Annotated in this window: 55 protein-coding genes and 1 pseudogene (2 of these 56 running past the window's edge); 24 read left to right on the top strand and 32 right to left on the bottom strand. The window is 67.8% G+C overall.

What is annotated here, in order from left to right:
* Window positions 1-151 carry the 3' portion of an HD-GYP domain-containing protein gene (locus WNB94_RS11245; RefSeq protein ID WP_341390481.1) on the top strand. It extends 965 nt beyond the left edge of the window, so the window shows 151 of its 1,116 coding nt (coding positions 966-1,116); its start codon lies off the left edge, out of view; it ends in the stop codon at window positions 149-151.
* Here the strand turns inward: WNB94_RS11245 and bioF are convergent, their stop codons facing one another.
* Window positions 152-1,405 (bottom strand): 8-amino-7-oxononanoate synthase, encoded by a 1,254-nt coding sequence (gene bioF, locus WNB94_RS11240; RefSeq protein ID WP_341390480.1) that lies wholly within the window; start codon window positions 1,403-1,405, stop codon window positions 152-154. It lies immediately after the preceding gene.
* Between the two features lie 18 nt (window positions 1,406-1,423).
* A complete protein-coding gene (gene nhaR / locus WNB94_RS11235) occupies window positions 1,424-2,329 on the bottom strand; it encodes a transcriptional activator NhaR (RefSeq protein WP_341390479.1) in 906 nt (301 codons plus the stop codon).
* 101 nt (window positions 2,330-2,430) lie between these two features.
* Here nhaR and WNB94_RS11230 point away from each other — a divergent pair, with 101 nt between their 5' ends.
* Window positions 2,431-2,823, top strand: a complete 393-nt coding sequence (locus WNB94_RS11230; RefSeq protein ID WP_341390478.1) for a hypothetical protein — start codon at window positions 2,431-2,433, stop codon at window positions 2,821-2,823.
* A 39-nt stretch (window positions 2,824-2,862) separates the two neighbouring features.
* Window positions 2,863-3,561, top strand: a complete 699-nt coding sequence (locus tag WNB94_RS11225; RefSeq protein ID WP_341390477.1) for a Bax inhibitor-1/YccA family protein — start codon at window positions 2,863-2,865, stop codon at window positions 3,559-3,561.
* A 66-nt stretch (window positions 3,562-3,627) separates the two neighbouring features.
* On the opposite strand, the gene WNB94_RS11220 is transcribed toward WNB94_RS11225, so the two are convergent.
* Both WNB94_RS11220 and WNB94_RS11215 read right to left on the bottom strand, forming a co-directional pair.
* Window positions 3,628-4,674, bottom strand: a complete 1,047-nt coding sequence (locus WNB94_RS11220) for an NAD(P)H-dependent flavin oxidoreductase (protein ID WP_341390476.1) — start codon at window positions 4,672-4,674, stop codon at window positions 3,628-3,630.
* Between the two features lie 3 nt (window positions 4,675-4,677).
* On the bottom strand, window positions 4,678-7,080 hold the full coding sequence (locus WNB94_RS11215; RefSeq protein ID WP_341390475.1) for a hybrid sensor histidine kinase/response regulator: 2,403 nt from the start codon (window positions 7,078-7,080) through the stop codon (window positions 4,678-4,680).
* 110 nt (window positions 7,081-7,190) lie between these two features.
* Here WNB94_RS11215 and WNB94_RS11210 point away from each other — a divergent pair, with 110 nt between their 5' ends.
* Window positions 7,191-8,522 (top strand): ABC transporter substrate-binding protein, encoded by a 1,332-nt coding sequence (locus tag WNB94_RS11210; protein ID WP_341390474.1) that lies wholly within the window; start codon window positions 7,191-7,193, stop codon window positions 8,520-8,522.
* On the opposite strand, the gene bioD is transcribed toward WNB94_RS11210, so the two are convergent.
* From bioD to WNB94_RS11185, 5 genes are read right to left on the bottom strand one after another with little or no spacing between them, the layout of a single operon-like run.
* Complete coding sequence (bioD, locus tag WNB94_RS11205; RefSeq protein WP_341390473.1) at window positions 8,507-9,250, bottom strand: dethiobiotin synthase; 744 nt, start codon at window positions 9,248-9,250, stop codon at window positions 8,507-8,509. The genes WNB94_RS11210 and bioD overlap by 16 nt on opposite strands.
* Window positions 9,251-9,274: 24 nt before the next feature.
* On the bottom strand, window positions 9,275-10,666 hold the full coding sequence (gene bioA, locus WNB94_RS11200) for an adenosylmethionine--8-amino-7-oxononanoate transaminase (RefSeq protein ID WP_341390472.1): 1,392 nt from the start codon (window positions 10,664-10,666) through the stop codon (window positions 9,275-9,277).
* Window positions 10,667-10,671: 5 nt separating this feature from the next.
* Complete coding sequence (locus tag WNB94_RS11195) at window positions 10,672-11,043, bottom strand: 6-pyruvoyl trahydropterin synthase family protein (RefSeq protein WP_341390471.1); 372 nt, start codon at window positions 11,041-11,043, stop codon at window positions 10,672-10,674.
* A 9-nt stretch (window positions 11,044-11,052) separates the two neighbouring features.
* A complete protein-coding gene (gene queE, locus WNB94_RS11190; RefSeq protein WP_341390470.1) occupies window positions 11,053-11,715 on the bottom strand; it encodes a 7-carboxy-7-deazaguanine synthase in 663 nt (220 codons plus the stop codon).
* Between the two features lie 36 nt (window positions 11,716-11,751).
* Entirely contained in the window at window positions 11,752-12,030 is a 279-nt protein-coding gene (locus WNB94_RS11185) for a hypothetical protein (RefSeq protein ID WP_341390469.1), read from the bottom strand.
* A gap of 47 nt (window positions 12,031-12,077) precedes the next feature.
* On the opposite strand from WNB94_RS11185, the gene hemA reads away from it, so the two are divergent.
* The 7 genes from hemA to WNB94_RS11150 all read left to right on the top strand — a co-directional run bounded on the left by hemA (window position 12,078) and on the right by WNB94_RS11150 (window position 17,781).
* Window positions 12,078-13,466: a glutamyl-tRNA reductase gene (gene hemA / locus WNB94_RS11180; protein ID WP_341390468.1), complete on the top strand. Its 1,389-nt coding sequence runs from the start codon at window positions 12,078-12,080 to the stop codon at window positions 13,464-13,466.
* An 8-nt stretch (window positions 13,467-13,474) separates the two neighbouring features.
* The gene (gene prfA, locus WNB94_RS11175) at window positions 13,475-14,587 is read left to right on the top strand and encodes a peptide chain release factor 1 (RefSeq protein ID WP_341390576.1); all 1,113 of its coding nucleotides are present in this window, start codon (window positions 13,475-13,477) and stop codon (window positions 14,585-14,587) included.
* Complete coding sequence (prmC, locus tag WNB94_RS11170; protein ID WP_341390467.1) at window positions 14,580-15,476, top strand: peptide chain release factor N(5)-glutamine methyltransferase; 897 nt, start codon at window positions 14,580-14,582, stop codon at window positions 15,474-15,476. The genes prfA and prmC overlap by 8 nt, the downstream gene beginning before the upstream one ends.
* A gap of 74 nt (window positions 15,477-15,550) precedes the next feature.
* Window positions 15,551-16,252 carry a hypothetical protein gene (locus WNB94_RS11165; protein WP_341390466.1) on the top strand — a complete coding sequence of 234 codons (702 nt, stop codon included), beginning with the start codon at window positions 15,551-15,553 and terminating at the stop codon, window positions 16,250-16,252.
* 72 nt (window positions 16,253-16,324) lie between these two features.
* Complete coding sequence (gene grxD, locus WNB94_RS11160; RefSeq protein WP_341390465.1) at window positions 16,325-16,636, top strand: Grx4 family monothiol glutaredoxin; 312 nt, start codon at window positions 16,325-16,327, stop codon at window positions 16,634-16,636.
* Between the two features lie 6 nt (window positions 16,637-16,642).
* Window positions 16,643-17,215, top strand: a complete 573-nt coding sequence (locus tag WNB94_RS11155; RefSeq protein ID WP_341390464.1) for a UbiX family flavin prenyltransferase — start codon at window positions 16,643-16,645, stop codon at window positions 17,213-17,215.
* Between the two features lie 149 nt (window positions 17,216-17,364).
* A complete protein-coding gene (locus WNB94_RS11150; protein ID WP_341390463.1) occupies window positions 17,365-17,781 on the top strand; it encodes a c-type cytochrome in 417 nt (138 codons plus the stop codon).
* A 7-nt stretch (window positions 17,782-17,788) separates the two neighbouring features.
* Here WNB94_RS11150 and WNB94_RS11145 read toward each other — a convergent pair whose 3' ends face one another.
* Together WNB94_RS11145 and WNB94_RS11140 are read right to left on the bottom strand one after the other, a co-directional pair.
* Window positions 17,789-18,442, bottom strand: a complete 654-nt coding sequence (locus tag WNB94_RS11145; RefSeq protein WP_445819066.1) for a lytic transglycosylase domain-containing protein — start codon at window positions 18,440-18,442, stop codon at window positions 17,789-17,791.
* Between the two features lie 102 nt (window positions 18,443-18,544).
* A complete protein-coding gene (locus tag WNB94_RS11140; RefSeq protein ID WP_341390462.1) occupies window positions 18,545-20,320 on the bottom strand; it encodes a proline--tRNA ligase in 1,776 nt (591 codons plus the stop codon).
* 104 nt (window positions 20,321-20,424) lie between these two features.
* Between WNB94_RS11140 and WNB94_RS11135 the strand changes: the two genes are divergently transcribed.
* Complete coding sequence (locus WNB94_RS11135; protein ID WP_341390461.1) at window positions 20,425-21,009, top strand: RNA pyrophosphohydrolase; 585 nt, start codon at window positions 20,425-20,427, stop codon at window positions 21,007-21,009.
* Between the two features lie 41 nt (window positions 21,010-21,050).
* On the opposite strand, the gene WNB94_RS11130 is transcribed toward WNB94_RS11135, so the two are convergent.
* The 11 genes and pseudogenes from WNB94_RS11130 to WNB94_RS11080 form a co-directional block, all read right to left on the bottom strand.
* Window positions 21,051-22,115, bottom strand: a complete 1,065-nt coding sequence (locus WNB94_RS11130) for a putative solute-binding protein (protein ID WP_341390460.1) — start codon at window positions 22,113-22,115, stop codon at window positions 21,051-21,053.
* A 152-nt stretch (window positions 22,116-22,267) separates the two neighbouring features.
* Window positions 22,268-23,404 carry a glutamate 5-kinase gene (proB, locus tag WNB94_RS11125; RefSeq protein WP_341390459.1) on the bottom strand — a complete coding sequence of 379 codons (1,137 nt, stop codon included), beginning with the start codon at window positions 23,402-23,404 and terminating at the stop codon, window positions 22,268-22,270.
* Window positions 23,401-23,763, bottom strand: a complete 363-nt coding sequence (locus WNB94_RS11120) for a histone H1-like repetitive region-containing protein (RefSeq protein ID WP_341390574.1) — start codon at window positions 23,761-23,763, stop codon at window positions 23,401-23,403. The genes proB and WNB94_RS11120 overlap by 4 nt, the downstream gene beginning before the upstream one ends.
* Before the next feature lie 15 nt (window positions 23,764-23,778).
* Window positions 23,779-24,822: pseudogene (gene cgtA / locus WNB94_RS11115) on the bottom strand (Obg family GTPase CgtA); the annotation flags it as partial.
* Between the two features lie 94 nt (window positions 24,823-24,916).
* A complete protein-coding gene (rpmA, locus tag WNB94_RS11110; protein ID WP_341390458.1) occupies window positions 24,917-25,174 on the bottom strand; it encodes a 50S ribosomal protein L27 in 258 nt (85 codons plus the stop codon).
* Between the two features lie 34 nt (window positions 25,175-25,208).
* Window positions 25,209-25,520, bottom strand: coding sequence for a 50S ribosomal protein L21 (rplU, locus tag WNB94_RS11105; protein ID WP_341390457.1), 312 nt, complete (start codon window positions 25,518-25,520; stop codon window positions 25,209-25,211).
* Window positions 25,521-25,564: 44 nt separating this feature from the next.
* A complete protein-coding gene (locus WNB94_RS11100; protein WP_341390456.1) occupies window positions 25,565-26,833 on the bottom strand; it encodes a patatin-like phospholipase family protein in 1,269 nt (422 codons plus the stop codon).
* 53 nt (window positions 26,834-26,886) lie between these two features.
* Window positions 26,887-27,801 (bottom strand): arginase, encoded by a 915-nt coding sequence (gene rocF, locus WNB94_RS11095; protein ID WP_341390455.1) that lies wholly within the window; start codon window positions 27,799-27,801, stop codon window positions 26,887-26,889.
* 7 nt (window positions 27,802-27,808) lie between these two features.
* On the bottom strand, window positions 27,809-28,714 hold the full coding sequence (locus WNB94_RS11090; RefSeq protein ID WP_341390454.1) for an LOG family protein: 906 nt from the start codon (window positions 28,712-28,714) through the stop codon (window positions 27,809-27,811).
* A 127-nt stretch (window positions 28,715-28,841) separates the two neighbouring features.
* Window positions 28,842-29,675 (bottom strand): HesA/MoeB/ThiF family protein, encoded by an 834-nt coding sequence (locus WNB94_RS11085; protein ID WP_445819057.1) that lies wholly within the window; start codon window positions 29,673-29,675, stop codon window positions 28,842-28,844.
* Window positions 29,672-31,117 carry a S41 family peptidase gene (locus WNB94_RS11080; protein WP_341390453.1) on the bottom strand — a complete coding sequence of 482 codons (1,446 nt, stop codon included), beginning with the start codon at window positions 31,115-31,117 and terminating at the stop codon, window positions 29,672-29,674. The genes WNB94_RS11085 and WNB94_RS11080 overlap by 4 nt, the downstream gene beginning before the upstream one ends.
* A gap of 193 nt (window positions 31,118-31,310) precedes the next feature.
* Between WNB94_RS11080 and WNB94_RS11075 the strand changes: the two genes are divergently transcribed.
* Window positions 31,311-34,166: a CHASE domain-containing protein gene (locus tag WNB94_RS11075; RefSeq protein WP_341390452.1), complete on the top strand. Its 2,856-nt coding sequence runs from the start codon at window positions 31,311-31,313 to the stop codon at window positions 34,164-34,166.
* 18 nt (window positions 34,167-34,184) lie between these two features.
* Here the strand turns inward: WNB94_RS11075 and WNB94_RS11070 are convergent, their stop codons facing one another.
* Window positions 34,185-36,047 (bottom strand): polysaccharide biosynthesis protein, encoded by a 1,863-nt coding sequence (locus tag WNB94_RS11070; RefSeq protein ID WP_341390451.1) that lies wholly within the window; start codon window positions 36,045-36,047, stop codon window positions 34,185-34,187.
* Between the two features lie 201 nt (window positions 36,048-36,248).
* Between WNB94_RS11070 and WNB94_RS11065 the strand changes: the two genes are divergently transcribed.
* Window positions 36,249-36,788, top strand: coding sequence for a hypothetical protein (locus WNB94_RS11065; RefSeq protein WP_341390450.1), 540 nt, complete (start codon window positions 36,249-36,251; stop codon window positions 36,786-36,788).
* A 19-nt stretch (window positions 36,789-36,807) separates the two neighbouring features.
* Window positions 36,808-37,053, top strand: a complete 246-nt coding sequence (locus WNB94_RS11060; RefSeq protein ID WP_341390449.1) for a DUF1653 domain-containing protein — start codon at window positions 36,808-36,810, stop codon at window positions 37,051-37,053.
* Here the strand turns inward: WNB94_RS11060 and WNB94_RS11055 are convergent.
* The 4 genes from WNB94_RS11055 to WNB94_RS11040 form a co-directional block, all read right to left on the bottom strand.
* The gene (locus tag WNB94_RS11055) at window positions 37,007-37,357 is read right to left on the bottom strand and encodes a 2Fe-2S iron-sulfur cluster-binding protein (protein WP_341390448.1); all 351 of its coding nucleotides are present in this window, start codon (window positions 37,355-37,357) and stop codon (window positions 37,007-37,009) included. The genes WNB94_RS11060 and WNB94_RS11055 overlap by 47 nt on opposite strands.
* A 10-nt stretch (window positions 37,358-37,367) precedes the next feature.
* Window positions 37,368-38,540 carry a Y-family DNA polymerase gene (locus WNB94_RS11050; RefSeq protein ID WP_341390572.1) on the bottom strand — a complete coding sequence of 391 codons (1,173 nt, stop codon included), beginning with the start codon at window positions 38,538-38,540 and terminating at the stop codon, window positions 37,368-37,370.
* Between the two features lie 90 nt (window positions 38,541-38,630).
* Window positions 38,631-38,930 carry a flagellar basal body protein gene (locus tag WNB94_RS11045; RefSeq protein WP_341390447.1) on the bottom strand — a complete coding sequence of 100 codons (300 nt, stop codon included), beginning with the start codon at window positions 38,928-38,930 and terminating at the stop codon, window positions 38,631-38,633.
* A gap of 105 nt (window positions 38,931-39,035) precedes the next feature.
* Window positions 39,036-42,524, bottom strand: a complete 3,489-nt coding sequence (locus WNB94_RS11040; protein ID WP_341390446.1) for a DUF748 domain-containing protein — start codon at window positions 42,522-42,524, stop codon at window positions 39,036-39,038.
* An 84-nt stretch (window positions 42,525-42,608) separates the two neighbouring features.
* Between WNB94_RS11040 and WNB94_RS11035 the strand changes: the two genes are divergently transcribed.
* Window positions 42,609-43,220 (top strand): TetR/AcrR family transcriptional regulator, encoded by a 612-nt coding sequence (locus WNB94_RS11035; protein WP_341390445.1) that lies wholly within the window; start codon window positions 42,609-42,611, stop codon window positions 43,218-43,220.
* Here WNB94_RS11035 and WNB94_RS11030 read toward each other — a convergent pair.
* Window positions 43,154-44,677 (bottom strand): bifunctional aminoglycoside phosphotransferase/ATP-binding protein, encoded by a 1,524-nt coding sequence (locus WNB94_RS11030; RefSeq protein WP_341390444.1) that lies wholly within the window; start codon window positions 44,675-44,677, stop codon window positions 43,154-43,156. The genes WNB94_RS11035 and WNB94_RS11030 overlap by 67 nt on opposite strands.
* 54 nt (window positions 44,678-44,731) lie before the next feature.
* Window positions 44,732-45,763, bottom strand: a complete 1,032-nt coding sequence (locus tag WNB94_RS11025; protein ID WP_341390443.1) for a patatin-like phospholipase family protein — start codon at window positions 45,761-45,763, stop codon at window positions 44,732-44,734.
* A 120-nt stretch (window positions 45,764-45,883) separates the two neighbouring features.
* Here WNB94_RS11025 and WNB94_RS11020 point away from each other — a divergent pair, with 120 nt between their 5' ends.
* Genes WNB94_RS11020 through WNB94_RS11000 form a run of 5 tightly spaced genes read left to right on the top strand, consistent with a single transcriptional unit; the run spans window position 45,884 to window position 50,043 of the window.
* Entirely contained in the window at window positions 45,884-47,620 is a 1,737-nt protein-coding gene (locus WNB94_RS11020) for a cation:proton antiporter domain-containing protein (RefSeq protein WP_341390442.1), read from the top strand.
* A gap of 52 nt (window positions 47,621-47,672) precedes the next feature.
* Window positions 47,673-48,098, top strand: a complete 426-nt coding sequence (locus tag WNB94_RS11015) for a hypothetical protein (RefSeq protein WP_341390441.1) — start codon at window positions 47,673-47,675, stop codon at window positions 48,096-48,098.
* Between the two features lie 52 nt (window positions 48,099-48,150).
* On the top strand, window positions 48,151-48,396 hold the full coding sequence (locus WNB94_RS11010) for a DUF3297 family protein (protein WP_341390440.1): 246 nt from the start codon (window positions 48,151-48,153) through the stop codon (window positions 48,394-48,396).
* Between the two features lie 5 nt (window positions 48,397-48,401).
* Window positions 48,402-49,130, top strand: coding sequence for a hypothetical protein (locus WNB94_RS11005; protein ID WP_341390439.1), 729 nt, complete (start codon window positions 48,402-48,404; stop codon window positions 49,128-49,130).
* Window positions 49,131-49,146: 16 nt separating this feature from the next.
* Window positions 49,147-50,043 carry an SDR family NAD(P)-dependent oxidoreductase gene (locus WNB94_RS11000; protein ID WP_341390438.1) on the top strand — a complete coding sequence of 299 codons (897 nt, stop codon included), beginning with the start codon at window positions 49,147-49,149 and terminating at the stop codon, window positions 50,041-50,043.
* A 7-nt stretch (window positions 50,044-50,050) separates the two neighbouring features.
* Here WNB94_RS11000 and WNB94_RS10995 read toward each other — a convergent pair whose 3' ends face one another.
* The gene (locus WNB94_RS10995; RefSeq protein WP_341390437.1) at window positions 50,051-51,121 is read right to left on the bottom strand and encodes an MBL fold metallo-hydrolase; all 1,071 of its coding nucleotides are present in this window, start codon (window positions 51,119-51,121) and stop codon (window positions 50,051-50,053) included.
* Window positions 51,121-52,032, bottom strand: a complete 912-nt coding sequence (locus WNB94_RS10990; protein WP_341390436.1) for a fumarylacetoacetate hydrolase family protein — start codon at window positions 52,030-52,032, stop codon at window positions 51,121-51,123. Before WNB94_RS10990 ends, WNB94_RS10995 begins: the two co-directional genes overlap by 1 nt.
* 68 nt (window positions 52,033-52,100) lie before the next feature.
* Between WNB94_RS10990 and WNB94_RS10985 the strand changes: the two genes are divergently transcribed.
* Both WNB94_RS10985 and WNB94_RS10980 read left to right on the top strand, forming a co-directional pair.
* Window positions 52,101-52,754: a TetR family transcriptional regulator gene (locus tag WNB94_RS10985; protein WP_341390435.1), complete on the top strand. Its 654-nt coding sequence runs from the start codon at window positions 52,101-52,103 to the stop codon at window positions 52,752-52,754.
* Complete coding sequence (locus tag WNB94_RS10980) at window positions 52,751-54,103, top strand: DUF2254 domain-containing protein (RefSeq protein ID WP_341390434.1); 1,353 nt, start codon at window positions 52,751-52,753, stop codon at window positions 54,101-54,103. Before WNB94_RS10985 ends, WNB94_RS10980 begins: the two co-directional genes overlap by 4 nt.
* Here WNB94_RS10980 and WNB94_RS10975 read toward each other — a convergent pair.
* Window positions 54,100-54,615: a flavodoxin family protein gene (locus tag WNB94_RS10975; protein WP_341390433.1), complete on the bottom strand. Its 516-nt coding sequence runs from the start codon at window positions 54,613-54,615 to the stop codon at window positions 54,100-54,102. The genes WNB94_RS10980 and WNB94_RS10975 overlap by 4 nt on opposite strands.
* A 147-nt stretch (window positions 54,616-54,762) precedes the next feature.
* On the opposite strand from WNB94_RS10975, the gene WNB94_RS10970 reads away from it, so the two are divergent.
* A protein-coding gene (locus WNB94_RS10970; RefSeq protein WP_341390432.1) for a DUF1254 domain-containing protein crosses the window boundary here: on the top strand, window positions 54,763-55,542 show its 5' portion. It continues 624 nt past the right edge of the window; only the first 780 of its 1,404 coding nucleotides appear in the window; it begins with the start codon at window positions 54,763-54,765; the stop codon falls past the right edge of the window.

Raw genomic sequence — 55,542 nt, 5'->3', positions numbered from 1 at the left:
GCCCGAGGTGCGCAGCCTGACCGACCCCCACGGACTGGCTCTGCCATCAACGCCCTTGCGAGACACGGCCCAGGCACCCTACAAGGTGGTGGAAGGACTGCCCCGGCACGCGCTGACACGTCGCATGGACAGACAGGCCTTGTTTGCCTGATCAGGGTGCCTTGCAGCCATGCGCGGCCTGAAGCGCCTCGCACAGGCGCTGCACCTGCTCGGTGGTGTGCGCCGCCGACAGCGAGATGCGCAGGCGCGCCGTGCCTGCCGGCACCGTGGGCGGCCGAATCGCGGGCACCCAGATGCCCTGCGCGTCCAGCGCGGCCATGACGGCCAGCGCGTCGTCATTGCGGCCAATCACCAGCGGCTGGATGGCCGTGTCCGAGGGCATCAGGCGCCAGGCGCTGCCGGCCTCCAGGCCGCGTCCCACCCCTGCCTGGAGTTGATGGCGCAAGGCCTGCAGGTGGTCGCGACGTTGCGGCTCATCACGGATCACGCGCACCCCCGCCCGCAAGGCCGCCGCGATGTGCGCGGGCGCCGCCGTGGCAAACATGTAGGTGCGGGCCTTCTGCATGATCCACTCGATCGCCTGGGGCGAGCCGGCCACGAAGGCGCCGGCCACGCCCGCCGCCTTGCCCAGCGTGGCCATGTAGACCAGGCGGTCCAGCCGCCCTTGCCAGGCCGGCGCCACGCCCTGCACGCCCGCCATGCCATGGTGTGCCAGCGTGCCCTCACCCTGCGGGCCCAGCACGCCAAAGCCATGCGCATCGTCGATCATCAGCAGGGCATCGAAGCGCTCGCACAGGGCCAGCAGGGCCGGCACATCGGCCACGTTGCCATCCATGCTGAACACCGCGTCAGTCACCACCAGCTTGCGCCGGGCGGTGCTGCTGCGCAAGGCGGCCTCCAGTGCGGCCAGATCACCATGGGGCACGATGTGCGCCTCAGCGCGCGACAGGCGCACGCCATCGATGATGCAGGCGTGGTTCAGGGCATCCGAGAACACGGCATCGCCCTGGCCCACCAGGGCGGGGATGGCGCCCACATTGGCCGCATAGCCCGCATAGAAGTACAGCGCCCGGGGCAGGCCCACCAGCGCGGCCAGTTCGGCCTCCAGGGCCTCGTGCTCGGGGCTGTGGCCGCACACCAGGGGCGAGGCCGTGGCCCCCACGCCGTAACGGTCGATGGCGGCGTGCGCGGCGGCCATCAAGGCCGGGTGCTGTGACAGGCCCAGGTAATCGTTGCTGCCAAAGGACAACCGCTCTTGCCCGTCAACACAGTAGGTGGTGGCGCGCAGGGCCTCATCGTGCGGGGTCAACTCGGCCGGGGCCTGCCAGGGCGCCACCTGGCGGCGTCTGCGCAGCAGATGCTGCTCGCCCAGGGTGCGCAAGTCGTCGTCAAACCATGTCGTCATCGGGCGAGCCTACCAGCCTCAGCGCTGCCAATCGGCGAACAGGCCTTGACGCGCCGCCTCGGTGATGGCCACCACGCCGGGGTGGGTGATGCGACGCTCCACGGTGATCACGTGGAATTCTTCGATCAGGTCGCTCGCCTCACCCAGGCAAGTGGCGTCGTACTGCCGACGCACCGACTCGTCCAGCACCCGTGGCGCCAGAAACACGCCCAACCCCTGCATGCCCAGGGCCTTGACCATGGCACTGTCGTCGAACTCGCCCACCACGCGCGGCCGCAGCTTTTGCTTGCCCAGCCACTGCCTCAGGCGCAAGCCCATGGCCGACTCGCTGCCCGGCGACAACAGGGGCGCGCCCTCCAGCAGCGCCGGAAACGGCTGCTCAAACGTGGCCGCCAGCGCTTGCGATGCATAAAAGCCCACTTGAGACCCGCCCAGCCGATGGGTGTAGGCGTTCACGCTGAGCGCTGGCGGCAAGGGGCGATCAGACAGCACCAGGTCGAGCCGGTGCACCGACAGGTCGGCCAGCAGGCTCTCGATCTTGCCCTCGCGGCAGATCACGCGAAAGGGTTGCGGCCCGGCCATGGCAGGCTGCATCAACTGGCCTGCCACCAGCTTGGGCACCGCGTCCACGATGCCCACCCGCAGCTCCACCGGACGCTGCACCCCCCGGGGCTGGCGCAGCAGCTCCTCCAGCTCGGAGCCCAGGTGAAAGATGTCGCGCGCATAGCTGTAGACCAGCTCGCCCGTGTCCGTGAGCTCCAGCTTGCGGCCCTTCTTGCGAAACAGCGGGCGGCCCACCGCGTCTTCCAGCAACTGGATCTGGCCACTGACCGTTTGCGGCGTGACGTGCAGGTGTTCGCTGGCCTTGACCACGCCGCCCATCCGGGCCACGGCCCAGAAGTACTGCAAGTGCTTGTAGTTCACTTCGGTTTTTCCTTAAAAACCTTGAATGAAATTCGAATTTACATGAGGCAGATGCTTTCGTAAATTGCCATGCATGTTCAACCGGTCCCCAGGAGCGTCACATGAACGTGTTCATCCACACCCAAGGCCTGAAGCTGTCTCGTGAAGACCATGACCACATCCGCAGCCGCCTGCGGCAGGCGCTGGCCCGTTTTGGTGGGCGCGCCATGGGCGCCACGCTGCACCTCAGTGATGTGAACGGCCCCAAGGGCGGTGTCGACAAGGACTGCCACCTGGTGGTGGAGCTGGAAGACACCACCGCCGTGGTGCGTGACCGTGGCGATCAATTGCGCTCCCTGGTCGACCGTGCCCTGCACCGCGCAGTGCAGACCATCGGCCGCCAGATTGGCAAAGCCCGTGATCGCGCCGTGCGGGCGCCACAGCTGGGACGGCACCACGCGGGACGCAGCCGCCGTGGCTGGCAAACACTGGATGACGCCACTGGCGCAACGTGAACTGATTTCTGACTTTTTTCTGAACCTTAGGACAAGACCATGTCATACGATCCGAACACCCAAACCCGCGCCATGTCGCTGGGCACGGCCACCTCGCAGGGCAACGCCCTGTCGGCCAGCAGCCAGCGCGTGCTGCGCAACACCTACGCCTTGCTGGGCCTGACCCTGGCGTTCAGCGCCGGTGTGGCCGGCGTGTCCATGAGCATGGGGCTTCCCCACCCCGGCATGATTCTGACGCTGATCGGCTTCTTCGGCCTGAGCTTCCTGATCAGCAAAACGGCCAACAGCGGCCTGGGCGTGCTGGCGGTGTTCGCGCTGACCGGCTTCATGGGCTACACCCTCGGGCCCATCCTGAGCTCGGTGCTGTCGCTGCCCAATGGCAGCGCCATCGTCACCAACGCCCTGGGCACCACGGCCGTGGCTTTCCTGGGCTTGTCGGCCATCGCGCTGACCACGAAGCGTGATTTCAGCTTCATGGGCAAGTTCCTGTTCATCGGGGTGCTGGTGGCCTTTGCCCTGGGCCTGGGCGCGATCTTCTTCGAGATGCCGGCCCTGAGCCTGGCTGTGTCCGGCATGTTTGTGCTGCTGATGAGCGGCATGATCCTGTACGAGACCAGCCGCATCGTGAACGGCGGTGAGACGAACTACATCCTGGCCACCACCAGCTTGTTCGTCTCGATCTACAACATGTTCGTCAGCCTGCTGGCCATCTTCGGCCTGGGTGGCAACAACGAATAAGTCCGGGCTGCACACGCAGCCCCAAAAAGCCCGAGCCGGTCGCCGGCCGGGCTTTTTTTCATGGCCTCACAGGCGCTGCAACTGCGCCCGCACCTCGTCGGCCTCGGCCAGCACGCGCTGCACGATCTGCTCGACGCTGGCCACATCGTGCACCAGGCCTTGCGACTGGCCGATCAGCTGCACGCCCTCGTCCAGGTTGCCCTCGTGGATGGCCTTGCGCATGGCCAGGGTGGCGGCGCCAAAGTAGGCCACCTTCACCGCCTCCAGCGGGCCCAGGCGCAGCACATCACGGCCCAGGGCACCCAGCGGGCGCTGCATCTCGCGGGCGGCCTTCAAGGCGCGGGTGATGGCCACCGGCGGGCTCAGGCGGCGGCGCGTGTAGCGGCGGCCACCGGGGGTGTGCATCACCCGGCATGGGTAGCTGTCGAAATTGGGCGAGTAAATCGTCTCTTCAGCCTGCTTGCTCACGATCATCTGCTTGGTGCGCTCGTGCACCGGGCTCTCGATGGACGAGGCGAAGCGCGTGCCCATGGCCACCGCATCGGCGCCCAGGGCCAGCGCGGCCACCAGGCCCCGGCCATCGGCGAAACCACCCGCCGCGATGATCGGCAGGTCACGTCCCTGTTGCGCGCACATCTGGCGCACGATGGGCACCAGCACCATCGACGACACGGCGCCCCCATGGGCTGCGGCCTCGTGCCCGGTCACGATCAGGCCATCCACACCGGCGCCGATGGCCGAGCGCGCGTGGGCCTCGTTCGAGATGGTGGCGATCACCTGGCCGCCATACTGGCGAGCGCCTTCCATCACCCACTCGCCCTTGCCCATGGAGACATTGATCACCGGCACCTGTTCTTCCAGGGCCACGCGCGCGCACTCGGCCGCGCCGGGCAGCAAGAGGCTGCAGCCCACGCCAAAGGGGCGGTCGGTCAGGCGGCGCACCTCGCGGATCGCCTCGCGGCAGGCCTGCGGTGTGAGCCCACCCGAGGCCAGGATGCCCATGCCACCGGCGTTGCACACGGCCGCCACCAGGCGGGGCACGGCGATGTAGGTCATGCCAGGCAAAACAATGGGGTGCTGGATGCCCAGCAGGCGAGTGAGTCGGGTGTGCATGGGTCAGTGAGGGCGAGCGCCGCGCTGGCTCAACCAGTGGTGCACGGCTTGGAACAACTGCTGCGTATCGATGGGTTTGGCCAGGTGGGCATTCATGCCGGCGTCCAGGCACGCCTGGCGTTCGTCCTGCAGCACGCTGGCGGTCATGGCCAGGATCGGCAGGTCGCCGCCGTGGGGCATGGCCCGGATGGCCCGGGTGGCGGCCAGGCCGTCCATGTCGGGCATGTGCACATCCATGAGCACCAGATCATAGGGCTGCGTGCGCACGCGCTCCACCGCGCCCACACCAGAATCGACGCTGTCGGCGCGCAGGCCTGCCATCGCCAGCAGTTCTTCCACCAGCAGCCGGTTCACGGCGTTGTCATCCACCAGCAGCACCCGCGCGTCACCATGCCTGGCACGCAATTCGGCGATCACTTCATGGCCATCGGGCGCGGCCACATCGGAGGCCCCGGACGCCTGCTGCGGACTGGCCACGTCCGGGGCCGCGCGCTCCAGCTTGAAGGTGCACCAGAAGGTGCTGCCCTCGCTCAAGGCACTGTGCACACCGATCTGGCCGTCCATCAACTCGACCAGGCTGCGCGTGATCGCCAGGCCCAGGCCCGTGCCGCCATGCCGACGCGCGGCCGAATCATCGGCCTGCACAAAGGCGTTGAACAGGCGCGCAGCGTCATCGGCCGACACGCCGACGCCGGTGTCCCGCACCTCCAGCCGCAGCACCGTGGCCGACTCTGTCTGAACATCCACGCGCAGGCGCAGGAACACCCCGCCCTGGTCGGTGAACTTCACCGCATTGCCCAGCAGGTTCAGCACGATCTGCTGCACACGCACCGCATCACCACGCAGGTGCTCGGGGGCATGGCGCAGATCGACGTCGATGAACAGGCCTTTGTCGGCGGCGCGCGGCTCCAACAGGGCCACCGCTCGCCGAACGGTCTCGTGCAGGTTGAAGTCACGGGCCTCCAGCGTGAACATGCCGGCCTCGATCTTGGAGAGGTCCAGCACGTTGTTGATGATGTCCAGCAGGTGCTCGGCGGCTTGCCGCACCACGCTCAAGCGCTGGGCCTGTTCGGCATTGGGCTGCGCCTGTTGCATCAAAAAGGTCATGCCCATGATGGCGTTCATGGGCGTGCGGATCTCATGGCTCATGTTGGCCACGAACGTGCTCTTGGCCCGGTTGGCCGCCTCGGCACGGTCGCGTGCCTGCACCAGCTCGGCCGTGCGATCGGCAATGTGGCTCTCCAGCAGGTCGCGGTGCGCGCCCAGCTCGGCCATGCGCGCTTGCAACTGATGGTGCAACTCGCTGAGCGCGGTGGCCAGCACATCGATTTCGTCGCGAGCCTGCGCCGGCGCCTCGAAATGGGCGGCCTCGCCCCGCCGCAGCGCCTGGGCGGTGCGCGACAGGGCCTGCAAAGGCTTGACCACGCGCCCCGTCAGCCACCACATCAGCACGGCAAACACCAGTGAGCCCAGCAGACCGCCCAGCCACAAGCGCCAGGTCAGGGCTTGCAGCGGCGCAAACACCCGCTGCGGCTCGGTCAACAGCACCAGGCGCCAGGGTTGCTGATCACCCTCTTGCGTCCACGACATGGGTGACACGGCCGTGAGCATCATGCCCAGGGCGGGCCATGACATCAGCTGGGACGCGCCACCAGCCCTCAGGGCAGAGACCAGCGACGCTGGCAGGGCCTGCCCCTCCAGCACCGACGGGCCAAACGAAATGCGGCCATCCGGGTCCAGCAGCACCACCAGGCGCCCGTGCTGTGGGTCTTCCAGAGATTGCTCATGGCGTTCGCTCAGGCGCGCCCAGTTCACCAGGCCCACCAGCACACCGATGGTCTGCCCATCGTTGTCGATCACGGGCACCGCCACGTCCACCAATTGGGGCACACGGCCCCGGGCGTCCACCGCCAGGTAGCGGGCCAGCGCCGGCACCTCGCGCGGCTGCCCCACGGCCGGGCGCTTCAAACCGCGTTCAAACCAGGGTTGCCCAGAGACATCGGCGCCCTCCAGCAACGCGCCCGTGGCCGAAATCACATGCCCCTGCGCGTCGGTCAAGGCCAACCACTCGATGTCGCGCACGTCGTTGCGGGCCTGCTCCAGGCGCAATCGAACCTGACCCAGGTCTGGCAAACCGCTGGCCAGGGCAGGCTCTGACGCCAGTTGCCGCACGAGCGAGAGCCGGTCGGCCAGGTCGAGCGCCAGGCCCCGGCCCATGGCACGGGCCTCGCGCTGAACGGACTGATCCACCGCAGCAAGCACCTGGCTGCGCTGGTCTTTGGCCACCCAGGTGGTCATCGCCGCCGCAAACACAATGCCCCCCACACCGGCCACCAGTGCCACACGCACCCGCACGCTGTGGCGTGGCGACCATCGCTGCCAGCGGCTGGCTACGGATCGGTTCATGGGTGTCTCTGTGTGTGTTGTTGGGGTGGCGTGAGGCCTCCGCATGGGCTAGTATGGTCCCATACCTGCTGAGCACCTCCGACACCTATTCTGACAAAAGGCGCGCACCGATGGCCTCACGATTTGCCCTCGGCCTGAGCCTGCTCTTGCAGGTGTCGGGCGCCTTGGCGGTCGGCCCGTCGGCGCCGCCCGTGCAAGAACTGGTGGTGGCCACGGTCAACAACGACCACATGTTGACCCTGCAGCGGATGACCCGGCACTTCGAGCAGCAGGCGCCAGGCTGGCGGGTGCGTTGGGTGACGATGGACGAAGACCGCCTGCGCCAGGCCGTCACCCGGGACGCCGCCACACAAAGCGCCCAGTTCGACGTCGTCACCGTGGGCAGCTACGAAGCGCAGGCCTGGGGCGACAAAGGTTGGCTGCGGGCCCTGACCCCGTCGGCCGACTACCGCCTCCAGGACATCCTGCCTCGGGTGCGCGAGGCGCTGACCCAAGGTGGCCAGCTGCACGCCCTGCCGTTTTATGGCGAAAGCACCATGACGATGGTGCGCACCGACCTGTTGCAGGCCGCAGGCCTGAGCCTGCCCGCACAGCCCACCTGGCAGCAGGTGGCCGAGGCGGCACGCCAGCTTCACCAGCCGGCGCAAGGGGTTTACGGCATCTGCCTGAGGGGCAAGCCAGGCTGGGGGCAGAACATGGCCTTGATCAGCATCATGGCCAACACGCATGGCGGCCAGTGGTTCAACATGCGCTGGCAACCGCAACTGCAGTCTGCGGCCTGGCAACAGGCCCTGAGCCTGTACGCCGATTTGCTGACACGGTTCGGCCCCCCAGGGGCAGCGGCCAATGGCTACAACGAAAATCTGGCGCTGTTTGCCGCCGGTCGCTGTGCCATCTGGGTGGACGCCACCGTGGCTGGTAATTTCCTCAATCAGCCCGATGGCAGCCAGGTGGTGGGCAAGGTGGCCTACCTGCAGGCGCCCGTGGCCAGCACCCCCCGGGGCGCTCGCTGGTTATGGGTGTGGGCCCTGGCCGTGCCAGCCCAGTCACGGCATCCCGCCATGGCCCAGCGCTTCATCGAGTGGGCCACCTCGGTCGGCTACGCCCAGTTGGTGGCCACCGAGCGCGGCTGGCAGGCGGTGCCCGGCGGCACGCGGCGCTCTACTTATCTGCAGCCCGGCTACCGCCAGGCCAACCCACACGCCGATGTGGAGCTCACCGCCATGGACGCGGCCGACCAGACGCGCCCGACCGAGCCGCCATCACCCTACATCGGCATTCAGTGGGTGGGCATCCCGGAATTCCAGTCCATCGGCACGGCCGTGGGGCAACTGGCCTCACGGTTGCTGCCTCCGCACCCCCTGGACGTTGCCACCGTGCAGGCTCGGGCCCAGGCCTTGACCGAAGGCAAGATGCGGCGGTCGGGTTACCTCAAGGATTGAGGCGGCCAGCCCAGGCTGTCGGCCAGATCGTCTGCCGAGGCCGCTGGCGTCCAACCCCAACGCGCCAGCATGGGCGCCTGAAGGCGCCGCCGCAGTGTGGCCACGTTGGCGTCTTGTTCGGGCATGTCGGGGTCGATCAGGTTGGCCACCCAGCCCGCCAGGGCAAGGCCACGCGACAGCACGGCCTCTTGCGTCAGCAGCGCATGGTTCAGGCAACCCAGGCGCAGGCCCACCACCAGGATCACGGGCAGGCGCAGGCGCACGGCCAGATCGGCACTCGTCACCCACCCGGGCCCGTCGCGGTCGGCGCTGGCGTCATCGTCGCGGTCGTGCAGGGGCACGATGAAACCGCCGGCCCCTTCCACCACCACCGCATCGGCATGCTGGCGCAGGGCGTGGAAGGTAGACTCGAGGTGATCCAGATCGATGCACTCACCGGCCCGGCGGGCAGCGATGTGGGGCGACACCGGATCGGGCAAGGCGTAGGGATTGTCAAACTGCGAGGGCACGGCCAGGGTGCCCGCGGCGCGCAAGGCGGCCACGTCCTCATTGAGCCAGTGGCCTGAGCGGCCGTCCTCGGCCTCAACCCATTCGCAGCCGGCCGCCACGGGCTTCATGCCCACCACCCGCGCATGGCCTGCGCGGTGCAAGGCACGCAGCAAGGCGGTGCTGACGCGGGTCTTGCCCACGCCAGTGTCGGTGCCGGTGACGAAGTAAGCCAGGCTCATGGGTAGGGTCTCCGGGTGGGTCGATCAGGCCATGCGCAGGCCATCGGCCGGCTGGGCTGTCTGAGGCGGCGCGCCGGGCTCGTCACCCAGCACCAGGTTCAACACGGCCAACAGGCCGTCGGCCAGGTGGCGCTGATCGGCCTCGGTCAGCACATAAGGCGGCATCACGTACAGCGTGTGGCCAATGGGCCGCAGCAGCAGGCCGGCCTGCAGCGCGGCGCGGTGGTAGCGAGCGGCAAAGCCGGGGTCTTGCGTGTCGATGTCCCAGGCCCAGATCATGCCCAAGTGGCGGTGGGCGCGCACGCGCGGGTGCCGGTTGAGCGGCTGCACCAGGGCATTGAAGCGCTCGGCCGCCTCGCGGTTGCGCGCCAGCACATCACGGCCCTGCGCATCGCGCGCAGCGAAGGTGTCCAGCACGGCCAGCGCGGCGCGGCACGCCAGGGGGTTGCCGGTGTACGAGTGCGAGTGCAGAAAGCCATGGGCCACCCGGTCATCCCAGAAGGCCTGGTACACGGCATCGGTGGTCAGCACGGCCGACAGGGGCAACACCCCGCCCGTCAGGCCCTTGCTCAGGCAGATGAAGTCCGGGCGCACGGGCTGTCCGTCATCGCCCACGGCCTGCTGATGGGCGAACAGCGTGCCGGTGCGGCCAAAGCCCACGGCGATCTCATCGGCAATCCAGTGCACCTGGTACTGATCGCACAGTCGGCGCACGGCCACCAGGTAGGCCGGGTCGTGCATGGCCATGCCGGCCGCGCCCTGCACCAGGGGCTCCAGGATGATGGCGGCGGTCTCAGCGTGGTGCTGGGCCAGCCAGGCCGCAAGCGCGTCAATGCAGTGTTGCAGGTGCTGCTCGGCGCTGACGCCGGGCGCGGCCTGGCGTGGGTCTGGCGAGGGCAGCGTGGCGCTCAGGCGCAGCAGCGGCGCATACGACTCACGAAACAGCGGGATGTCGGTCACCGACAGCGCACCCACGGTTTCGCCGTGGTAGCCGCCTTGCAGGCCAATGAAACGGTGCTTGCCCGGCCGCCCGAGGTTGCGCCAGCTGTGGGCGCTCATCTTCAGCGCGATCTCGGTGGCGCTGGCCCCGTCGCTGGCGTAAAACGCATGGCCCAGGCCCGTGAGCGCGGCCAGGCGCTCGGACAGCTCGACCACTGGCGGGTGCGTCAGGCCGGCCAGCATGATGTGGTCCACGCGCTGCAGCTGATCGGTGATGGCCTCGCGGATGGGCGCGAAGTTGTGGCCAAACAGGTTCACCCACCACGAGCTGACCGCGTCCAGGATGCGGTGGCCCTGGTCATCGATCAACCAGGGGCCGTCGGCGGCCACGATGGCGCGGGGCGGCGCCAACTCGTGCCCCTTCATCTGGGTGCAGGGGTGCCAGACGGCCTGGCGGCTGCGCTCGGCCCAGTTCATGGCGCTCAGGCGCGGGGCCGGTACACACAACGGTCGCCGGCCGCACGCGACACGGCCACCGCGGTCACCTGCGGCAGGTGCTGACGCACCTGGGCATAGATGAACACGCACAGGTTTTCCAGCGTGGGCGCGCCCAGGCCGGCCACCTCGTCCAGAAAGTGGTGGTCCAGCTGGCTGCGCACGTCGGCGATGACGGCGCGCAGCACGGCCAGGTCCACCACCATGCCCGATTCGGCCTGGCGCTCACCGGCCACCATGACCTCGGCCGTGTAGGTGTGGCCATGGATGCGGCGGCTGCCCGCGGCTTCCTCGGGGGACACCTGGCGCTTCAGGGTGTGTGCGGCGTCGAAAGAAAAGGTCTGACTCAACTCGAACATCTTGATTCCTCAGCGTATGCCCAGGTTTTTGTGGGTCTGCACGCTCAACAGCCAGCGTGGATGGTCCAGGCACCACTGCACGGCCCATTCCATGGCCTGACGGCGGGCACTGGGGTCGGCACTGTCCATGGCCTGCACGCGCCACTGCTGAAAATCCAGTTGCTCGAAGGCCAGCAGGTCATCGTCCGAAAACCCGGCTTGGGGCACCACCACCTTCAACTCGTGTCCGCTGCGCTGCACCAGCGGGGCGCCCGCCTTGGGGCTGACGCAAATCCAGTCCAGGCCTGGCGGAGCCGCCACCGTGCCATTGGTTTCCACCGCGATCTCGAAGCCCTGCGCATGCAGCGCCGCCATCAAGGCCTCGTCCACCTGCAGCAAGGGCTCGCCGCCGGTCAGCACCACAAAGCGTTGGCCGCGGGCCCCGGCGGCCGTGGCCGGCCAGAAGCTGGCGATGTGCGAGGCCAGGGCCTGCGCGTCGGCAAACTTGCCGCCGCCCAGGCCATCGGTGCCCACAAAATCGGTGTCGCAGAAGCGGCACACGGCCGTGGCGCGGTCGGCCTCGCGGCCTGTCCACAAATTGCATCCGGCCAGGCGGCAAAACACCGCTGGGCGGCCGGCATGCGTGCCCTCGCCTTGCAGGGTGTAGAAGGTTTCCTTGACGCTGTAGGTCATCAGGCTCCGATCATGGCAGAGAGTTCGGGTTCGGGCTCATGCCCGCCCACGCAGGCCGGTCCACCACACCGTGAGGGCAGACGCCAGCACGAGTGCAGCGTACGAGGCCATGGCACCGTCGCGGCCCAGCACCAGCAGCCCGGCCAGCCACACCACCACGTTGACGCCGGCCACCGCCCCCACCTGGCGCCACCAGGCCACCGGCTTGAGGGCGCGCCACCACACCAGGCGCGCCAAAGCGGGCACCAGCAGGGCCATGGCCAGGGCGGGCACGAAAAAATTCACCAGGTGGTTGAGGAAATCAAGAAAACCCACAGCGGCGCTCGGCTCAGGCAAAACCCCGGATTTTATAATCTCGGCTTATGAGCGTCTTGACCCTGGGGCTGAACCACACCACCGCCACCGTGGACCTGCGCGGACGCTTTGCGTTCGCGGTGGATCAGCTCGCCCCGGCGCTGCAGGGCCTGCACCACAATCTTCACCAAAGGCTGCGGCTTCAAGGCCCACACAACGCCGCCCCCGAAGTGGCCCTGCTGTCCACCTGCAACCGCACCGAGCTGTATTGCGCTTTAGGCGGGCTCGGCAGCCTGGGCGGACAGGGTCGTGACCTGCACCATGCCGCCGTGCTGTGGCTGAGCCAGGTGGGGCAGGTGCCGCCCGACGAGTTGCTGCGCCACACCTACGTGCACGAAGGCGGCCACGCCGCGCGTCACGCCTTCCGCGTGGCCAGCGGGCTGGACTCGATGGTGCTGGGCGAGCCCCAGATTCTGGGCCAGATGAAGCAGGCCGTGCGCGAGGCCGATTCGGCCGGCACCCTGGGCACCACCTTGCACCAGCTCTTCCAGCGCAGCTTTGCGGTGGCCAAAGAGGTGCGCACCTCCACCGAGATCGGTGCGCACTCCATCAGCATGGCGGCGGCCTCGGTGCGCCTGGCCGCGCAACTGTTTGAGGACCTGCGCCACACCAAAGTGCTCTTCGTGGGCGCGGGCGAGATGATCGAGCTAACGGCCACGCACTTTGCCGCCCGCACGCCCAAGGCCATGGCCGTGGCCAACCGCACCCTGGAGCGCGGCGAGAAGCTCGCCACCCACCTGGGCGCCCAGGCCCTGCGCCTGGCCGAGCTGCCCGATCGCCTGCACGAGTTCGACATCGTCGTGTCCTGCACGGCCTCCAGCCTGCCCATCATCGGCCTGGGCGCGGTGGAGCGCGCGCTGAAGGCCCGCCGGCGCCGCCCCATGTTCATGGTCGACCTGGCCGTGCCCCGCGACATCGAACCTGAAGTGAGCCAGCTCGACGACGTCTACCTCTACACCGTGGACGACCTCTCGGCCATGGTGCAAACCGCGGGCGAACGCCGGCAGGCGGCCGTGCAGCAGGCCGAAGCCATCATCGAAACCGGCGTGCAGGGCTTTGTGCACTGGCTGGACCAGCGCACCACCGTGCCCCTGATCCAGGCATTGCACCAACAGGCCGATGCCTGGCGCGCCCACGAGCTGGCCCGGGCCCGCAAGCAGTTGGCCAAGGGCGATGACATCGAGGCCGTGATGGAGGCCCTGTCGCGCGGGCTGACGCAGAAGATGCTGCACGGCGCGCTGGCCGAGTTGCACAGTGCCGATGCCCGCCACCGTCCGGAGGTGGCCGCCTCGCTGGCCCGGTTGTTCTTGCGCGGCGACGTGGTGCCGGGCCGTGCGCCACGCGGCGCTGCCCACCCCACCGAGATGCCCCCGGCCCCGCCGGAGGACGAGGCGTGAGCGCCGGACTGGCGCCCTCGCTCGCCGCCTCGCTGGAACGACTGGGACACCGCCTCCAAGAGCTGGACGAGGCCCTGGCCGACCCGGTGGTGGCGGCCGACAACAAGCGCTTTCGGGCCCTGTCACGCGAGCACGCCGAGGTGAGTGCCGTGTGCGCCCTGGCCCGCCGCCACACCCAGCGCCAACACGACCTGGCCACCGCACAAGAGATGCTGCGCGACGCCGGCAGCGACGCCGACCTGCGCGCCATGGCCACCGACGAAGTGACCGAGGCCGAAGCCGAACTGCTGCGCCTGGAAGCCGAGCTGCAAACCGCCCTGCTGCCCCGCGACCCGGATGACGACCGCCCGGCGTTTCTGGAAATCCGCGCCGGCACCGGCGGCGATGAGTCGGCCCTGTTCGCGGGCGACCTGGCCCGCATGTACACGCGCTATGCCGAGCGCCAGGGCTGGCGCACCGAAGTGCTGTCGGCCAACGAATCCGACCTGGGCGGCTACAAAGAGGTGGTGCTGCGCATCGACCACCAGGGCACCGGCCCGGGCGTCTATGGCCTGCTCAAGTTCGAATCAGGCGGTCACCGTGTGCAGCGCGTGCCCGCCACCGAGTCGCAAGGTCGCATCCACACCAGCGCCTGCACCGTGGCCGTGCTGCCCGAGCCCGATGAGGCCGAAGAAGTGCAGATCAACCCCGCCGACCTGCGCATCGACACCTTCCGCGCCAGCGGCGCGGGGGGCCAGCACATCAACAAGACGGATTCGGCCGTGCGCGTCACCCACCTGCCCACGGGCATCGTGGCCGAATGCCAGGACGACCGCAGCCAGCACCGCAACAAGGCCCGCGCCCTGGCCGTGCTGGCCGCCCGCATCCGCGACCAGGAGCGCATGGCGCGTCAGGCCAAAGAGGCCGCCCACCGCAAGAGCCTGGTCGGCACAGGCGACCGCTCCGACCGCATCCGCACCTACAACTTCCCCCAGGGCCGCCTGACCGACCACCGCATCAACCTGACCCTGTACAAGCTGGGCCTGATCATGGACGGCGACCTGGGCGATGTGGTGGCGGCCTTGCTCAGTGCCCAGGCCGCCGAGCAACTGGCCGAGCTGGAGGCCAGCACCGGTGTCTGAGCTGCCCACCTCGATTGACGACGCACTGCAACGGGCCCGCCGCCTGGGCGTGGACCGCCTGGACGCCCACCTGCTGGTGGGCGCCGTGCTGCAGCAACCGCGCAGCTGGTTGCTGGCCCACGACCGCGACCCGCTGCCACCAGACGCCGCCGAACGCATCCACGCCTTGCTGCAACGCCGGGCCGCTGGCGAGCCCGCCGCCTACCTGCTGGGCCACAAAGAGTTTTTCGGGCTGACGCTGGCCGTGAACCCCGACGTGCTGGTGCCCCGCCCGGACACCGAAACCCTGGTGCACTGGGCCCTGGAGGTGCTGGCCCAGCCACCGAGCCACACGGCCGCACCGCGCGTGCTGGACCTGGGCACCGGCAGCGGCGCCATCGCCCTGGCCGTGGCCCACACCCACCCCCAGGCCCAGGTCACGGCCGTGGACGCCAGCGAAGGCGCCCTGCGCACCGCCCGCCTCAACGGCGAACGCCTGGGCCTGGCCGTGGCATGGCGCCTGGGCTCGTGGTTCGAACCCGTGGCCGGCGAGCGCTTTGACCTGATCCTGAGCAACCCGCCTTACATCGCCGAGCACGACCCCCACCTGCCCGACCTGCGCTTCGAGCCGCGCAGCGCCCTGACCGCAGGCGCCGACGGCCTGAGCGACCTGCGCCGCATCATCGACCAGGCACCCGAGCACCTGCAAGCGGGCGGCTGGCTGCTGCTGGAACACGGCTGGGACCAGGCCGACGCCGTGGCGCAGTTGCTGCGCGACAGGGGTTTTCTCGGGGTGGCCCACCGGCATGACCTGGGTGGACACGCGCGCTGCACTGGGGCACAGTGGGCTCCATGTCGCGCCGGCACCCTATCGGGGCGTGATGCATTGAACAGCGGTTACGAACCCTGACAACTCCGGCCCACAAGGCGCGGCGGAATCTCTACGATCCAGACTCGTTCCCCGTGTCTTTTGAGGAGCCTGCCATGCAAGCGACCCGATCCGCCCACCCCTTGTCCACCACCGCGCGCCTGGCCGCTGCGGTGGCGATGGCCATGGCGGTGTGCATCCCGGCGCAGGCGCAGTGGGTTCCGCACAGTGGCCACGTGTGGCGCCAGGCACAGGCGCAGGTCAACACCCTCACCACCGCCACCGTGCACCTACACGCCCAGAAAAGCCAGGCCCCGCAGGCCCGGCCCGTGGCCGGCCAGGGCCTCAGCCTGGGGCGGTGGGCAGGACGGGCCGGCGTGGCCCTGGACCGCGACGTCAACCCCGTCAAGGACAGCTACGTGCTGGCCCAGCCTGCCCAGCACGGCCTCAAGATGCGCAGCCTGCACATCCTGTCCGACCTGGAGTTGGGCTCGGGCTTCCGCGCCAGCGCGGGCGTGGTCAAGGGCGACATCACCCAGGCCTGGTGGGGCGAAGGCGACGCCGGCGGCGGCCTGCAACTGAGCGTTCAGCAACTGGACCGCCTGGGCCTGCTGGGGATGCGCGACGGGCGTGACGACGGCCTGCGCCCCTACCTGGGTGCGGGCTACAGCGTCAGCCAGGACCTGGGGGCCGACCACAGCACCTGGCATTTCAGCGCCGACCTGGGCGTCACCCCCCAAGGCAGCGAGCAGCGCAGCGGCGGCGAAGGCCTGCGTCTGAACCCCGTGCTCAAGCTGTCGATGCGCTACAGCTTCTGAAGCCCACACGCCCACGCACCGGATGGCGCTGGGGTAAGCTCTGGGTTTGTCCACCTGCGACCCCCACACACCATGAGCGACGTTCAACAACGCATCGACGACCTCGTCAAAACCAACCGTGTGGTGCTCTTCATGAAGGGCACCGCCCAGTTCCCCATGTGCGGCTTCTCTGGCCGTGCCGTGCAGATCCTCAAGGCCTGCGGCGCCAACGACCTCGTCACCTTCAACGTGCTGGAAGACGAAGGCGTGCGCCAGGGCATCAAAGAGTACGCCAACTGGCCCACCATCCCGCAGCTCTACATCCAGGGCGAATTCGTGGGTGGCTCCGACATCATGATGGAGATGTACCAGTCGGGCGAGCTGCAGCAACTGCTGAGCGCCTGATCGGTCATGCCGGCCCCCGCACGACGCCTGATCGTCGGCCTGACCGGTGCCAGTGGCGCCGTCTACGGCGTGCGCCTGCTGGAGCGCGCCCGCGCCCTGGGCATCGAGACCCATCTGGTGGCCACCTCGGCCGGCATCCTGAACGTGCACCACGAGCTGGGCCTGGACCGCAGCGGCCTGGAGGCCCTGGCCACCCAGGCCCATGCGCCCGGCGACGTGGGCGCCTGCATCGCCAGCGGCAGCTTTGCCACCCATGCCATGGTCATCGCCCCCTGCTCCATGAAGACGCTGGCGTCCGTGGCCCACGGCATGGGAGACAACCTGCTCACCCGCGCCGCCGACGTCACCCTCAAAGAGCGGCGCCGCCTGGTGCTGATGGTGCGCGAAACGCCCTTCAACCTGGCCCACCTGCGCAACATGACCGCCGTCACCGAGATGGGCGGCATCATCTTTCCGCCCCTGCCGGCCTTCTACCACCGGCCGCAAAGCATCGACGAGCTGGTCAACGACACCGTGGAGCGCGTGCTGGACCTGCTGGGCGTCAGCCAGGCCAACCCTCAGCGCTGGCAAGGTTTGTGAGCCACCATGGGGGCCTGCCGTGAACTGGGTCACGTTGACGCCAGTCACGTGCGGACAAACCGCTGAAAACGCCCTCGCAGCGCATCCATGAGGGCAGCAGCTGGCGTAAAGATGGCCGATATCACCGTACATGCCACGCTGACCGTTTCATGCCACCTGCCTTGTATTTTTCGTTGACGCGCCTCTGGCTGTGCACGGCCTTGGTGGCCTGGGCCCCGGCCAGCACCGCCCAGACGCCGATCATCCTGCCCGCATCGACCACCCAGGCGCCCAACATCGCCCGTGGTCAGGCCCTGCACAAGGCGCTGTGCCTGCGCTGTCACGCCTTGGACCAGCACGGCATCGGCCCGGCCCACCGCGGCGTCTACAACCGCCTGGCCGCCACCCAGGCAGGCTACGAGTACTCCACCGGGCTCAAGCGATCACGCATCCGCTGGAACGCCCAGACCCTGGACCGCTGGCTGGCCAACCCCGATGCCTTCGTGACCTGGCAGCAAATGGATTTCCAGGTGCCTGATGCCCAGGATCGGGCCGATTTGATCGCTTACCTGCGCACGCTGCGCTGACCCGGCCTCAAGAGCCCTGAGCCACCACCTGGTCACGCTCCAGCGCCTGCCACTGCCGCCAGGCGGCATTGACCATGTTGGGGTACTTGGCCTGGCCCCGGCTGCCGTTGTAGCGGCCCAGGGCCATGAAGAGGTTGCCCTTTTCGCGGTCCAGGTAGTGGCGCAGGATGACGCAGCCAAAGCGCAGGTTGGTCTGCATGTGGAACAGGCTGCTGGGGTCACCCGTGCCGATCAGGCGCGACCAAAAGGGCATGACCTGCATGTAGCCCCGCGCGCCCACCGATGAGATGGCGTACTTGCGGAAGGCGCTTTCGACCTGGATCAGGCCCATGATCAGGCTGGGCTCCAGCCCCGCCCGCTTGGCCTCGTAGCACACGGTGTTGAGAAACTCCAGGCGGACCAGCTCATCGGGCTTGCGCTTGACCAGTTTGTGCTGCAGGGCGCGTGCCCACCGGTCGCACTGCCGCTGCTGCTGCGCATCGGCGAACACCAATTGAGGCTCGGCCGAGCCCACGGCCGCCGACAAGGCCGTGCGCACCGAATCCGCCAGGGGCTCTTCGGCCTGGCGGCCTGCCCAGGCCTGCATCGGCCAGGCGCCCAGCAGCAGGCACAGTGCAGCGGCCATGCCCAATGCCCAGGCGGCCGCCCGGGCGCTGGGCATGCGCCCATGTCGCACGCTTGGCGCCGCCACTTCGCGCACCTCGCGCACCTCGTCCACATTGCCGGTCATGCCTCTCACCTTAGCCGATCTGGCCCGATGTGATCACGCCAATTGCAGGCGCGCACGCAGGTGATTCAACAGCTCGGCCACCGGCACCTTGGCGGCCTCGGGCTCCTGGCGGCCCTGCACTTCGGCCAGGCCCTCTTTCAGGCCCTTGTCGCCCAGCACAACGCGGTGCGGCACGCCAATGAGCTCCCAGTCGGCGAACATGGCGCCCGGGCGCTCGCCCCGGTCGTCCAGCATCACGTCCACCCCCAGGGCCACCAGTTGCGCGTGCAGTTCGTCGGCGGCGGCCTTGACGGCCTCGGAGCGGTCGTAACCCACCGGGCAAATCACCACGGTGAAGGGCGCGATGGCCTCGGGCCAGACGATGCCGCGCTCATCGTGCTTTTGCTCGATGGCCGCGCCCAGGATGCGCGTGACGCCGATGCCGTAGCAGCCCATCTCGAAGTGTTTGGGCTTGCCGTCCACGTCCAGGAAGGTGGCGTTCATGGCCTTGGAGTACTTGGTGCCCAGGTAGAACACATGGCCCACCTCGATGCCACGCTGGATGGCCAGCACACCCTGACCGTCGGGCGAGGGATCGCCCTCGACCACGTTGCGGATGTCGGCCACCAGGTCGGGCTCGGGCAGGTCGCGGCCCCAGTTCACCCCCCGGAGGTGGAAGCCTTCTTCGTTGGCGCCGCACACCCAGTCGGCCATGTGGGCCACGGTGCGGTCGGCCACCACTTTGACGGGCTTCTTCACATTGAGCGGGCCCAGGTAGCCCGGCTTGCAGCCAAAGTGCTCGACGATTTCCTTCTCGGTGGCAAAGCGGAAGCCTGTCTTGAGTCCCATGGTCTGCCCGGCACCATCCACCAGCTCGATCTTGCCAGCCTTGACCTCGTTGAGCTCGTGGTCGCCGCGCACCAGCAGCAGCCACACCGTGCTCTTGACGATCTCGCCGGCCTCGTTGGTTTCGTCGGTGGCCAGCACCAGTGACTTGACCGTCTGGCTCAAGGGAAGGCCCAGCAGTTCGGCCACCTCGGCGCAGGTGCTCTTGCCGGGGGTGGGCACCTTCTCCATGGCCTGTGATGCCGCACCGCGCTGCGCAATCAAGGAAACCGCTTCAGCCAGCTCGATGTTGGCCGCGTAGGTGCTGGTGGGGCAGTACACGATGGCGTCTTCGCCGGTGTCGGCGATCACCTGGAACTCGTGCGAGCGGTCGCCCCCGATGGCGCCGGTGTCGGCCGCCACGGCGCGGAACTGCAGGCCCAGGCGCTCGAAGATGCGCGTGTAGGCCGCGTACATGGCATCGTAGGTCTTGCCGGCGCTGTCCACATCACGGTCGAAGGAATAGGCGTCCTTCATGGTGAACTCGCGGCCGCGCATGATGCCGAAGCGCGGGCGGCGCTCGTCGCGGAACTTCGTCTGGATCTGGTACAGGTTCTTGGGCAGCGCGCGGTAGCTGCGCAACTCCTGACGGGCGATGTCGGTGATCACCTCTTCGGCCGTTGGCTGGATCACGAAATCGCGGTCATGGCGGTCTTTGAAGCGCAGCAGCTCGTCGCCCATCTTGTCGAATCGACCGGTTTCCTGCCACAGCTCGGCGGGCTGCACCACGGGCATCACCAGCTCGACCGCGCCGGCGCGGTTCATCTCTTCGCGGATGATGGCCTCGACCTTGCGGATGGTGCGCAGGCCCATGGGCATGTAGGTGTACAGGCCCGCACCCAGCTTCTTGATGAGCCCGGCGCGCATCATGAGCTTGTGGCTGACGATCTCGGCGTCGGACGGTGCTTCTTTGAGCGTGGAGATGAAAAATTGAGAGGCTTGCATGGCACAAAAAAAGCGCACCACCTGAATGGGGCCTTGACACCTTCACTAGGCGTTTTGGCTCAGGGGTGCAATAATGAAACCAGTTGAAAGATTCGGAGTTGATTATGCTCGACCGGGAAGGGTTTCGCCCCAACGTCGGCATCATCCTGCTCAACCAGCGGAATCAGGTGTTCTGGGGCAAGCGCATACGCACCCACTCCTGGCAATTCCCCCAAGGCGGCATCAAGCATGGTGAGTCGCCCGAGCAGGCGATGTACCGCGAGCTCCACGAAGAAGTGGGGCTGTTGCCCGAGCACGTGCGCATCATTGCCCGCACGCGGGACTGGCTCCGCTACGAAGTGCCCGAGCACTTCATCCGACGCGACGCCCGCGGCCACTACAAGGGCCAAAAGCAGATCTGGTTTTTGCTGCAGTTGCTGGGCCGCGATTGCGACATGAACCTGCGCGCCAGCACCCACCCCGAGTTCGATGCATGGCGTTGGCACGAATACTGGGTGCCCCTGGAGACGGTCATCGAGTTCAAGCGAGGCGTCTACCAGATGGCCTTGTCAGAGCTGGCCAGGTACCTGCCCCGCCCCAGCAGCGGAGGCAATCGCTTCTTGCGAGGCCACCTGCGTCATCCGGCCCGGGAGGGCGATGAAGCCCACCTGCCGACACACGCCGACAGCCCCCACCCCGAAGAACACTGAAACACCCCGACCCTGCACCGGCAGGATCGGGGCGCTCAGACTCAGTCGATTTCCTTCTGGCTGGCGCACTCGGCATCCGCCGGGTTGACGCTGCAACGGGCCCGCTTGAGGATGTTCATCGTGGTCTTGTCGTACAGGCCTTGCTTGGCGATCGAAATGCGTGCTTCACGCAGCATCACGACGTACTTGGGCAGCACCTCGGGGGGCAGGTCTTGCCACATGGCGGCCGGGATGGCCTTCTCGGCAGCAGCCACCAACCCCAGCGCGCGGTCGTACTGGCTCAGCCAGAACAGACGCGACTTCTCGCCAAAGCCTTCAGGGAACTTGGTGCGGTCGAGGATCACCTGCACCGTGGGCACCATGATGGGCAGGCGACCCACACCCCCCTTGGTGCCCATGCCCTTGTGCAATTCGAGCGGCTGGTAGGCCACGGCCGGCAGGGTGACCATGTCCACCATGCCGTTGTTGAAGCGCGGGCCGATGTTGGTCACGTCCACCGACACGGGCTGGGCACCGATGCGCTGGATCATCAGGGCCTGGGCCTTGTCGTAGTCGAACGCGGCGATCTTCTTGCCGGCCAGGGCCTCGACCGAGTTGATATTGCGGTCACGCACCATCGGGTAGGCAGCGCCCAGCGGGAAGATGCCACCGACTTCGTGGTTGCCATTGACCATCAGCTTGGCGGCCTGGGGCGACGCAAATACCTGGATCACCTTGCGCAGCACTTCGTAGCTGGCCTGGGTGTCGGGCTTGCCGTTGCGCACGATGGTGGTGGAGCCGATGCTGTCGATCGAGCCGGCCACTTCATTGAACGGACGGGTGCGGAACGAGGTGGCGATCACGCCCTGGCATTGACCAGCGCGGTAATCCTCGACCGCCACGCGTTCATCGACGTGCACCTTCAACTGCATGTCGACGCCGTGCTTCTGCATGGCCAGGGCGTAGTCTTGGGCGGTGGCGTAGACATCACCGGTCTTGCCGGCCACATCCCACACGCAGATGGTGGTTTTGGCCTGGGCCGACATGGACATGGCTGCCACACCCACGGCCAGGGCCAGGGTCTTGAGGGCAGCGCGGGGGGCAGCGGTGGCAGCAAACAGGGGCATGAGGCATTCCTTCAGATCGACCCGTCGACACAACGGGTTGCCTTTTTAACGTAGAACGCCACAGGGGTTACGACAGGGTCAACCCTAGGTTCCCCATCATGGGGGGCCGGCGAGTACCCAAACAACCTGACCTGCCCAAGTCGCCCCTGAGGTCAAGCGGGAATGCCCCGATCCGCCAGGACCAGGTTGTCGCGGTGAATCATCTCGGACTCGTTGGCAAACCCCAGGATGGATTCGATCTCGCTGGACGGCCTGCGAACCAGCAAACGGGCCTCGCCGCTGGCGTAATTGGCCAGGCCGCGCGCGATGTCACGGCCGCGCAGATCCTGCACGGCGATCACGTCACCGCGATGGAATTCGCCAATGACCTCGACCATGCCGATGGGCAGCAGGCTCTTGCCTTCGTCACGCAGTTTGGCCACCGCCCCGTCGTCGATCACGACCGCACCGCGCAGTTGCAGGTGATCGGCCATCCACTGCTTGCGGGCCGCCAGCTTGGCCGTGGCCGCCACGAACAGCGAACCGATGGACTCGCCCTGGCTGAGCCGCACCAGCACCTCGGGCTCGCGGCCCCAGGCGATCACGGTGGACGCGCCGCTGCGTGCCGCGCGTTTGGCCGCCAGCACCTTGGTGATCATGCCCCCCGTGCCCACGCGCGAGCCGGCGCCGCCGGCCATCTGCTCCAGCGCCGGGTCACCTGCGGTGCACACGTCGATGAACCGGGCCGAGGGGTCTTTGCGCGGGTCGGCGCTGTACAGGCCCTTCTGGTCGGTGAGGATGACCAGCAGGTCGGCCTCGACCAGGTTGGCCACCAGGGCCCCCAGGGTGTCGTTGTCACCGAACTTGATCTCGTCGGTGACGACCGTGTCGTTCTCGTTGATGACCGGCACCACGCGATGCGACAACAGCGCGAGCAAGGTAGAGCGCGCATTGAGGTAGCGCTCGCGGTCGGCCAGGTCGGCGTGCGTGAGCAGCACCTGGGCACTGCCCATGCCGTGCTCGCGCAGCTTGCTTTCGTACATCTGGGCCAAACCCATCTGCCCCACGGCCGCGGCCGCCTGCAACTCGTGGATCTCTTTGGGGCGGGTGGCCCACCCCAGGCGCTTCATGCCTTCGGCGATGGCCCCGCTGGAGACCATGATGACCTCGCGCCCATCGGCCGCCAGCGCCGCCATCTGGCGGCACCAGGTGCCAATGGCATCGGCATCAACGCCCTTGCCCTCGTTCGTGACCAGGCTGGAGCCCACCTTCACGACGATGCGGCGGGCGTTGCGGAGGATCTCGTTCATGCGCGGGAACTGGTCTTGCGGGCCACGGTCTTCTTGGCGGGGGCCTTTTTTGCAGGCGCTTTCTTGGCGGGTGCCTTCTTGGCAGGCGCTTTTTTAGCAGCCACTTTTTGGGCGGGCACTTTGGTGGCCACCACCTTCTTGGCCACCACCTTCTTGGCCACCACCTTCTTAGCCGCGGCCTTTTTAGCCGGGGCCTTCTTAGCCGGGGCCTTCTTGGCGGGCACCTTCTTGGCGGCTACTTTTTTGGCAGCCGCTTTTTTGGCAGCCACTTTCTTGGCTGGCGCCTTCTTCGGCTTGATGAGGCCGGTCAGGTCATCGTCATAGGCCAGCCCGGCCCGGGCCAGCAAGTCGGTGCCCATGGGCAGCGCCGACCCGTCAAAGCGCACGTCGGCCTCTTCGTGGTGCTCTTGCATGGCGGCCACGTGCTGGTAGATCGTCTGCACCAGTTGTTCGCAGCCTTCGCGCGTGAGCGCCGAGATCTGGAACACCGGGCCCTTCCAGCCGTAGCGCCGCACAAAGTCCAGCACTCGGCCCACCCGCTCTTCGTCCGGGATCATGTCGAGCTTGTTGAGCACCAGCCAACGCGGCTTGTTGAAGAGCTCTTCGTCGTAAATCTTGAGCTCGTTGACGATGGCTCGGGCCTGCTGAACAGGATCGACGCCATCATCGAAGGGCGCCAGGTCCACCACGTGCAGCAACACGCGGGTGCGCTGCAGGTGGCGCAAGAACAGATGCCCCAGGCCGGCACCTTCGGAGGCGCCTTCGATCAGGCCGGGAATGTCGGCCACCACAAAGCTCTTCTCTGGGCCCACGCGCACCACACCCAGGTTGGGGTGCAGGGTGGTGAAGGGGTAGTCCGCAATCTTGGGGCGCGCGTTCGAGATGGCCGCGATCAGGGTGGACTTGCCGGCGTTGGGCATGCCCAGCAGGCCCACATCGGCCAGCACACGCAGCTCCATCTTGATCTTGAAGCCTTCACCCGGCCAGCCCAACGTCTTCTTGCGGGGGGCGCGGTTGGTGCTGGTCTTGAAGTGCAGGTTGCCAAAGCCACCATCACCGCCCTTGGCCAGCATGCGCTTCTCGCCATGCTCCAGCAACTCCATCATCACCTCGTCGGTGTCGTCGTTGCGGATGATGGTGCCCACAGGCACGCGCAGGGTGATGTCCTCACCCGCCGCACCGAACTGGTCCGAGCCTCGACCCTGCTCGCCATTGCGCGCCTCAAAGCGGCGCTTGTAGCGGTAGTCGATGAGGGTGTTGATGTTGCGATCGGCTTCCACGTAGACATGCCCGCCCCGCCCACCGTCGCCACCGTTGGGGCCACCGAAGGGGATGAACTTCTCGCGACGGAAGCTGATGCAACCGCTGCCGCCATTGCCTGCCACCACATCAATGGTGGCCTCGTCGACGAATTTCATGGGGCTGGAGTCCTTGTGGAAAGAAACACAAAAGCCCCGGCGAGCCAGGGCTTGAAAGTTGGGGGCATGACACCCCCAGGTCGAACCCGAAGGCTCAGACGGGGGTGACGACGACCGTCTTGCGGTTCAGCGGACCCTTGACGGCGAACGACACGGTGCCGTCCACCAGAGCGAACAGCGAGTGATCGCGGCCGGTGCCCACGTTGGGACCAGCGTGGAAGCGGGTGCCACGTTGACGAACGATGATCGAGCCTGCGGGAACCACTTGGCCGCCGTAGACCTTCACACCCAGCATCTTCGGTTGGGAGTCGCGGCCGTTCCGTGTGGAACCGCCGCCTTTTTTCTGTGCCATGACTTTCTCCTGAGGGACTGGCTAAGGCGTGGGATCAGGCGTTCACGACGCTGATTTGCAGCTCGGTGAAGTTCTGACGGTGACCTTGGCGCTTCTGGTAGTGCTTGCGACGGCGCATCTTGAAGATGCGAACCTTGTCGTGACGGCCGTGGGAGACCACGGTTGCCTTCACGGTTGCGCCAGCCACCAGGGGCGTGCCCACCTTCAGTTCAGCGCCGTTGCCGACAGCCAGAACCTGGTCGATCACGATCTCTTGGCCAACGTCCGCAGCAATCTGTTCTACTTTGATCTTTTCGCCAGCAGCAACTTTGTATTGTTTGCCGCCGGTTTTTATGACCGCGTACATGTTGAGACCTTCCAATAAGGGAGTAATGGAAATACCTCGCCAATTCAAGCGAAGCTCTCCACTGTAGCACGGTCGCTTGGGGTTGTCAAAACCCCCGCAGCAGCGTCGGGCGGCGTGGCGCGGGCCTGGCCCCAACCAAAGAAGCGCTGCACCTCGTCGCGTTTGGCCAGCGTGTCGCTGTAGCCGAGGTGGATGAGCTCGCGGGTGAAAGACGACTCGAACAGCAGGTAACTGGCCAGCGTGGCCCCCCGGGCCTTGGGACCCACCCCCTGCACGCCCAGGGCGCGCAGCATGGCGCGCACGGCCGGGGGCATGGCCCACATGTGGCGGGCGGCGATTTCGTCGATGCGCTGGCTGGGGGCGATCACCAGGATGTCCACCGGCCGGAGGTCGGTCTGGGCACGCTGCTCGGGTGTGAGCAGGGCCAGCGTGCGGTTGACGCGCTGCATGCGTTCGATGTCCACCGCCAGGGCATCCAGGAAGATGCTGGACATGGCGTGGCCGGCGATCTGGGCCAGCGGCGGGTATTCGAGCCGCCCCTCCCGGACATCATCGGGTTCGTGCAGGCGCCCGGCCCCGATCACGAGGATGCGGTCGGCACCCAGGTGGATGGCCGGCGAGATGGGGGCGGCCTGGCGCATCGAGCCGTCACCGAAGTAGTGCCGACGACCGCCCGCCGTCTTGAGGCGCACGGCCGGGAAAATGAACGGGATGGCCGATGAGGCCATCAGGTGGTCCACCGTCAGGGTGTCGCGCACGCTCAGGCGCTGCGACCGCGCCCACGGTTCGATGGGGTGGGCGCTGTCGTAGAAGGTGACGTGCTCACCCGTGGTGTAACTGGAGGCCGTCACGGCCACCGCATCCAGGTGCCCCTGGGCCATGAGCTCGGGCAGGCGGTCCATCTGGAACATCTGGGGCAGCAGGTGCCGCAGCGGGTCGTTGTCCAGCAGCGAACGAGGGCGCGCCCGTCGCCACCGGGCCAGGGCCCATCCCAGCGAGAACAGGGTGAGCCACTTGGCCCCTGTGCGGATCACGCCAAACGAGTCGGCATGGTAGATCTGCTCGGCGCGCATGTTGCGCCACACCTCGACCATGCTGCGCAGGGCCAGGTCGTAGTGGTCGGCCTGGCAGGCCAGGGCCATGCCGTTGATGGCCCCCGCCGAGGTGCCACAGATGATGGGAAATGGGTTGCCACGCCGCCGCTCGCCGCTGTCGCGCCGGATCGATTGCAGGGCCTGCAGCACCCCGACCTGGTAGGCCGCCCGGGCACCGCCCCCTGTGAGCAGCAGGGCTGTTTTTGGAGCAGAGGACATGAGGTCTTATCGGCGGCTGATGAACAACGTTGACCCCGGCGACTCGCCCACCCTCACGTTCGACAACGCAAGAGGGTTGATTTGCCGAACAGGCTCTCGATCAATTCGACCACACACTCGGCGCTGCGGTTGCGCACATCGTGTGCCGGATTGAGCTCGACGATGTCGACCGAGCCCACGCAACCGGTGTCGGCCAGCATCTCCATGCACAACTGGGCTTCACGCCAGGTGGGGCCGCCGCGCACGGGCGTGCCCACCCCGGGGGCCACATCAGGGTCGAGAAAGTCCACGTCAAAGCTCAGGTGCACGTGGGTGTCGTCGTCCACGCCCATCAGGGCCTGCTGCATGACCGCGCGCATGCCCACTTCGTCGATGTAGCGCATGTCGAAGACGTCCAGCCCATGGGCATGCACGAAAGCGCGCTCCAGGGGGTCGACGCTGCGCACGCCGATGAGGCGAAACTGCTCGGGCGACAAGGCGGGTTGACCCACCACGTGCAGCAAGGGTTCGGGGCCATGGCCACACAGCACCGCCACCGGCATGCCGTGGAGGTTGCCGCTGGGCGTGATGTCGCAGGTGTTGAAGTCGGCGTGCGCGTCCAGCCAGATGACCCGCAAACGGCGCCCCTGGGCCTGGCAGTGGTCGGCCACCGCCCCGATCGAGCCCACGGCCAGGCTGTGGTCACCCCCCAGCAGCATGGGCAACTGGCCGGCCCGCAAGGCTGCGACCACCGCGTCGGCCACGGCCGCGTTCCAGGCGGTGCATTCGCTCAGATGCCGAAAGCCGCCATCAGGTGGGCACTGAGGGTTCGCAGGGCCCGACAGATTGCCTGCGTCGTGCACGGTGTGGCCCAACTGCGCCAAGGCCTCGGGCAGGCGGGCCACTCGCAAGGCTTCGGGGCCCATGCTGGCGCCACGCAAGCTGGCGCCGATGTCGGTGGGCGCGCCGATCAGGGTGATGTGCGCCATGTCATGCTCACCAGCCGCAAGCGTGGTCTGCGTCGGGTTGTCCCAGCCCGTACACGCGCTGCAGCATGGTCCAGGCCTCGTCGGCCGTTTCAACGTAATGGAACAGGTTCACATCTTCAGGGCTGATCATGCCGGTGTCCACCAGGTGGTCAAAATTGATCAGCTTGGTCCAGAACTCGCGCCCGAAGAGCAGCACCGGGCGTTTGCGGCACTTGCCGGTCTGGATGAGGGTGAGGGTTTCAAACAGCTCGTCCAGCGTGCCAAAGCCCCCAGGGAAGCACACCAGCGCCACCGAGCGCATCAGGAAGTGCATCTTGCGCAGCGCAAAGTAGTGAAACTGAAAGCACAGGCGCGGCGTGATGTAGGGGTTGGGCTCTTGCTCGTGAGGCAGCACGATGTTGAGGCCGATGCTCTTGCCCCCCACCTCGTGCGCGCCTCGGTTGCCGGCCTCCATGACGCCGGGGCCACCGCCCGTGACGACGTAGATGGGCGAGTCGAGCTTGGCCGAGTGCTCGGTGACCAGGGCGGCAAACGCCCGGGCTTCTTCATAAAAGCGCGACATCTCGACTTGCTTTTCTGCGCGTCGCACGGCCAGGTCACGCCCCGGCCCCGAGGGCATGGCCTGGGCCTCGTCCAGGCGGGCCCGGGACACCTCGGCCGGCTGGATGCGGGCGCTGCCAAACACCACGATGGTGGACTGGATGCCCTCTTCGCGCTGCACCATCTCGGGTTTGAGCAGCTCAAGCTGCATGCGCACCGGACGCAGGTCGGGGTGCAGCAGGAATTCGTCATCGGTGAAGGCCAGCTCGTAGCTGCTGTCCGGGCCACCATACAGCGAAGGTTTGCAGGCCAGGCGCGCGTCCTGACCGGCGGTGGGGAAGTTGCGTTCGAGCAGTTCTCTGGGCTTGTTCATGGTGCGAGACGGTTCAAGGTGCGCGTCGGCGCACAGGTGGCTGAGGCGTGTGTTTCAGTATGCGGCAGACGGGCGGCCCCAATGCGCGAAACAACGGGGCCCGAGCCGCCGAAGTTGTGTCATCGCGTCAGTTGTGCACACGAGCGTGGGGTGGTGGGCCGCAAACGGGGCAATCGGCGCGACGGCGCGCCTGCAACTCGGTCCATCGCCACTGGCGCCCATCGAGCATCAGCAGCCGCCCCGCCAGGCTGCGCTGACCCGGCGCGGCATCGAGCCCGGTCAGCAACTTGATGGCTTCACCGGCTTGCATCACGCCCAGTGTGCCCACGAGCGGGGCAAACACGCCCATGAGCGCACACCGGGCCTCGACCGGCGCGGCATCGGGCGGGAACAGGCAGGCGTAACACGGCGCCTCAGGCTGGCGAGGATCGAAAACGGTGAGTTGGGCATCCCAGCCCAGCGCGGCCGCGCTGACCACGGGCACACCGGCCCCCACCGCAGCGCGGTTGATGGCGTGTCGGGTGTCGAATCGGTCGGTGCAGTCCAGGACGACCTGGCAACCCGGCAGGTGCTCGGCCAGCCATGCGGCGTCGGCGGCGCGGTGCACGGCCTGCACGGTGACCTCGGGGTTGATCTCGGCCAGGGCCTGCCGCGCCGACGCCACCTTGGGCCACCCGATGCGGGCGGTCTGGTGCACCACCTGGCGCTGCAGGTTGCTGAGCTCGACCTCGTCCGGGTCGATCACGGTGATGCGCCCCACCCCGGCGGCGGCCAGGTACATCAAGGCCGGCGCACCCAAGCCGCCCGCCCCCACCACCAGGGCATGGGCGGCCAGCAATCGCTGCTGGCACGCCTCGTCCCAGTCGTTGAGCAGCAGGTGCCGGCTGTAGCGCAGCTGCTGGGCATCGTCCAGCCCCGGGGGGCTGCCCGGCTCGTCAGGCGCCACCACCAGCGGGCTCACTCGGCAGGCGCCGCCTCGTCTGGCTTGCGCTCGGTCATGGTCTTGGAGGCCTGCACGGGCTTGCCTTGCAACTGGTTGAGCGCCTGGCGCAGCTGGAAGTCGTCGGCGCTGCCAAACTCGGGCGCCGGTTTGGGCGGCTCGTCCTTGCGAGCGGCCGCCTCTTCCAGGCGCTTGAGGGCTTCTTCGCGGGCCTTCTCGCGGGCGGGGTCTTTCTCTTCAGGCGTCTGTCCGTTGCTGATGTGCTTTTGCAGATCGGCCTCACGCACGCGCAGGGCGCCGTACAGATTGCCTTCAGCGGTTTCATCCAGCATGACGTCGGGGACGATGCCACGCGCCTGGATGGACTGACCACTGGGGGTGTAGTAGCGGGCCGTGGTGATCTTCAGGGCCGTGTCGGCCGTGAGCTGACGCACGGTCTGCACCGAGCCCTTGCCGAAGGTCTGGGCGCCCATGATGGTGGCACGCTTGTGGTCTTGCAAGGCACCCGAGACGATCTCGGAGGCCGACGCCGAGCCTTCATTGACCAGCACCACCAGGGGCACGGTCTTGAGGGCCTCGGGCAAGCGGGCCAGCGGATCGCGCCCGGGACGACGCATGTAGTCATCCGGGTTGGCTTTGAACACCTGCCGCGACTCGGGCAACTGGCCGTTGGTGCTCACCACCACCACATCCTTGGGCAGGAAGGCGGCCGACAGGGCCACCGCGCCTTCCAGCAGGCCGCCCGGGTCGTTGCGCAGGTCCAGCACGATGCCCTTGAGCTGCGGATCTTCCTTGTAGAGGGTCTCCACCTTGTTGGCGAAGTCTTCAATGGTGCGGTCCTGGAACTGCGAGACGCGGATCCAGCCATACCCCGGCTCGACCAGTTTGGCCCGAACCGACTGCACGCGGATTTCTTCGCGGACGATGGTGACCGGGAAGGTGCGGCTCTCGGACTTGCGGAAGATGGTGAGGATCACCTTGGTGTTGGGCTCGCCGCGCATGCGCTTGACGGCCTGGTCCATGGTGAGGCCCTTGACGAAGGTGTCGTCGATCTTGGTGATCAGGTCACCACTCTTGAGCCCGGCGCGGAACGCTGGCGAGCCTTCGATGGGCGACACGATCTTGACCAGCCCGTCTTCCATGCCGATCTCGATGCCCACGCCGACGAACTTGCCCGTGGTGCCCTCGCGGAATTCCTTGAAGGTTTTCTGGTCAAAGTACACCGAGTGAGGGTCCAGGCCGGACACCATGCCACCGATGGCATCGCGGATGAGCTTTTTCTCGTCGACCGGCTCGACATAATCGGACTTGATCATGCCGAACACGGCCGCCAGCTGCTGCATTTCTTCCAGCGGCAAAGGCGCCACGGAGCTGCGTGCCGTGGCACCGAATTGCATGGTGGTCAGCGCGCCGGCCAGCGCGCCCAGCGCCACCCAGCCTGCGATCTTGATTCTGGACGTCATGGGCATGTCGTGTCTGTGATGGGTATTGGAGCGGATTGATGGATCCTGGTTCCCCAACGAATGGCCAGTATAGGGGCGGGGCGAGGGGCACAAGCCCCGAGATGCACGACTGAACCCGCGCTGTAGGGTGTTTCCCGCAACACCCTGCCGCACCACCGACAGCCCGCCACGCTCCTGATATCGTGGCAGGACGATGACCATCGACGCCGCAGCCAACATCCCTGTCCAGCCGTTCTGGGCCCGAGCCGCCATGACCTGGCTGGCCTACGTGCTCAGTGGCGCGCTGTCGGTGGTGCTGACCAGCCCGGCCGATCAGGTGGCGCCGTTTTACCTGGCGGCCGGCGTGGGCCTGGCCTGCGTGCTGAGCTGGGGGGCCGGCATGCTGCCCATGGTGGCCCTGGGCTCGGCCACCGTGGAATGGCTTGCCAGGTGGCTGGTGGCCCCGGAGGCGCTGGGCGCCGCCACGGTGCTGCCCGTGTTGATCAGCGGCGTGGGCGGCGGGCTGCAGGCGGGCATGGCCTGGCAGCTCACGCGGCGGCTGGCCCGCCCTGCCCTGGTGCTGGAGAACCCTCGAGACATCGGGCTGTTTCTGCTGCTGGCCGGGCCCATGGCCAGCCTGATCAACCCCGCCTTGTCGGTCACGGCATTGGTGATGACGGGCGAACTGCCCGAGGCGCAGGCGCTGGACACCTTCCTGAACTGGTGGATGGGCGACGCCATGGGGGTGATGGTGGGTGCGCCCATGGCCCTCACCCTGATCGGACAACCCGCCGATCTCTGGCGTGGCAGGCGGCGCACCGTGGGTGTGCCGCTGCTGATCACGGCCCTGGTGGTGATGGGGGTGGCGCGGCAAGTGCAATCCTGGAAGACCGAGCGGGCCGAGCACCTGTTTCAGCGCGATCTGGCCAGCGTGCAGCACAGCATCGAGCGCACCCTGGCGGGCTACCTCAACACCCTGGAAGCACTCAGGGGGCTGTACCAGGCCTCGGAGTCGGTGGACCGCCAGGAGTTTGAGACCGCCAGCCGGTACTGGCTGGCGACGGTGCCAGGCATCCAGGGCGTGGGCTGGGATCAACGGATTCGCCGGGACGAACTGCCCGCCTTCGAAGCGCGCCAGCGGGCCGACGGCCAGGCCGATTACCGGGTGTTCGATACCCACCAGCGACGCGCGCCACAGGGCGATGAACTGGTGCCCGTGACCTACTTCGAGCCCCTGGCCGGCAACGCGGCCGCCCTGGGCTACAACGTGCTGTCCATGCCCGCCACGAAAGACGCTTTCGAGCAGGCGCGCCGGGAAGACAAGGTGGTGGCCACCGCCCCACTCACGCTCAACCAGGAGACCGCACAGCAGCTGAGCACCGTGGTGTACCGAGCGGTGTACCGCGGCTCTCCCCACACGCCCTTGCAGCGGGTGCAGGCCACCCAGGGTGCGGTGTTTGTGGCCCTGCACCTGGGCGACATGGTGCGCACCATGCTGCGCGACCTGCCGCCCCACCTGCAGGCCTGCCTGGTGGACATGGACGGAGGCGGGCGCGGACGCCCGGTCTTTCTGGCCGGCGCCGCCGAGTGTCGCGAGGCCAGCGCGCTGCCTTCGGGCGCCATCAACCCGCAGTGGATTCCCCTGAAATTCGCCGAGCGGCCATGGTCGATGCGGGTGTGGCAGACCAGCGAACACCCGGCCCTGGCCGGCGACCACATGCCACGACTGATCGCCGCCGGGGGCATGGCCCTCACCGCCGCCCTGGGGGGCCTCTTGCTGATGATGACTGGCCATGCCCGCCGGATCGAAGCCGCCATGCAAGATGCACGCGCCCAAAAGCAGGCCGCCGATGCCGCCAACCGGGCCAAGAGCGAGTTCCTGTCGCGCATGAGCCATGAGCTGCGCACCCCGCTGAATGCGGTACTGGGTTTTGCCCAGGTGCTCGAACTGGAAGACAAGGAGCCCCTGCAGCCCGGCCAGCGGCAGCGCATTCAGCAAATCCAGCAAGCAGGCTGGCACCTGTTGGCCATGATCGACGACGTGCTGGACATCTCTCGGGTGGACACGGGCACCTTGCAACTGGACATGAAGCCCAGCCCCCTGGGCGATGTGGTGAGCGCCGCCATGGACCTGGCCGAGCCCATGGCCATGCGGCATCAGGTCAGCCTGGTCAGGCCGCGCAACATCCCCACCGACTGGTGGGTGACGGTCGACCGCACCCGGCTGCAACAGGTGCTGAGCAACCTGCTGAGCAACGCCATCAAGTACAACCGCCCCGGCGGACAGGTGAGCGTGCGGGCCGAACTGCTGCCACGCCAGGGCCGCATCGCCGAGCGCCTGGTGGTGACGGTGGAAGACAACGGGCTGGGCATGAGCCAGGCGCAAGTGGCGCAGCTGTTTCAGCCCTTCAACCGGCTGGGGCGTGAACACAGCGGCACCGATGGCACGGGCATCGGCCTGGTGATCACGCGGCACCTGGTACAGGCCATGGACGGGGTGCTGCAGGTGCGCAGTGAAGAAGGCCAGGGCAGCGCGTTCAGCGTGACGCTGACACGCGTGCAGGCGCCCGATGGCGGCCAGCCCGCAGCACGCGCCGATCGCCGGGCGGCACCCGCCTCCGCCGCGACACCTGCGCCGCCCCCTGTGGTCAGTGCGCCCACCACCGCCGCTGGCCGACCCGGGCGCCCACAGCGCCACGTGCTGTACGTGGAAGACAACGCCGCCAACAGCGCGGTGATCCAGTCGGCCCTGGCCTCCAGGTCATGGTTGCGGCTCACGGTGACCCCCACGATCGAAGAGGGCCTGGCCGTGCTGCACGACCGCGTGCGCGGGCGCCAGCCCGATCTGATCTTGCTGGACGTGCACCTGCCCGACGCGTCCGGGCTGGAGTTGCTGCACCTGCTGAAGGCCAACCCCGACACAGCGGGCATCCCGGTGATCATGATCTCGGCCGATGCCATGCCCGAGCAGATCGACGCTGCCCTGTCGGCCGGCGCCGCCTGCTACCTCACCAAGCCGGTACAGATCGCAGCGCTGCTGGTGCAGGTCGATGAACTGCTGAGCGGCTGAGCGGCTGAGCGGCCAAGTTCAGCGCGGCTGGTACTCGGGCACGAGCGCGTGCAATCGGGCGCGCAGCTCGGTGGGCTGGGCGGCCGTGGTGTCATGTGCCAAGGCCTGCAGACCCGCCAGCCAGTCGTCTGGCAGTTCGGCACGCAAGCGCGCCAGGCGCAGGCGTGGGTGCGGGGTGGGCAAGGTGGTGTCGGCGTCGGCCAGCAGCTCTTCGAACAATTTTTCGCCAGGGCGCAGGCCACAAAACACGATGGGGATCTCGGCCTCGGTGTGGCCACTGAGGTGAATGAGCTTGCGCGCCAGGTCGACGATCTTCACCGACTCGCCCATGTCCATCACGAACACCTGACCGGTCTCGGCCAGGGCCGCCGCCTGCAGAACCAACTGCGCGGCCTCGGGGATGGTCATGAAGTAGCGGGTGATGTCGGGGTGCGTGACGGTGACCGGCCCGCCCTTGGCGATCTGTTCCTTGAACTTGGGGATGACGCTGCCGCTGGAGCCCAGCACATTGCCAAACCGCACCGCCGTGAAGCGGGTGCCGGGCGCTCGGGCCGCCCAGTGCGACAGCACCATCTCGGCCGCCCGCTTGGTGGCACCCATCACGTTGGTGGGGTTCACGGCCTTGTCGGTGGAGATGAGCACGAAGCGCTCAACCCCGTGGGCCGCCGCCGCCTGCGCCGCCAGGTAGGTGCCCCAGGTGTTGTTGCGCAAGGCCAGCCACGCGTTGTCGTCTTCCATAAGCGGCACGTGCTTGTAGGCCGCCGCGTGAAACACCAGGTTCGGCCGATGGGCCGCCATGGCACGCTCCAGCGCCCCCGCGTCCTTCACATCACCCACCAGGCGCACCAGCGGCAGGTGTGGGAACAACTCGCCCAGCTCCTGCTCGATCTGATAGAGCGCGAACTCGCTGAGCTCGAACAGCACCAGGCGCGTGGGCCCGAAGCGCGCGATCTGCCGGCACAACTCGGAGCCGATCGAGCCCCCGGCCCCGGTCACGAAGACGGTCTGCCCGCTCACCAGTTGAGAGATGGCCTGTTCGTCCAGCCGCACCGGCGGACGCCCCAGCACGTCTTCGGGCCCGATGTCGCGCAGCCGATCCACCCGTGAGCGGCCCTGACGCAACTCGTCGGCCGAGGGCACGGTGGCCACGGGCAGGCCGCTGGAGGCAGCCAGCTCCAGGATGCGCCGACGCTGCTCGGCGGTGGCCGAGGGCATGGCCAGGATCAGCTGCGACACCCCATCAAACAGGGCCGGTTGCTGCAGCAGCGACAGGCCGCCCCACACATCGACCCCCGACACGGTGCTGCCATGTTTGCGGGGGTCGTCGTCCAACAGGCCCACAACCTCCCAGCCCCGGTGCTGGATGCCGGCGATCAAGAGCTTGGCGGCGGCGCCAGCGCCCAGCACCACCGCGCGTTGGCGACCAGCAGGCCCCAGGGCGCGACGCGCACGAGACGACTCGGTGAGCATGCGCACCAGCATGCGCGCCAGCGCCAGGGCGATCAGGCTCATGAACGGGTGCAGGGCCAGCACCGCGCGCGGCACCTCCACCAATTGCGCCATCAGCACCACCACGGCGCTGGCCAGCCCCGCCAGCACACACATGGCGGCCAGCCGGGTGATGTCGGGAAAGCTGGTGTAGCGCCAGCTGGCGCGTGTGACGCCCAGCGCCCAGGACACCGCGCTGTAGACCACCAAAATGCCCAGGATGACCCCCAGGTCGTAGCTGGGGCGCTCGAACAGCCAGCGCTCGAAACCCAGTCGGAACAGGTAGGTGGCATGCCAGGCCAGAAAGATCAACAAGGCGTCGACCAGCAACACCACGGGCTGACGTTGGCGGCGCAAAGGATCGAGGGTGGCGTTCAGACGTGACCAGAGCATGGGGCATCCCGTGAGAGCAGACGCGATTGTGCCAAGTTGTGCCAAGGTCTGAGCTCTGGATGGCGGCCTTCGGTCAGGGCGGGCGAACACGCAAGCCGGGGATTGACGCAAAGGTCAGCCCACCCTAACGTCCGGCGCTCGCAGCAGGGGTCATCGCCCCGCATTCTCTTTCAACCGGCCTTCAGCCCCATCAGGCTACCCATGACCTTGTCCCTCCGCACCACGACCGTTGCACTGCTTGTGCTCGCCTCTTCGCTGCCCGCTGCCATGGCTGGCACGACCACCTCGTCCCACCAGAGCCGCCTGGGTGTCCAGGTGAACCTGCCCTTCGATGGCAGCGGGTTCAAGTTCCAGCAGACCACCTTGCACCTGGTGTTTCAAAAGGCCGATGTCAGCCAGAGCGACAGTGTGAACGGCTGGCAAGTGTCGGTGGGTTCTCGCCTCAACAGCTTCACCCCCTTCTTTGGCGCCTCCGCACTGCGCGGCAGCCGCTGCACGTACGTCAGCGTGGGCGTGAGCTACGGCGCAGGCCAATGGGGGCTGCCACTGTTCATCAATGGCCCGTTCAGCAGCCTGGGTCTGCTCAACCAGGGCGGACTGGGCGGCCTCTCGGCAGGGGTGGGCTCGTTGGATTGCTTTGATCGCTACGTCCCAGCGACCCCAGCGGCGTCGGTCACCGAGCCGGACACGCCTCCAGTGCTCATCCCTCAGTTGCCCATCCTGCAGCCACAGGCACTGTGAGCCTGTGATGGTCGTGGACATGAGCACCGATCTGCCCAAGCTCCCTGCGGTCCCCCTGGGCCGCTACCGCCACTACAAGGGGGCCGACTACGAGGCCCTGGGCGTGGTGCGCCACAGCGAAACGCTGGAGCCCCTGGTGCTGTACCGCCCCCTGTACGGTGATGCGCTCCATCAGCAGGGGCTGTGGGTGCGCCCCTGGGCCATGTTCACGGGCACCGTCAGCGTGCAGGGTCAAGCGGTGCCACGTTTTCGGTGGATGGGGTGACGAACTCGATCACCAGGTCGGTGTCGGGCTCGGCCACGCAGGGCAGGATCCAGCCTTCGTCGTGCTCGTCAAAGCTCAGACCTGGCCAGGCGATGCGGTAATGCACGCGCCCCTGCCGCAGGCGCGCGATGCAGGTGCGGCAGGTGCCATTGCGGCATGATCGGGGCAGATCCACCCCGGCGGCCACCGCCGCCTCGATGAGGCTGTGCCCGGCCTGCACGTCAAAGTGCTGGCCACCGGGGTGCACGACCACGCGGTGGCTGGTCGGCGCAGACGGGGCGGGCGGAGGGTGAGGCTCGCTCATGGTGGCCGGCTCATTCAAACAGGGGCAAGGTGGCCTCGCGGGCCACGACCACGCTGGCCGCCTCATTCGGCGTGCTCAAGGCCGCCATTTTCACCCCCAGCAGGCGCAGGCGCTGGTCCAGCGGCACGGTTTTCAGGCAGCGCCCGGCCCACAGGCGGATGGTGGCGGGATCGCGGGTGGGCTCGGGCAAGGTCAGGCTGCGGGTGACGATGTGAAAGTCGTCGTAGCGCAGTTTCACGCCCACATTGCGGCCCACATAGCCCTTGCGCAGCAAATCGGCCGCCAGTTGCTCGCACAGGCGGGTGAAGTGCGCGCCCAGTGTCTCGCGATCTCGGCGCGGGTGCAGGTCGCGCTCGAAGGTGGTCTCGCGGCTGATGGACTTGGGCTCGCGCCAGACCACCACCGGGCGCTCGTCGATGCCGTGGGCCGCCTGGTGCAGCCACAGGCCGTAGCTGCGCCCAAAGGCCTCGCACAGGGTCTCGGGCGGGGTGGCGGCCAATTCGCCAACGGTTTGGATGTTCATGTCGGCCAGGCGCGCGCTGGCCTTGGGGCCGATGCCGTTGATGCGCGAAGCCGGCAGCGGCCAGATGCGGGCGGGAACGTCATCGGCCGTCAGCAGGGTGAGGCCGTCGGGCTTGTCCAGATCAGAGCCGATTTTGGACAGCAGCTTGTTGGGGCTGACGGCCACCGAGCAACTCAAGCCGGTGGCCTCACGCACCGCGTCTTTCAGGCGCTGGGCCACGGCACGCACGCCGGCCATGGGGTCGTCAGGGCGCCCCTCATGCACGCCAGGCAGATCACTCAGGTCGATGTAGATCTCGTCGATGCCCCGGTCTTCAATCACGGGGGCCACCTCGGCCACGGCGGCCTTGAAGGCACGCGAGTGGCGGCGGTACTCGTCAAAGTCCACGGGCAACAAGATGGCCTCGGGCGCCAGGGCCGCCGCTTTCATCAGCCCCATGCCCGAGTGCACGCCCAGGGCGCGCGCGGGGTAGGTGGCCGTGGTGATGACGCCTCGCCCGGCGTAGTCGCGCAGGCGGGCAAAACCTGCCAGCGGCGGCTGGCCCGACCGCCCCACCTGGCTGGCGTTGGGGGCCATGCGGCGGCCGCCGCCAATGACGACGGGCAGGCCGGCGAGCGCCGGGTAACGCAACAACTCAACGGACGCGTAAAAGGCGTCCATGTCGAGGTGCGCGATCCAGCGTCGCGGCAAGGGGCTCGGGTCATGCTCGGGGTGCACGACCCGGATTCTCAGGGGAAATGGGCCCTGCCCTCAGGCTTTGAGGTCCAGCAAGCTGCCCGTGGTCTGCTGGTCGGCCTGGATCATGCGCAGGTTGGCCCGGTAGGCGGCTGCGGCGTCCATCTGCTCCACCAGGTCGGCCGCCAGGGCCGCACCGATCTCTTCGGCCTTGCCGGTGGTGGTGAGCACCCCGGCCTGCTCCTGGGTTTGCAGCGTCACCACCTGCCGCTGGAAGTTCGGCGTGTTGGCGTTGGCGATGTTGTGCGCCGCCGACTCCATCCGCAGAGATGCGGCCTGAACCCCGGTGAGCGCTGTGGTCGATGTGATGTTCATACAACCTCCTGTCTTCGGGTGATCGGTCCAACAGCAGGCATTCTTGAGGCCTGTTCTGGCGATCTCGGCGTTCAACCCCGTGTGTCGTGATGAATGTCACGAACATCACTGCAGGGACAGGCTCACCCCCTTGACGTCCTGCGCGCTGGCGTTGGTGGCCTCCCCGGCGGCTTGGGGCACCGGGGAGGCCCCCAGGCGCACGCGCTCGGCAGGAATGCGCTCGATCAGGTAGGCCTTGACCCCGTCGGCGCGCCGGTCGGCCAAGGTCTTGAGCGCCGCGGCGTCCACCGGGGCCGCCGCGGCCAGCAAGGCCTTCTGCGCTGACGGGGGCAAGCTCACGGGCACGCCGATCAGGTTGCGCGGCTTTTTGATGTCGGCGGCGCGGTAGGCTGCGGCCAACCAGCGATCGGCTTCCTGGGCGGCCACCTGCACCTCTTCCACAGGCACGTCCAGGGCCTTGGCCTTGGCCTGGCGCATCAGGCGCTGCACATGGGCCTCCCGCAGGCCCGGCACATCCAGCGCCGGGTCGGCCTGCCCCACGGCGTCCAGCTTCAGGGCGGGACGGTCCAGCAACTTCGTGGCCAACGCGTCCAGTTGCTGCCGGGCTGCTGCCGTCAAGGTGGTGGAGCCGGGCGCAAAGCGCACCTCACCAGCCGCATCGCCATCGCTGCCCATGAGCAAGGCAAACGGCGCCGTGATGGCCTTGGTGACCAGGTTGACCACCACCCGCCACAAGATGCCCCCCACCGAAAACTGGGGGTCGTCCAGCGACCCGGAGATGGGCAGGTTGATGTCGATTTCACCCTGCCGGTTCTTCAACAAGGCCACGGCCAGCAGCACGGGCAGCCGGGTGGCCTGGGGGTCGCCCGAGGGCTCGCCGAAGGTGAGTTGATCCAGGAACAGCCGGTTGCTGGCCTCCAGTCGGCCCTCTTGCACTTTGTAGCGCACATCGACCGACAAGGTGCCACGCTCGATGGCGTACCCTGCGTAGCGGGCCGCGTAGGGGGTCAAGCGCGTGAGCTCCACGCCCTTGGCCGAGCCCTCGATGTCGGTGTAGAGCCTGGGGCCCAGCGGGTGCAGGCGCCCCTTGATGAGCAGTGGCGCCGCGTCATCCACCTGGCCTTGCAGATGGAGTTCGGCAGGCTCGGGCTGACGGGCGGCCACCGCCGACACCGTGCCCGCCAGGCGCGTGAGCCGGGCCGAGTAGTTGGGCTGGATGTACAGGTCGGTGAAATCCACCTGCCCGCCTTGCACGGTGATGCCACGCCAGCGCAGATCGGGGCCTGGGTCCGTATCGGTCTCTGGCGCCGTGTCGGTCACTGGCGTCGCAGGCGTCGCAGGCGCGGGGGTGGGCGGCGGCGGGCTGGCCGGGGCATCGGTGGACGTCAGGGAGGCGGTTTCTCCAGCGGGGGCGCCGGCACGCTTGACGAGCTGGCTCAGGTTGAGTCGCCCGTCGCGCTGAACGATCACCCGGCCATAAAAGTCTTCCAGGGCGATGCGGCCGAGGTCGGCCACCAGGGCCCCGTCTTGCCAGCGCACCTCGGTGCCGCGCAGCGCCAGGCGCCGCCAACGCAACACGTCGGCGTCGTTGACCTGGTCCAGCAGGTGCAGGCGGTCCAGGCCCATGCCACCCCGGTAGCGCAGCGAGAGGGCCTGGGCATCCGCCGAGCGATCGCGCCCAGGCCGCCACCGCAGGTCCAGGCGCCCGTCCAGTTGAGCCTGGGCCCCCGCCAGGGTCACGTTCAGGTACGGCGCCAGGTAGGGCTGCAGCACGCGCAACTCCAGAGACTGCACGCCCACCTGGCCTTGCACGGTCAGCGGCTGGGGCTGCACGCTGCCCTTGAAACGCACCCGGCCCGCGCCCTGCGCGCGGGTGTCCAGTTGCACCTGCAAGACTTGTTTGAGGTCATCCGACAGGCCCTGCACCGTCAGTTGGGCATCGCTCAGTTGCCACCGGGCGGCAGGGGTGTGCCTTGTGTCCTGCCAGCGCAGTTGCGCCCCCTGCAGGTCAAGCTGGGCCACCGACCAGCGGGGCACCGCCCCTTCGGAACGGGCCTCAATGCCCTCCAGCCGCAACGCGCGCCACCCCATGGTGTCGGCCAAACCCGGCGGCCGACCGGGCACCAGCGACAGCACACGGGCTTGCAAGCCGTCCAGGCTCAGTTGGCCCTCACTGAGCTGCCAGCTCAACGCCGGGCGGGCACTCAGCGCCACCTTGGCGCTCAGGCCCAGGCGCCCTGCCTGCGGGCTGACGGGCATGCCCGCCTGTCCCCGGGCCGATGGCACCAACGCGGCCCACCAGGGTGCCACGGCACCATCTTGCAGGCTCAGGCTCATCTGCCCCTGGGCGCGGGCCAGTTGCCAGGCGCCTTGTGCCTGCCACTGACTGCCGCCATCGTCCTTCGCCTTCATGCGCCACTGTGCGGGCGGCGCCGCGTCCGCCGTGTCCAGGCCGTCCACGGTCACGGACACGTCCTGCACCACGGGCCAGCGCACCCCGTCGCGGGTGCCTGCCGCCACCCGGGCACCGTCCAGCACCACACGCCCCACCGATCCCTGCCTCAGCAGGGGTTGCAGATGGAGCCCCTCCAGGCGCAGGCGCTGCCAACCCAGCGCCACCGGCCCCAGGGCCCGACCCGCCAGTGCCACGCCAGGCACGGTGGGCAGGCTCAGGTCCAGGCCTTCGACCATCACCCCTCCCTGCACCATCAGCCGGGGCACCTCGGCCTGGGGGGGCTGTTCAAACACCACCGTCAGGTCGGTGGACAAGGTGCCGCTGCGCGGCGTCAGGGTCCAGGGACGTGGCAGCAGGGGCTGGGCGTGTTGCAACCACGCGGCCACATCCACATCGCGCCAGCGAACCTGCAACTCGGCGCGCTGGCCATCCTGGAACGGGCGTGTCGTGCCCGTGATGGCGAGGGGGCTGCCATTGATGCGGGCTTTCAGCAGCGGCTGCACGGCCACGTCGATCTGGCTGGGCAGGCTGGACAGAAACGGCACCCCCAGGGCGATCTGATCCACCACATGAGATTGGCCCAGCACCCGGTCGTCGTAGCGCACCGCGCCCTGCGCCACGCTGATGTTGAACAAGGCAAAGCGTGCGGGGGCGCCCTGCTCATCGGCGGGCGCGGCGTCGGCGCGCGCACGCAGGTGCGCCAGCATGGGCGAGATGTTGAATCGCTGGGCGTCCAGCCGGCTGAGCCAGACCTCGGGCTGAACCACCTGCACCCGCCGCAACACCGGGGCCAGGTGCCACACGGATGCCAGCGACACCTGCGCCTCCAGTTGCCGCACGCGCAGCAGGGGCTGATCGGGTGCGCCCACCGTCAGGCCCTCCACCTGCGCCGTGAGGGTCCAGGGCGACAGGTTCAGGGCCTTCAGCCGCACCGGCTCGCCCAGGGCATCGGTGGCGGCCGACTCGATCCGGGGCTGCAGCACGCCAGGCAACCAGTACCCCACGCCCACGGTCCACACGCCGGCCAGCAAGGCCACACCCGCGAGCGCCCGCACCCATCGACGCCGATGCCACGACACACCCGCGATGGCTGAGGGCAAAGCGTCGTCGGACGCAGGCACAGGATGAGGCTCGGACATGGTGACCCACACAACGGCACGACCGCCGTGCCACGCCACATATTAGGGCCGAAGCAGGAGGCGGCACCACGCTACAGTGTGGGCATGTCCTACCCCAAAAAAATCGACCACCAGGCCGTGATGGAAGCGGCCCTGGCCCTGATCGAGGCCCAGGGTGAAGAGGGCCTGTCGATGCGCACCCTGGCCGCAGAACTGGGTGTGAGCGCCAATGCCCTGTACCGCTACTACCCCACCAAGGCCGACCTGAGCCATGCGCTGGCCGACGAGGCGGGCCGCCTGCTGCTGGCGCAGATCCAGGCCGAGACCGCTGGGCGCACCGGGTTGGACACGATCGCCAGCAGTTGCCTGGCCTACCTGCGCTTTGCGCGCAGCCGCCCTCACCTGTACGCGATCAAGATGCGACACAGCCGGCGCGACGGACACGAACCGGCCAGTCACCAGGCCGTTTGGGCGTATGTGCTGGGCCTGGTGCAGGGACTGCAGACACCCTGGCCCGTGGACGAACTGGCCCAGGGCCTGTGGGCCTACCTGCACGGGCTGGTTGAGCTGGACCGAGCCGACCTGCTGGAAGGCCGCGATGCGGAACGCACGCTGCAGATCGGGCTGAGCGTGTTCCTGGCGGGGCTGGGTCAGCCGCTGGCTGTGCCGCCAGCCGCACCAGCCAAGGAAGACAGCGCGCGCCAACTGCGCGGCTGAGCCCAATGTGTCAGAGGCAAGGTGGTGTCGGCCACCCAGGTGTGGCGCCACTCCTCAGGCTGCAGCGGCTCTTGTGAGGCCAGCTGCGCCTCCAGCACCGCCTCGTCGGCATCCGAGGCATCGCCCCGCCGCTGGCGCACGCGCTGACGCAAGACCGCTTCGGGCGCCTGGCAGGACACGATGACCCAGGGCACCCCGCAGCGCCTGGCCAGGGCCTGGGCGGCCGCACGCTCGACGCGCGACAGGTGCGTGGCGTCCAGCACCACGCGCCACCCCGCTTGCAGCGCCGGCCCGGCCCAGGCCCGCATGAGCTCGTACACCGCCTCGCGCTGCCCCGCGTGGTAGCCCGGGGCGATGTGCGCACGCACCTCGTCAGAGCGCAGACGCAAAGCCCCCCAGGCCATGCTGAGACCCTGTGATACGCCCGACTTGCCACTGCCTGACAAACCGTGCATCAGGATGAGCACAGGCCGCCGCCGCACCAAGGCATGTGCCAGCAGACGGCGATAGGGCGCCCCGGCCTGAGGATCGGCCGGGGCACTCAGGCAGGCCACCTGCCAGCGCACCAGCGCGCGCAACACGATGTACACGGGCCAGGCCGGCACGCCCTCCCAGTCGGGCCACTGCGCCAGGTAACGCGAGGCCACGCGCCAAGCCGCCTGTCGGTGGCTGGCCGCCCACAAATCCATCAGCAAGAAGGCCAGGTCGTGCGCGGTGTCGGTGATGCGCAGCGCATCATCAAACTCCAGCCCGTCGTACAACAAGGGGCGCCCCTCAAACCAGCACACATTGCCCAGGTGCAGATCACCATGCCCATCGCGCACCGCGCCCTGCGCCCGTCGCTGTGCCCACAGCGGCGCCAGCGCGGCCTCCTGCTGCTGCAACCAGGCGTCAACATCCGCCAACAAGGCACGGTGCGCAACGGGGGCATCAGGGGCCAGCAGGGCCGACAGCGCGGCCACACTGCGCTCGCGCAGGCCACGCCAACGTCGGGCCTCGTCATCCTCGGCTGGGGTCGCGGCCAGCGGTGCATGCCGGTGCATGTGGGCCACGGCATCGGCCAGCGCATCCAGCTCGTGCGGGCCCAGGGTGCCAGCCGCCAGGCGGGCATCGAGTCGGTCACCCGCCTCGAACCGGCGCATCTGCAGCACCCACTCCACCGCCTGAGCCGGCCCACAGGGCTGCGCCTGTGCATCCATGGGCGTCAAGCTCAGGTACAGCGCCGGCGCCAGGCGACGGTTGAGGCGCCACTCGGCCTCGCACGCGTGCTGCCGCGCCGCCACGGTGGAAAAATCCAGAAAGCCCGGCGCCACCGCCTTCTTCACCTTGTAAGCATGGGTGGGTGTCAGCAGCACCCAGCTGATGTGGGTCTGCACCAGGGTGACGGGCCCCTCGGTGGCCTGCAGGTGCGCCATGAAACGCTGCAACCAAAGGGCCTGGCTGTCAGACATCGTCATACACGGATCACGTGTTCAAGTCCCACCGTGCGCATGGCCAGCCCCCCATCCCGGTCACAAGCAGTGCGCCAGATCCAGGGTGGACTTGCGGCCGATGTGTGCACCGTGCTGCTGCAGCCAGGCGTCTGCCGTGTCGCGCCCGATGGTGTGCAGGCGCTGGATCATGGGCCAGGCCGCATTGAGTTTGCTGGCGGCCCCCAGTTGGGCCATGTCCTCGGTGGCATCGATGCGGTGCAAGCGCAGGCGCGCCACCTGATGGAACAAGGACCCCGCACCCACACCCGCCGGGTGCCCTTCGGCGGCCAGCAACTGCTGCAACAGCGCGATGGAGCGCAACTCCTTGAGCAGGCTGCTGTTGAACGTGATCTCGTTGAGCCGGTCCAGGATGTCTCGTGCGGAGGTGGGCACCTCTGGCCGGCAGGCCGGGTTGATCTGCACCAGCACCAGGTCGCTGCAGGGGCTTTCGGTGATCAAGGGCAGCAACGACGGGTTGGCCACATAGCCTCCGTCCCAGTAGGCCTCGCCATCGATCTCGACGGCCCTGAACAACAAGGGCAGGCAGGCCGACGCCATCACCGCATCCACCGTGAGCTCTTCGTGGCGGAACTCGCGCAAACGCCCCGACTGCACATGCGTGGCCGACACGAACACGCGGGGCCCACAGTGCGCCCGCAAGAACTCGAAATCCACCTCCTCGGCCAGGATGTCCCGCAAGGGGTTCAAGTCCAGCGGATTGAGCTGGTAGGGCGACCAGGTGCGGGTCATCCACTCCATGGTCCAGGCCAGCGGCGAGCCCGGCACCGCCCAATCCCAGAACAGCCCCGCCAGGCCTTGTGACCACGCCGACGCCTGGCTGACCCTCGTCCAAAACCGCAACAGCGCCTGCTTGGCCTCATGTCGCCCGCCCTTGGCCAGACCATGGGCCAGCACGACGGCGTTCATGGCCCCGGCGCTGGTGCCACTGATGGCCGTGATCTGCAAACGCTCATCGTCCAGCAATCGATCCAGCACGCCCCAGGTGAAGGCGCCGTGGGCACCGCCGCCTTGCAAGGCCAGGTCGATGGGTCGGCAATGGTGGCCGCTCATGCAATCTCCCAATGGTGCTACCAGGCTTCATCGTGCCACAGTCACCCGAGGTGAGCCGTGCGCAACACGCTATGCTGACCAGATTGTTGTTGGCCCCCGTCTCCCGCCCAGAGGCCCCGATTGAACGAAACCCACAGCCTCCCCTTTCTGCGCGAAACACTGCTGTTTCTGGTGTTTGCGGGCGTGCTCATCCCCTTGCTTCAGCGCTTTCGCATCAACCAGATCCTGGGCTTTCTGGCCGTGGGGGTGGTGGTGGGGCCCTACGGATTGGCGAGGTTCACGGACACCTGGCCCTGGCTGGCCAGTTTCACCTTCGTCGAAGTGCGACAAGTGGGGTCGCTGGCCGAGCTGGGCGTGCTGTTCCTGATGTTCATGATCGGCCTGGAGCTCTCGACCGAGCGGCTGTGGGCGCTGCGCCGGTTGGTCTTTGGTGCCGGCGGCGCCCAGGTGCTGATCAGTGGGCTGGCCATCGGCTTTGTGGCCCACGCCTTCGACAACGACTGGAAGGCCTCGCTGGTGCTGGGCCTGGTGCTGGCCTTGTCATCCACCGCCGTGGTGGTGCAGTTGCTCACCCAGAAACAAGCGCTGGCCTCGCCCCTGGGGCAGGGCGTGTTTTCGGTGCTGATGTTGCAGGATCTGGCCGTGGTGCCCTTGCTGATCCTGGTGGGCCTGTTGTCGCCGGGCAGCCTGGACGAGGATGTGAGCGCCATCATTGGCGGCACCGTGCTGAAGTCCGTGCTGGCCATCGGTGTGATCTTCGTGCTGGGCCGTCGGCTCATCCGCCCCGTGTTCAAGGCCTTCGCCCGTCAGCATCAGCCCGAGGTCTTCATGGCGCTCACGCTGCTGACCACCATGAGCATGGCGGCCCTGACCGCCTATGCCGGGCTGTCGCTGGCGCTGGGCGCCTTCCTGGCCGGGTTGCTGCTGGCCGAGACCGAATACCGACACGAAGTGGAGGTGACCATCGAGCCCTTCAAGGGCCTGCTCATGGGCCTGTTCTTCATGTCGGTGGGCGCCGGTGTCGACCCGCTGGCCATTCTTCAGGACCCGGTGTGGATACCTTTGTCTGCGGTGGGGCTGTTTGCGCTCAAGGCCGTGGTGGTGGCACTGATCTTTCGCGTCGGCGGCCTGGGCTGGGGGCGCGCCATCGAGGGCGGCCTGCTGCTGGGCCAGGGCGGCGAATTCGCCTTCGTGGTGGTGGGCGCGGCCATGGCCACCGGCCTGATGAGCGCCCCCTTGGGGCAGTTCATGCTGCTGGTGGTGGGCTTGAGCCTGTTCATGACGCCAGCGCTGGCCCGGCTGGGTGAGACCATCAGAGAGCGGCTGGAGCGTGAGGAGGCCCCGCTGTCGCAACAGGACGAGGTGCCGGACGACCTGTTCAACCAGGTCATCATCGCGGGCTTTGGTCGCGTGGGGCAACTCACGGCCGAGATCCTCAAGCGCCAGGGCGTGCCCTACGTGGCCGTCGAGCAAGATGCCAACCATGTGGCCCACCTGCGCAACCTGGGGCAACCGGTGTACTACGGCAATGCCGCCCGAACCGACTTGCTGCACCGGCTGCACGCCGAGCGGGCCGCGCTGCTGGTCGTGACGATGGACAACCCGTCGTCGGCGCTGCACACGGTCAAGGCCGTCCGGCAGGCCTTCCCCAAGCTGCCCATCGTGGCGCGTTCGCGTGACGAACGCCATGCCCAGGAACTGCTGCAGGCCGGCGCCTTGCAGGTCATCCCTGAAACCCTGGAAGCAGGACTGCAGCTGTCGGCCGCCGTGCTGCTGCAGCTCAATCTGCCCGAGGGCGTGGTCACCCACGCCATCGAAGACGAACGAGCCCAACGGGTGGCCCGGCTCAAACTCTGAATGCCTGGGCGCTCAAGGCACAATCGCACAAAACACTGCCGCTCACTCAGCCATGTCCCTGAAAAAAACCGACCTCGCCCTGCGCCTGGGCCAAAAAATCGAAGGCCGCATGAAGCGGCAAAGCATCCCTCAGCGCTTTGCCACCGCATCGCCTGCCCCGTCGGCACGTGAACGCCAGGGCAAGGACACCGGCCCCGGCCTGGTGGCGATCAGCTGCAAACTGCCCTCGCCGCTGGTGACCCAGTTGCGCGAGGCCGCGCTGGCCCATCCAGGCAAGCTCAATGGCCTGATGGCCGACCTGCTGCAGACCGCCCTGGCATCGCAGGCGTCCGCCCCCAAAGCAGCCGCGCCGAAAGTGGCGGCCAAAAAAGCCCCGGCAAAAAAAGCTCCTGCTAAAAAAGCACCCGCTAAAAAAGCACCTGCCAAAAAAGCAGCCGCCAAGAAGGTGCCCGCCAAGAAGGCCACCCCAAGGGCCTGAACGCCCAATACACTCTTTGCCCATCTGTTCAGAACCCATCCACGTCCACACCATGAGCGACACCCAACGTCCCGAACTGCCTGATCACCTGTCCATCGACCCCAGAAGCCCCCACTACAACGCGGCGGTGTTCCAGCACGACATCGGCATCCGCTTCAACGACCAGGAGCGGCAAGACGTCGAGGAATACTGTGTCAGCGAAGGCTGGATCAAGGTGGCGGCCGGGCGCACCCTGGACCGCAAGGGTCGCCCGATGATGATCAAGCTCAAGGGCAAGGTGGAAGCTTTCTACCGGTGAGCCCCGTGCCCGTGACCTCGCCACGACTGGAGGCCGAGCTGCGGCGCCTGTATGGCCCGGTGGCTGACCACGGTGTGGCCGAAGCCGCGCTGCTGCGCTGCATGGTGGTGGCGGCGCCCGCACCGCAATGGCGCGACCTGGCGCGCTTGTGGCAAGCCGTGCAGGATGACCTGGGCTGGCCAGCCCCGGCCATCGCCGCCGATGGCGAGGCGCGGCTGGCGTTGTGGTTCTCGCTGGCCGATCCGCACGCTGCAGTCGACTTGCAGCGCATGGCCCGGGCCTTGCTGCAGCCACTGCAGACGGCCGACCCGAGCACCTCGCCCACACGCACCTGGCAGGTGTGGCCCACACCCGGTGCCACACCATCCCTGCCGCCCTGCCCGCCCCAGGCCATCGCCCCTGAGCGCTGGTCGGCCTTTGTGGCCCCCGATCTGGCGCCGATGTTCGCCGACAGCGCCTGGCTGGACATTCCCCCCAGCCCGGAAGGCCAGGCGGACTTGCTGACCCCCTTGCGCAGCGTGACGGCCACCCAGCTTCAGGCCTTGGCCTTGGCCACCACGGCGCCACCGGACGACCCCACACCTCAGCACACCACCGCACCGCAGGCGCCGGCCAGCAACGGGCTCACGCTCGGCCCACGGGCGTTTTTGCAGCACGTGATGAACGACCCGGCCACCCCCCTGCGCTGGCGCATCGAGGCGGCCAAAGCCCTGCTGCCCCATCAACCCGATTGACACAAGAGAGGCTGTCATGGCTCTGAACTTTGCGGGCCGCGTGGCCCTGATCACTGGCGCTGGCGGCGGTTTGGGCCGCCAGCATGCGCTGGCCCTGGCGGCACGTGGTGCCCAGGTGGTGGTCAACGACCTCCACGAGGCGGCCGTGAACCAGGTGGTGGCCGACATCCGTGCGGCGGGCGGCCAGGCGCTGGGCATCGCCTGCTCGGTCACCGATGCGCAGGCTGTGCAGGCGATGGTCAACGAGGTGCAAGCCCAGTGGGGACGCATCGACATCCTGGTCAACAACGCCGGCATCTTGCGAGACAAGTCGTTTGCCAAGCTGCCCCTGGATGATTTCCGTCTGGTGATGGACGTGCACCTGATGGGCGCCGTGCACTGCACGCAGGCGGTCTGGCCGCTGATGGTGGCGCAAAAGCACGGCCGCATCGTGATGACCAGCTCGTCGTCGGGCCTGTTCGGCAATTTTGGTCAGGCCAACTACGGGGCGGCCAAGATGGCGCTGGTGGGCTTGATGCAGACGCTGTCCATCGAAGGCGCGAAGCACGACATCCGAGTCAACTGCCTGGCGCCCACCGCAGCCACCCAGATGACCGAAGGCCTGCTGCCGCCCGACATGCTGGCCTTGCTCACGCCCGAGTCGGTGGTGCCTGCCCTGCTGGTGCTCGCCCACGACAACGCGCCCACCCGGGTGATCCTGAATGCGGGGGCCGGCACGTTCGCAGCCACCCACATCAGTCTGACACCGGGCGTGCACCTGGGCACGGGCGCCGACGTGGACGAACAACTCGCCGCGGTCCTGCCTCAATTGCTGGACACCCGCCACGCCACGGTGCCGCAAAGCGGCGCCGAGCAAGGCATGAACGAGGTGCGGCAGGCCCTGGCCGCCCGGGGTGCTGACAGCCCACGGTGAGTGGGCCTCAGCCCTGCGCTTGCTGCCACAACAGCTGCTGAACCAGCGCCTGTTGCCGGAAGTGGTTCAGGGCGCCCAGCGCGCCAGGCCACGCGTCCAGCGGCAATCGCCACTCACGGTACAAGGTGCAGGCCGAGGTGAACACCCGCTCCTGCGCCCGCCACCGTGCGAATGGCGCACGCTTGAACGCTGAACTGCGCACCAGTGACTCGCAGGCTTCCTTGACCAACAGGCCCTTGTCGGCCAGTGGCCTGAGGCTCACCTGCAGCCACTCCCAGTAATCGATCTGCGCGCGCACATCCTCGGCGTCGGCCAAGGGGCCATGGCCCGGCACGATCACTTCAGGCTGCAGGTCCAGCACACGCTGCAGGGCCCTCACGATCGACGACACCGGCCCGGCCCAGGCCACGGGCGTCACCCCCACGAAAAGGATGTCGCCCGCGTAGACCACGCCACGCTGTGGCAGGTGCACGATGCAGTCGCCATCGGTGTGGCCGGGGCCCACCTCCATCAGGTGCAAGGTGCTGCCCTGCACGCTCACGGTGGTTTCTCCGCTGAAGGGCTGGCTGGCCGGCAACACCTGCACGCCATCGAAACGGTAGGGGCGCAGCATGTCGCCCATGTAGCGCCCCAGGTGGTTCACACCCGCCAAAGGAATGGCCTCGAACCAGCGTGCGCTCCGCTGCAGCGCGCGCAACTGTCGAGGAGGGTGATGGTGCATCTGGGCCACGGCAGCCTGAGTGGCCGTGATGGGCAGGCCGGCAAACAGCTGGTTGCCCCAGCAGTGATCGCCATCGGCATGGGTGTTGATCACCCGCGTGATGGGGGCCTCGTTCAGCACCGATTGCGCGTGGCTCAGCACCTCGCGCATGTGGTGCAGATCCCAGCAGGTGTCGATCAGCACCGACTGATCACCACAGCGCACCAGGCCCAGGTTGGTTTCGCCCCAGCTGCCATTGGGCACCATCCAGGCGTAGGTGTCGGGGGCCACCTCGTACAGCCCTTCGGCAAACGCCACCGGCTCACCCATGCGGCTGTGTCGGCGGCCGGTGCCCGCCACCATGCGGGCATGGCGCATCACGCCAGCACCTCGTGCAAGATCTCGCCCACCCCGTCGATCTGCAGACGCAAGCGGTCGCCCGCCTGAGGCCAGTGGCCATTTTCCATCGCCGTGCCATGGGGCAAGGTGCCCGAGGCGATCAGCTCGCCTGGCAAGAGCGTTTCATCGCGGGACAAGGCGGCCAAGGTCTCTCCCCAACGGTGCAACATGCCGCGGGTGCTGGTGCGCGCCACGATGCGGCCATTGATCTCGACGAAGGCCTCCAGCGCCTCAACGCGCTCCAGCAGGCCATCGGCCAAGGCCAGCTCGGCCGACATCGAGCTGGCAAAGTGCTTGCACTTCTGCGGCCCCAGGCCCGTGGACATTTCTGGCCGCTGCACGTCGCGGGCGCTCCAGTCGTTGACGACCACCAGCCCGCCGATGGCCGCCAGGGCCTCGTCCGGGCGGGCGTTGCGCAAAGGCTGACGCAGCACCACCCCCAGCTCCAGCTCATAGTCCAGCGCACGGGTGTAAGCCGGTGCCTTGAGGCCCTGTCCACTGGGCAGGAAACTCAGGTGGTTGCCAAAGTAGTAGACCGGCTGGCGATAGGCCAGCGGATGCGGCTTGAACGCGGGAAAGGGCCGGCGAAGCAGCCGCTCGTACAGGCTCGTGAACACATGGGCCGCTGGCATGAAGCGCCGCACATACCCGCGGGAGGACTGAACCCAGTGCAGCTCGTACAGGCTGCAATCGCGAAATGACCGGGGCTGAAAAGGCAAGGCCACCGCACCAGGCTGCCAGGCACTCGCGGGCACCGCATCCCTGAGCGGCTCGGGCAGCCACGACCACTGGGCGCGCTCTGCCGCGTGGGCTGGCCGCCACACCCGGCCATCTTCCACCTGGCAGTCGCAGGTGTCACCAGCCGGTGCCACAATCCGTCGTATCCGCATGCCCACCTCAATGTATCCATCTGTCTACAATGCGGGAAATGTAGCCATATGGATACATGGTGTCAACCATGGATTTGCCTCCAGATTCTTCCCTGTCGCCTGATACCGCGCCGCGCATGGCCGCCGGCAAGCGCCAGCTCATGGACGCCGCCCTGCGGCTGCTGGCCCACCAGCAGGACGTCGATACCTTGTCGCTCAGAGAGCTGGCCCGTGAAGCGGGGCTGAACCACAACACCTTCTATCGACACTTCCGGGATCTGCAGGACCTGCAGACCGCACTGATGCACGACTTCACGCAGCGCCTGCGTGAGGGCACCCGCCAGGCCCGGGCCAACGTGGGCAGCCACCCCTCGGTGACGCACCGCGTGGTGGGCTGGTTGTTCGATTTCGCCAGCCAGCACCGCGAGGTGTTTCTGGTGGCTTACCGCACCCTGCACGGCCCCCCCGGCGCTGCGCGTGAGCATCTGCAAACCTGCCTGGATGAACTGCGCCGCGACATGCTGCAAGAGCAACGCGCCATGCAGTTGCTGCCCCCCGGGCACGACGAGGTGTGGATGCGCGTGTTGGCGGTCTACGGCCGGGCCGTGTATGGTTTGGTGGTGCGCTACCTTGAACACCCGCGACAGCGGGCCGCCCTGCTGCGTGAGTCTGAAGAGCTGCTGGCCATCCTCGTGGCCGGCACGACGGCCCTGTATCCACACACATCGACGCGCACGCCATGAACCTCAAGCAATGGCTGACCCCGGACTGGGCGGTGCCGTCGCGGCTGCAGTTTCTGTGGCAACGCTTCCGCCAGCGCCTGTGGGTGCAGCCCGCCCTGTGGTGCCTGGCCGCCATCGCTGCGCTGGGGCTGTCCATCTCGGCCGATGGCTGGCTGCCCGCCCACGTGCTGCCCGCGCTGGACGAAGGGGTGGTGAACGACCTGCTGCACATCATGGCCTCGGGCATGCTGGCCGTCAGCACCTTTGCCCTGTCCATCCTGGTGGGCGCCTTCGCCTCGGCGGCCAGCGCCGGCACGCCGCGGGCCACCCAACTGGTCGTCGCCGACCCCAGCGCCCAAAAAGCCATCGCCACCTTCCTGGCCTCGTTCGTTTTTGCCATCGTGGGCATCATTGGCCTGGGCACAGGGCTGATGGGGGCGTCGGCCCGGTTCGTGCTGTTCCTGTGCGCGCTGTGGGTGCTGGCCTGGGTGATTTATGCGCTACTGCGCTGGATCGAAACCCTGACCCGCATCGGGCGCATGGGCCACACCATCACCACCGTGGAGCGCGCCACACGGCAGGCCTTGCTGGACATGGCGCGCAACCCGCTGTATGGCGCCCGCGACGCCAGGCAGCCTGATTTTCAGGACCTGCTCCGGCAGGCGCCCGGCAGCCAGCACCCGCTGCACCTGACCTGGTCAGGACACCTGCAGTTCGTCGACATCGACCGGCTGGAACGGCTGTGCCAGGCCCATGACCTGCACCTGCTGATCGAGGCCCGCACCGGTGATTTCATCCATCCCGGGCAGGTGGTGGGGCAGCTGTGGGCCCGTGAGCCGCTGCAGGGCCTGCCCCAGGCGCTGGCGCTCTTGGCACGGGTGCGCGAGGCCTTCGTGATTGGGCGAGACCGCACCGTGCAGCACGACCCGGCGTTCGGTCTGAGCATCCTGGCCGAGATCGCGCAGCGGGCCCTGTCTCCCGCCGTCAATGACCCCGGCACCGCCGTGGCCGTGCTGTCCAGTCAGACGCGGGTGCTGATCGAGTCGCTCACGCACACACCCGAACCCAGCGACACACCCTGCCGCCGCGTGTTTCGTCATCCTGTCGAGCTCGGCCCCCTGGTGTCACTGGCCTTTGACCCGGTGGCGCGCGCCGGCGCGGGCGACGTGGACGTGCAACGTCACCTCATGCGCACCCTGGGTGCCCTGGCGGCGTGCTGCACCCCACCGATCGCCGAAGCGGCCGCTGCGCAGGCCCGGCGCAGTCTGCGGCGCGCGGTCGATGCCCGGATGCCGACCGAAGACTTCGTGACCGTGGAGGCGGCATTTCAATCGGCATTTCAGTCCGCCTCTCAGAAGCCTGCGGCCTAAAACACCCCCAGGTGCAAGCCTGCCGCCATGGACTCGCCCAGCGCATGACACGCCTGCAGATCGTCGGGCCCGATCACCTTGGGCGCCAGGATGGCCTCGGGGGTCTGGGCGTGGGTGCACACGATCAGTGGCTCGGCCACCGGCTTGAGGCGCCATCCCGTGGCGATGCGTGCCACCTGTCGCGCGGCGTTCTGGCCATCACTGCCAGCGCACACCAGCGTGGCATAGGGCCGGCCCTGCAAGGCCTCCAGCACGGGGTAATAGCAGCGGTCAAAAAAATCCTTCATCAACCCGCTGATGGCGGCCAGGTTCTCGGGCGTGGCAAACACATAGCCTGAGGCCGACACCAGGTCGTCCGGGCCGGCCTCCGACGCGCTCAGGCACTTCACCTGCACGGCGTCCGCCCCCGCCTGGGTGGCCGCTTCAGCCGCCGCCCCGGCACGCACCGCCTCGGCCATCTGCCGGGTACCGCCGGTCATGGAGTGATGAACGATCAACAAGGTTCTGGTCATGCCCCGATGATGCCGCAGCGCATGCGAGGCAGGCCATCACCATGACAGTCTTGTCATGAAACGTCGTGAAACGTCGTCGAAGTTCTATTGCGGGCCCAGCCACAGCCGTGTTCCCATGTGGGCACGCTGACTGGAAGGACCTCTCGCATGTTTCAACGCTCACGCATGGCCCCGGTGCTCGCCCTGGGCAGCCTGTTGTTCGCACTGTCTACGCCCGCACAGGCCGGGCTGCTCGCGCCCGGCCCGCTGCAAGCCACGCTGACGGGCGCCGAAGGCTATGCCTATGGCTACCCCCTGATGTTGATGGCCGAAACCTTGGCAGGCACCACCGGGCCCACCCGCGCCTGCGGCTTCGAGGGCGACCTCAACGACTTCTTCCACATCGTCGACCTGCCCGGCCCTGACTTCCGGGCCGTGGTGCGCCCCAACGTCGACACGCTGTACTCCAGCGCCTTTCTGGACCTGCGCAACGGCCCCCAACTGCTGGACATGCCTGCCGTGCCAGGCCGCTACGTGCTGATGGCCCTGCTGGACGCCTGGACCAACAACTTTGCCGGGCTGGGCACCCCCAGCCATGGTGACGGCGAGGGCCACTATCTGATCGCCGGGCCAGGCTGGCAGGGCACCACCCCCGACGGCTACACGCGCATCGACGCCCCCACCCACCTGGTCTGGATCATTGGCCGCACCGAAGTGCGCGGCCAGCAAGATGTCCCCGAGGTCAACGCCATCCAGCGGCAATACCGCTTGCGCCCCTTGAATGGCATTCGCCCGCCAGCACAAACCACGCCCTGCATTCCCCGTGATGCCTCCGGTGCCCCGCCGGCCATCGTCAACCGCATGGGCGCGGTGGACTATTTCAGCCGCTTGTCAGACCTGATCAAGGCCTACCCGCCGCCGCCGGCCGATGAACCCATGCTGCGCAAA

It is taken from the genome of Aquabacterium sp. A3, assembly GCF_038069945.1.
Taxonomy (GTDB): Bacteria; Pseudomonadota; Gammaproteobacteria; order Burkholderiales; family Burkholderiaceae_C; genus Aquabacterium.
The sequence above is the reverse complement of the archived record's forward strand: the minus strand, read 5'-3'. Positions and strand labels throughout refer to the sequence as shown.

Excerpts from the sequence above, each read along its gene's own strand:
- bioF (WP_341390480.1), bottom strand. The coding sequence starts at position 1,405 with ATGACGACATGGTTTGACGACGACTTGCGCACCCTGGGCGAGCAGCAT.
- WNB94_RS11230 (WP_341390478.1), top strand. The coding sequence starts at position 2,431 with ATGAACGTGTTCATCCACACCCAAGGCCTGAAGCTGTCTCGTGAAGAC.
- WNB94_RS11225 (WP_341390477.1), top strand. The coding sequence starts at position 2,863 with ATGTCATACGATCCGAACACCCAAACCCGCGCCATGTCGCTGGGCACG.
- WNB94_RS11220 (WP_341390476.1), bottom strand. The coding sequence starts at position 4,674 with ATGCACACCCGACTCACTCGCCTGCTGGGCATCCAGCACCCCATTGTT.
- WNB94_RS11215 (WP_341390475.1), bottom strand. The coding sequence starts at position 7,080 with ATGAACCGATCCGTAGCCAGCCGCTGGCAGCGATGGTCGCCACGCCAC.
- WNB94_RS11210 (WP_341390474.1), top strand. The coding sequence starts at position 7,191 with ATGGCCTCACGATTTGCCCTCGGCCTGAGCCTGCTCTTGCAGGTGTCG.
- bioD (WP_341390473.1), bottom strand. The coding sequence starts at position 9,250 with ATGAGCCTGGCTTACTTCGTCACCGGCACCGACACTGGCGTGGGCAAG.
- bioA (WP_341390472.1), bottom strand. The coding sequence starts at position 10,666 with ATGAACTGGGCCGAGCGCAGCCGCCAGGCCGTCTGGCACCCCTGCACC.
- WNB94_RS11195 (WP_341390471.1), bottom strand. The coding sequence starts at position 11,043 with ATGTTCGAGTTGAGTCAGACCTTTTCTTTCGACGCCGCACACACCCTG.
- queE (WP_341390470.1), bottom strand. The coding sequence starts at position 11,715 with ATGACCTACAGCGTCAAGGAAACCTTCTACACCCTGCAAGGCGAGGGC.
- hemA (WP_341390468.1), top strand. The coding sequence starts at position 12,078 with ATGAGCGTCTTGACCCTGGGGCTGAACCACACCACCGCCACCGTGGAC.
- WNB94_RS11165 (WP_341390466.1), top strand. The coding sequence starts at position 15,551 with ATGCAAGCGACCCGATCCGCCCACCCCTTGTCCACCACCGCGCGCCTG.
- grxD (WP_341390465.1), top strand. The coding sequence starts at position 16,325 with ATGAGCGACGTTCAACAACGCATCGACGACCTCGTCAAAACCAACCGT.
- WNB94_RS11155 (WP_341390464.1), top strand. The coding sequence starts at position 16,643 with ATGCCGGCCCCCGCACGACGCCTGATCGTCGGCCTGACCGGTGCCAGT.
- WNB94_RS11150 (WP_341390463.1), top strand. The coding sequence starts at position 17,365 with ATGCCACCTGCCTTGTATTTTTCGTTGACGCGCCTCTGGCTGTGCACG.
- WNB94_RS11145 (WP_445819066.1), bottom strand. The coding sequence starts at position 18,442 with ATGCCCAGCGCCCGGGCGGCCGCCTGGGCATTGGGCATGGCCGCTGCA.
- WNB94_RS11140 (WP_341390462.1), bottom strand. The coding sequence starts at position 20,320 with ATGCAAGCCTCTCAATTTTTCATCTCCACGCTCAAAGAAGCACCGTCC.
- WNB94_RS11135 (WP_341390461.1), top strand. The coding sequence starts at position 20,425 with ATGCTCGACCGGGAAGGGTTTCGCCCCAACGTCGGCATCATCCTGCTC.
- WNB94_RS11130 (WP_341390460.1), bottom strand. The coding sequence starts at position 22,115 with ATGCCCCTGTTTGCTGCCACCGCTGCCCCCCGCGCTGCCCTCAAGACC.
- proB (WP_341390459.1), bottom strand. The coding sequence starts at position 23,404 with ATGAACGAGATCCTCCGCAACGCCCGCCGCATCGTCGTGAAGGTGGGC.
- WNB94_RS11120 (WP_341390574.1), bottom strand. The coding sequence starts at position 23,763 with ATGGGCACCGACTTGCTGGCCCGGGCCGGGCTGGCCTATGACGATGAC.
- rpmA (WP_341390458.1), bottom strand. The coding sequence starts at position 25,174 with ATGGCACAGAAAAAAGGCGGCGGTTCCACACGGAACGGCCGCGACTCC.
- rplU (WP_341390457.1), bottom strand. The coding sequence starts at position 25,520 with ATGTACGCGGTCATAAAAACCGGCGGCAAACAATACAAAGTTGCTGCT.
- WNB94_RS11100 (WP_341390456.1), bottom strand. The coding sequence starts at position 26,833 with ATGTCCTCTGCTCCAAAAACAGCCCTGCTGCTCACAGGGGGCGGTGCC.
- rocF (WP_341390455.1), bottom strand. The coding sequence starts at position 27,801 with ATGGCGCACATCACCCTGATCGGCGCGCCCACCGACATCGGCGCCAGC.
- WNB94_RS11090 (WP_341390454.1), bottom strand. The coding sequence starts at position 28,714 with ATGAACAAGCCCAGAGAACTGCTCGAACGCAACTTCCCCACCGCCGGT.
- WNB94_RS11080 (WP_341390453.1), bottom strand. The coding sequence starts at position 31,117 with ATGACGTCCAGAATCAAGATCGCAGGCTGGGTGGCGCTGGGCGCGCTG.
- WNB94_RS11075 (WP_341390452.1), top strand. The coding sequence starts at position 31,311 with ATGACCATCGACGCCGCAGCCAACATCCCTGTCCAGCCGTTCTGGGCC.
- WNB94_RS11070 (WP_341390451.1), bottom strand. The coding sequence starts at position 36,047 with ATGCTCTGGTCACGTCTGAACGCCACCCTCGATCCTTTGCGCCGCCAA.
- WNB94_RS11065 (WP_341390450.1), top strand. The coding sequence starts at position 36,249 with ATGACCTTGTCCCTCCGCACCACGACCGTTGCACTGCTTGTGCTCGCC.
- WNB94_RS11060 (WP_341390449.1), top strand. The coding sequence starts at position 36,808 with ATGAGCACCGATCTGCCCAAGCTCCCTGCGGTCCCCCTGGGCCGCTAC.
- WNB94_RS11055 (WP_341390448.1), bottom strand. The coding sequence starts at position 37,357 with ATGAGCGAGCCTCACCCTCCGCCCGCCCCGTCTGCGCCGACCAGCCAC.
- WNB94_RS11050 (WP_341390572.1), bottom strand. The coding sequence starts at position 38,540 with ATGGACGCCTTTTACGCGTCCGTTGAGTTGTTGCGTTACCCGGCGCTC.
- WNB94_RS11045 (WP_341390447.1), bottom strand. The coding sequence starts at position 38,930 with ATGAACATCACATCGACCACAGCGCTCACCGGGGTTCAGGCCGCATCT.
- WNB94_RS11040 (WP_341390446.1), bottom strand. The coding sequence starts at position 42,524 with ATGTCCGAGCCTCATCCTGTGCCTGCGTCCGACGACGCTTTGCCCTCA.
- WNB94_RS11035 (WP_341390445.1), top strand. The coding sequence starts at position 42,609 with ATGTCCTACCCCAAAAAAATCGACCACCAGGCCGTGATGGAAGCGGCC.
- WNB94_RS11030 (WP_341390444.1), bottom strand. The coding sequence starts at position 44,677 with ATGACGATGTCTGACAGCCAGGCCCTTTGGTTGCAGCGTTTCATGGCG.
- WNB94_RS11025 (WP_341390443.1), bottom strand. The coding sequence starts at position 45,763 with ATGAGCGGCCACCATTGCCGACCCATCGACCTGGCCTTGCAAGGCGGC.
- WNB94_RS11015 (WP_341390441.1), top strand. The coding sequence starts at position 47,673 with ATGTCCCTGAAAAAAACCGACCTCGCCCTGCGCCTGGGCCAAAAAATC.
- WNB94_RS11010 (WP_341390440.1), top strand. The coding sequence starts at position 48,151 with ATGAGCGACACCCAACGTCCCGAACTGCCTGATCACCTGTCCATCGAC.
- WNB94_RS11000 (WP_341390438.1), top strand. The coding sequence starts at position 49,147 with ATGGCTCTGAACTTTGCGGGCCGCGTGGCCCTGATCACTGGCGCTGGC.
- WNB94_RS10995 (WP_341390437.1), bottom strand. The coding sequence starts at position 51,121 with ATGCGCCATGCCCGCATGGTGGCGGGCACCGGCCGCCGACACAGCCGC.
- WNB94_RS10990 (WP_341390436.1), bottom strand. The coding sequence starts at position 52,032 with ATGCGGATACGACGGATTGTGGCACCGGCTGGTGACACCTGCGACTGC.
- WNB94_RS10985 (WP_341390435.1), top strand. The coding sequence starts at position 52,101 with ATGGATTTGCCTCCAGATTCTTCCCTGTCGCCTGATACCGCGCCGCGC.
- WNB94_RS10980 (WP_341390434.1), top strand. The coding sequence starts at position 52,751 with ATGAACCTCAAGCAATGGCTGACCCCGGACTGGGCGGTGCCGTCGCGG.
- WNB94_RS10975 (WP_341390433.1), bottom strand. The coding sequence starts at position 54,615 with ATGACCAGAACCTTGTTGATCGTTCATCACTCCATGACCGGCGGTACC.